General features: G+C 72.9%; 46 protein-coding genes and 1 tRNA gene (1 of these 47 cut by a window edge). 20 read left to right on the top strand and 27 right to left on the bottom strand.

Annotated features, from left to right (window positions below; translation table 11 throughout):
- Positions 1–156: 156 nt before the first annotated feature.
- From ACFWI8_RS18655 to ACFWI8_RS18665, 3 genes are all read right to left on the bottom strand, one after another.
- Complete coding sequence (locus tag ACFWI8_RS18655; protein WP_387092466.1) at positions 157–921, bottom strand: chaplin; 765 nt, start codon at positions 919–921, stop codon at positions 157–159.
- A 147-nt stretch (positions 922–1,068) separates the two neighbouring features.
- On the bottom strand, positions 1,069–1,305 hold the full coding sequence (locus ACFWI8_RS18660; protein WP_387092468.1) for a chaplin: 237 nt from the start codon (positions 1,303–1,305) through the stop codon (positions 1,069–1,071).
- A gap of 130 nt (positions 1,306–1,435) precedes the next feature.
- Entirely contained in the window at positions 1,436–2,806 is a 1,371-nt protein-coding gene (locus ACFWI8_RS18665) for a M20/M25/M40 family metallo-hydrolase (protein WP_387092471.1), read from the bottom strand.
- Between the two features lie 130 nt (positions 2,807–2,936).
- On the opposite strand from ACFWI8_RS18665, the gene ACFWI8_RS18670 reads away from it, so the two are divergent.
- Positions 2,937–3,024, top strand: a tRNA-Leu gene (locus tag ACFWI8_RS18670).
- Between the two features lie 58 nt (positions 3,025–3,082).
- Positions 3,083–3,292 (top strand): hypothetical protein, encoded by a 210-nt coding sequence (locus ACFWI8_RS18675; protein ID WP_387092474.1) that lies wholly within the window; start codon positions 3,083–3,085, stop codon positions 3,290–3,292.
- A gap of 117 nt (positions 3,293–3,409) precedes the next feature.
- On the opposite strand, the gene ACFWI8_RS18680 is transcribed toward ACFWI8_RS18675, so the two are convergent.
- The 6 genes from ACFWI8_RS18680 to ACFWI8_RS18705 form a co-directional block, all read right to left on the bottom strand.
- On the bottom strand, positions 3,410–5,470 hold the full coding sequence (locus ACFWI8_RS18680) for a family 43 glycosylhydrolase (protein WP_387092477.1): 2,061 nt from the start codon (positions 5,468–5,470) through the stop codon (positions 3,410–3,412).
- A gap of 199 nt (positions 5,471–5,669) precedes the next feature.
- Positions 5,670–7,310: an AbfB domain-containing protein gene (locus ACFWI8_RS18685; protein WP_387092480.1), complete on the bottom strand. Its 1,641-nt coding sequence runs from the start codon at positions 7,308–7,310 to the stop codon at positions 5,670–5,672.
- A 139-nt stretch (positions 7,311–7,449) separates the two neighbouring features.
- Positions 7,450–10,824 carry a putative Ig domain-containing protein gene (locus tag ACFWI8_RS18690; RefSeq protein ID WP_387092483.1) on the bottom strand — a complete coding sequence of 1,125 codons (3,375 nt, stop codon included), beginning with the start codon at positions 10,822–10,824 and terminating at the stop codon, positions 7,450–7,452.
- A gap of 248 nt (positions 10,825–11,072) precedes the next feature.
- Complete coding sequence (locus ACFWI8_RS18695; RefSeq protein ID WP_387092485.1) at positions 11,073–12,032, bottom strand: carbohydrate ABC transporter permease; 960 nt, start codon at positions 12,030–12,032, stop codon at positions 11,073–11,075.
- A complete protein-coding gene (locus tag ACFWI8_RS18700; protein ID WP_387092488.1) occupies positions 12,029–12,967 on the bottom strand; it encodes a carbohydrate ABC transporter permease in 939 nt (312 codons plus the stop codon). The genes ACFWI8_RS18695 and ACFWI8_RS18700 overlap by 4 nt, the downstream gene beginning before the upstream one ends.
- Positions 12,968–12,977: 10 nt before the next feature.
- Positions 12,978–14,303 carry an ABC transporter substrate-binding protein gene (locus tag ACFWI8_RS18705; protein WP_387092491.1) on the bottom strand — a complete coding sequence of 442 codons (1,326 nt, stop codon included), beginning with the start codon at positions 14,301–14,303 and terminating at the stop codon, positions 12,978–12,980.
- 395 nt (positions 14,304–14,698) lie between these two features.
- Between ACFWI8_RS18705 and ACFWI8_RS18710 the strand changes: the two genes are divergently transcribed.
- Together ACFWI8_RS18710 and ACFWI8_RS18715 are read left to right on the top strand one after the other, a co-directional pair.
- Positions 14,699–15,793, top strand: a complete 1,095-nt coding sequence (locus ACFWI8_RS18710) for a LacI family DNA-binding transcriptional regulator (RefSeq protein WP_387092494.1) — start codon at positions 14,699–14,701, stop codon at positions 15,791–15,793.
- Positions 15,794–15,917: 124 nt separating this feature from the next.
- The gene (locus ACFWI8_RS18715; protein ID WP_387092497.1) at positions 15,918–16,931 is read left to right on the top strand and encodes a hydroxyacid dehydrogenase; all 1,014 of its coding nucleotides are present in this window, start codon (positions 15,918–15,920) and stop codon (positions 16,929–16,931) included.
- A 498-nt stretch (positions 16,932–17,429) separates the two neighbouring features.
- Here ACFWI8_RS18715 and ACFWI8_RS18720 read toward each other — a convergent pair whose 3' ends face one another.
- On the bottom strand, positions 17,430–19,763 hold the full coding sequence (locus ACFWI8_RS18720; RefSeq protein WP_387092499.1) for a beta-L-arabinofuranosidase domain-containing protein: 2,334 nt from the start codon (positions 19,761–19,763) through the stop codon (positions 17,430–17,432).
- Between the two features lie 127 nt (positions 19,764–19,890).
- Positions 19,891–20,298, bottom strand: coding sequence for a TIGR03618 family F420-dependent PPOX class oxidoreductase (locus ACFWI8_RS18725; RefSeq protein ID WP_387092501.1), 408 nt, complete (start codon positions 20,296–20,298; stop codon positions 19,891–19,893).
- Between the two features lie 199 nt (positions 20,299–20,497).
- Here ACFWI8_RS18725 and ACFWI8_RS18730 point away from each other — a divergent pair, with 199 nt between their 5' ends.
- From ACFWI8_RS18730 to ACFWI8_RS18785, 12 genes are all read left to right on the top strand, one after another.
- Positions 20,498–20,908, top strand: coding sequence for a hypothetical protein (locus tag ACFWI8_RS18730; protein ID WP_387092504.1), 411 nt, complete (start codon positions 20,498–20,500; stop codon positions 20,906–20,908).
- Between the two features lie 234 nt (positions 20,909–21,142).
- Positions 21,143–23,002 (top strand): O-aminophenol oxidase PhsA, encoded by a 1,860-nt coding sequence (phsA, locus tag ACFWI8_RS18735; RefSeq protein WP_387092506.1) that lies wholly within the window; start codon positions 21,143–21,145, stop codon positions 23,000–23,002.
- A 50-nt stretch (positions 23,003–23,052) separates the two neighbouring features.
- Positions 23,053–23,403, top strand: coding sequence for an NADH-quinone oxidoreductase subunit A (locus tag ACFWI8_RS18740; protein ID WP_387092509.1), 351 nt, complete (start codon positions 23,053–23,055; stop codon positions 23,401–23,403).
- On the top strand, positions 23,400–24,515 hold the full coding sequence (locus ACFWI8_RS18745) for a hypothetical protein (protein WP_387092512.1): 1,116 nt from the start codon (positions 23,400–23,402) through the stop codon (positions 24,513–24,515). The genes ACFWI8_RS18740 and ACFWI8_RS18745 overlap by 4 nt, the downstream gene beginning before the upstream one ends.
- Complete coding sequence (locus ACFWI8_RS18750; RefSeq protein ID WP_387092514.1) at positions 24,508–25,395, top strand: NADH-quinone oxidoreductase subunit H; 888 nt, start codon at positions 24,508–24,510, stop codon at positions 25,393–25,395. Before ACFWI8_RS18745 ends, ACFWI8_RS18750 begins: the two co-directional genes overlap by 8 nt.
- A 1-nt stretch (position 25,396) precedes the next feature.
- Entirely contained in the window at positions 25,397–25,912 is a 516-nt protein-coding gene (locus ACFWI8_RS18755) for an NADH-quinone oxidoreductase subunit J (RefSeq protein WP_387092517.1), read from the top strand.
- Complete coding sequence (gene nuoK / locus ACFWI8_RS18760) at positions 25,912–26,217, top strand: NADH-quinone oxidoreductase subunit NuoK (RefSeq protein ID WP_387092519.1); 306 nt, start codon at positions 25,912–25,914, stop codon at positions 26,215–26,217. Before ACFWI8_RS18755 ends, nuoK begins: the two co-directional genes overlap by 1 nt.
- Positions 26,214–28,076, top strand: coding sequence for an NADH-quinone oxidoreductase subunit L (locus tag ACFWI8_RS18765; RefSeq protein ID WP_387092522.1), 1,863 nt, complete (start codon positions 26,214–26,216; stop codon positions 28,074–28,076). The genes nuoK and ACFWI8_RS18765 overlap by 4 nt, the downstream gene beginning before the upstream one ends.
- 6 nt (positions 28,077–28,082) lie before the next feature.
- Positions 28,083–29,573 (top strand): NuoM family protein, encoded by a 1,491-nt coding sequence (locus ACFWI8_RS18770; RefSeq protein ID WP_387092598.1) that lies wholly within the window; start codon positions 28,083–28,085, stop codon positions 29,571–29,573.
- A complete protein-coding gene (locus ACFWI8_RS18775) occupies positions 29,570–30,991 on the top strand; it encodes an NADH-quinone oxidoreductase subunit N (RefSeq protein WP_387092525.1) in 1,422 nt (473 codons plus the stop codon). Before ACFWI8_RS18770 ends, ACFWI8_RS18775 begins: the two co-directional genes overlap by 4 nt.
- A 77-nt stretch (positions 30,992–31,068) precedes the next feature.
- Positions 31,069–31,617, top strand: a complete 549-nt coding sequence (locus ACFWI8_RS18780) for a GNAT family N-acetyltransferase (protein ID WP_387092527.1) — start codon at positions 31,069–31,071, stop codon at positions 31,615–31,617.
- A 73-nt stretch (positions 31,618–31,690) separates the two neighbouring features.
- Complete coding sequence (locus ACFWI8_RS18785) at positions 31,691–33,535, top strand: glycoside hydrolase family 15 protein (RefSeq protein WP_387092530.1); 1,845 nt, start codon at positions 31,691–31,693, stop codon at positions 33,533–33,535.
- Here ACFWI8_RS18785 and gcl read toward each other — a convergent pair.
- The 11 genes from gcl to ACFWI8_RS18840 form a co-directional block, all read right to left on the bottom strand.
- On the bottom strand, positions 33,510–35,294 hold the full coding sequence (gene gcl / locus ACFWI8_RS18790) for a glyoxylate carboligase (RefSeq protein WP_387092533.1): 1,785 nt from the start codon (positions 35,292–35,294) through the stop codon (positions 33,510–33,512). The two genes, ACFWI8_RS18785 and gcl, sit on opposite strands and share 26 nt — an antisense overlap.
- Positions 35,295–35,356: 62 nt before the next feature.
- A complete protein-coding gene (locus ACFWI8_RS18795) occupies positions 35,357–36,199 on the bottom strand; it encodes a 2-hydroxy-3-oxopropionate reductase (RefSeq protein ID WP_387092601.1) in 843 nt (280 codons plus the stop codon).
- 29 nt (positions 36,200–36,228) lie between these two features.
- Positions 36,229–37,077: a TIM barrel protein gene (locus ACFWI8_RS18800; protein ID WP_387092536.1), complete on the bottom strand. Its 849-nt coding sequence runs from the start codon at positions 37,075–37,077 to the stop codon at positions 36,229–36,231.
- 22 nt (positions 37,078–37,099) lie between these two features.
- Positions 37,100–38,644 carry an aldehyde dehydrogenase family protein gene (locus ACFWI8_RS18805; RefSeq protein WP_387092539.1) on the bottom strand — a complete coding sequence of 515 codons (1,545 nt, stop codon included), beginning with the start codon at positions 38,642–38,644 and terminating at the stop codon, positions 37,100–37,102.
- Positions 38,641–39,609: a 2Fe-2S iron-sulfur cluster-binding protein gene (locus tag ACFWI8_RS18810; protein WP_387092542.1), complete on the bottom strand. Its 969-nt coding sequence runs from the start codon at positions 39,607–39,609 to the stop codon at positions 38,641–38,643. Before ACFWI8_RS18810 ends, ACFWI8_RS18805 begins: the two co-directional genes overlap by 4 nt.
- Positions 39,606–41,429, bottom strand: coding sequence for an NAD(P)H-dependent oxidoreductase subunit E (locus ACFWI8_RS18815; protein WP_387092545.1), 1,824 nt, complete (start codon positions 41,427–41,429; stop codon positions 39,606–39,608). The genes ACFWI8_RS18810 and ACFWI8_RS18815 overlap by 4 nt, the downstream gene beginning before the upstream one ends.
- A gap of 26 nt (positions 41,430–41,455) precedes the next feature.
- Complete coding sequence (locus ACFWI8_RS18820) at positions 41,456–43,411, bottom strand: molybdopterin oxidoreductase family protein (protein ID WP_387092548.1); 1,956 nt, start codon at positions 43,409–43,411, stop codon at positions 41,456–41,458.
- Complete coding sequence (locus tag ACFWI8_RS18825; RefSeq protein ID WP_387092551.1) at positions 43,408–44,460, bottom strand: 2-dehydropantoate 2-reductase; 1,053 nt, start codon at positions 44,458–44,460, stop codon at positions 43,408–43,410. Before ACFWI8_RS18825 ends, ACFWI8_RS18820 begins: the two co-directional genes overlap by 4 nt.
- A gap of 114 nt (positions 44,461–44,574) precedes the next feature.
- Positions 44,575–45,828: a formyl-CoA transferase gene (gene frc, locus ACFWI8_RS18830; RefSeq protein ID WP_387092554.1), complete on the bottom strand. Its 1,254-nt coding sequence runs from the start codon at positions 45,826–45,828 to the stop codon at positions 44,575–44,577.
- A 146-nt stretch (positions 45,829–45,974) separates the two neighbouring features.
- Positions 45,975–48,074, bottom strand: coding sequence for a 3-hydroxybutyrate oligomer hydrolase family protein (locus ACFWI8_RS18835; protein ID WP_387092557.1), 2,100 nt, complete (start codon positions 48,072–48,074; stop codon positions 45,975–45,977).
- Between the two features lie 125 nt (positions 48,075–48,199).
- The gene (locus tag ACFWI8_RS18840; RefSeq protein WP_387092559.1) at positions 48,200–49,537 is read right to left on the bottom strand and encodes a CitMHS family transporter; all 1,338 of its coding nucleotides are present in this window, start codon (positions 49,535–49,537) and stop codon (positions 48,200–48,202) included.
- Positions 49,538–49,723: 186 nt separating this feature from the next.
- Between ACFWI8_RS18840 and ACFWI8_RS18845 the strand changes: the two genes are divergently transcribed.
- The 3 genes from ACFWI8_RS18845 to ACFWI8_RS18855 all read left to right on the top strand — a co-directional run bounded on the left by ACFWI8_RS18845 (position 49,724) and on the right by ACFWI8_RS18855 (position 52,917).
- The gene (locus tag ACFWI8_RS18845) at positions 49,724–50,650 is read left to right on the top strand and encodes a LysR substrate-binding domain-containing protein (protein WP_311597800.1); all 927 of its coding nucleotides are present in this window, start codon (positions 49,724–49,726) and stop codon (positions 50,648–50,650) included.
- A 126-nt stretch (positions 50,651–50,776) separates the two neighbouring features.
- Entirely contained in the window at positions 50,777–52,012 is a 1,236-nt protein-coding gene (locus ACFWI8_RS18850; protein ID WP_387092563.1) for a CaiB/BaiF CoA transferase family protein, read from the top strand.
- A complete protein-coding gene (locus ACFWI8_RS18855) occupies positions 52,012–52,917 on the top strand; it encodes an HpcH/HpaI aldolase/citrate lyase family protein (protein ID WP_387092565.1) in 906 nt (301 codons plus the stop codon). Before ACFWI8_RS18850 ends, ACFWI8_RS18855 begins: the two co-directional genes overlap by 1 nt.
- 78 nt (positions 52,918–52,995) lie before the next feature.
- On the opposite strand, the gene ACFWI8_RS18860 is transcribed toward ACFWI8_RS18855, so the two are convergent.
- Positions 52,996–53,565 (bottom strand): GNAT family N-acetyltransferase, encoded by a 570-nt coding sequence (locus tag ACFWI8_RS18860; RefSeq protein WP_387092567.1) that lies wholly within the window; start codon positions 53,563–53,565, stop codon positions 52,996–52,998.
- A gap of 28 nt (positions 53,566–53,593) precedes the next feature.
- On the bottom strand, positions 53,594–54,412 hold the full coding sequence (locus tag ACFWI8_RS18865) for an SAM-dependent methyltransferase (protein WP_387092569.1): 819 nt from the start codon (positions 54,410–54,412) through the stop codon (positions 53,594–53,596).
- Positions 54,413–54,689: 277 nt separating this feature from the next.
- Between ACFWI8_RS18865 and ACFWI8_RS18870 the strand changes: the two genes are divergently transcribed.
- Positions 54,690–55,778, top strand: coding sequence for an S-(hydroxymethyl)mycothiol dehydrogenase (locus ACFWI8_RS18870; RefSeq protein ID WP_387092572.1), 1,089 nt, complete (start codon positions 54,690–54,692; stop codon positions 55,776–55,778).
- Positions 55,779–55,827: 49 nt separating this feature from the next.
- Here ACFWI8_RS18870 and ACFWI8_RS18875 read toward each other — a convergent pair whose 3' ends face one another.
- The 3 genes from ACFWI8_RS18875 to ACFWI8_RS18885 form a co-directional block, all read right to left on the bottom strand.
- Entirely contained in the window at positions 55,828–56,379 is a 552-nt protein-coding gene (locus ACFWI8_RS18875; protein ID WP_387092575.1) for a snapalysin family zinc-dependent metalloprotease, read from the bottom strand.
- 136 nt (positions 56,380–56,515) lie between these two features.
- Complete coding sequence (locus ACFWI8_RS18880; protein WP_311597810.1) at positions 56,516–57,388, bottom strand: aldo/keto reductase; 873 nt, start codon at positions 57,386–57,388, stop codon at positions 56,516–56,518.
- Positions 57,389–57,469: 81 nt separating this feature from the next.
- Positions 57,470–57,671: the 3' portion of a VOC family protein gene (locus tag ACFWI8_RS18885; RefSeq protein ID WP_387092579.1), read on the bottom strand. The gene runs 590 nt beyond the window's last position; the window shows 202 of its 792 coding nt (coding positions 591–792); its start codon lies beyond the right edge, outside the window; it ends in the stop codon at positions 57,470–57,472.

Below are 57,671 nucleotides of genomic sequence, written 5' to 3' on the forward strand. Positions count from 1 at the left end.
CCCGCGGCGGGGGGGGCCGGCCCGGCGGTATACACCCCCACCCCCGCGCCACCTTCTATCGGGACGCACCCCCCCCTCACCCCCACCGGGGGTGGGGGCCCGGGGCCGGCCCGGCCCCCCACTCCCTGGGGCTCTCCGGCCCCTGAGGGCCGACGCTCAGCCCTGGCTGCCCACCCGGGCCCGCCGGTAGAGCACCGAACCGCCGACCAGCAGCCCGCCGCCGACCGCCAGAACGGCGCCGAGCGGCAGCTCGCTGCCGGTCTCCGCCAGCTCGCCGTCCGTCGGCTCCGCGGCCTCCTCCTCGGCCGGGGCCTCGGCGACCGAGCCCGCGGGCCGCGGCCCCGACTCGTCCTCGGGGTCGCCCGCCACCGGGTCGTGCCCCTCGGGCGCCTCGGGCTCCGGCTCCCGGTCCCCGGGACGCTCGGGACCCGGCTGCTCCGGCTCCTCGGGACCACGCGGCCGCTCGGGGCCGTCGCCCTGCTCGCACTCGTTGCCGAAGACCGGGTTGAGCACGCCGACCACGTCCACGCTGTTGCCACAGGCCTGGACCGGCACGTCAACCGGGACCTCGACGTTGTTGCCGGAGCCGACGCCCGGCGAGTCGACCGCCACCGCCCCGGCCTCCGCCCCGTCGTCGCCCTGCTGGGCGCCGTGGCCGCCCTGGCCGGCGTGCGAACCGCTCTCGGACACGCACCCGTTGCCGAACGCCGGGTTGAGCACGCCGACCACGTTGACCGTGTTGCCGCAGACCTGGATCGGCGCGTTGACCGGAACCTGGACGTTGTTGCCGGACAGGACACCCGGCGAGCCGACGGCCGCTCCCGCGGCGTCGGAGTCCGCGAACGCGGTGCCGCCCGAGATCGCGAAGACCCCGCCGGCGGCCACCACGGTGAGCAGGCCCTTCCTCGTGACCTGACGCATCTGTAACTTCCCCTGCCTCGTCGTGAGATGGGCCGCGGGGTGGGGGGATGAGGGCACCCACGGCCGAAGTGCGACCGGGCGGCCCCGGCGTGCTGGGCACGCTGTCAGGAACCGCCCGACCGAGCCCTCAAAGGGTGGGGCGAAGCGTCACTTGATGGCGCAGAAGTTGCCGAAGGCCGGGTTCAGGAGGGCAATGATGTCAATCGTGTTGCCACAGACCTGAATCGGCACGTTGATCGGCACCTGAATGTTGTTCCCGGAGATCACGCCGGGGGAGCCGAGCGCCGCGGCGGCCGCGTCGGCGTCGGCCGCCGTGGCGACCCCCGCACCCGCAAGCGCAAGGCCGCTGGCGGCAGCCGCCGTGGCGACAACCTTCTTGATCATTATTTCCTCCTCGTTGACAACGCGGCCCCTGCCGGGCACCGCACAGGTTGTAACGAGGACCCCCGATCATGGGCACTCAGCCTCGAGATCTTTCACCCACTCGGATGAGTTTCGTACTCGCGTCCGCTCGTCAGCACTGGTCGAGGAAGCGGTCGAGCACCCGGGCACCGAACTTCAGCCCGTCGACCGGCACCCGCTCGTCCACCCCGTGGAACATTCCCGCGAAGTCCAGCTCCGGGGGCAGCTTCAGCGGCGCGAAGCCGAAGCAGCGGATGCCCAGGTCGTCGAACGACTTGGCGTCGGTGCCGCCGGACAGCATGTACGGCACGGCCCGCGCGACGGGGTCCTCGGCCACCAGCGCGGACTGCATCGCCTCGACCAGGGCACCGTCGAAGCTGGTCTCCACCGCCTTGTCCGAGTGCACGTCCTCGCGCCGCACCCGCGGCCCGAGGATGCGGTCGACGTCCGCGAGGAACTCCTCCTCGAAGCCCGGCAGGAACCGGCCGTCCACGTGCGCGGTCGCCTGTCCCGGGATGACGTTGACCTTGTACCCCGCGCCCAGCTGGGTCGGCGCGGCCGTGTTCTGCAGCGTGGCGCCGATGATCTTGGCGATGCCGCCGAGCTTGGCCAGCGTCTCGTCCATGTTCTCCGGGTCGAGCTCGGTGCCCAGGGCGTCCGACAGCTCGTCGAGGAAGGAGCGCACGGTCTTGGTCACCCGGACCGGGAACTTGTGCCGGCCGAGTCGCGCCACCGCCTCGCACAGCTCGGTGATGGCGTTGTCGTCGTTGGTCATGGAACCGTGGCCCGCGGTGCCGTCGACCGTGAGCCGCATCCAGTGCATGCCCTTCTCGGCCGTCTCGATCAGGTAGAGCCGCAGGTTCTCGTTGACAGTGAACGAGAAGCCGCCGACCTCGCTGATCGCCTCGGTGACGCCCTCGAACAGCCCCCGGTGGTTGTCGACCAGGTACCGCGCGCCGTGTACGCCGCCGGCCTCCTCGTCGGCCAGGAAGGCCACCACCACGTCGCGCGGCGGCTTGCGGCCGGAGCGCATCCGGTCGCGCACCACGGCCAGCGTCATGGCGTCCATGTCCTTCATGTCGACGGCGCCGCGACCCCAGACGCAGCCGTCCGCGATCTCGCCGGAGAACGGGTGGTGCGTCCAGTCGGCCGCGTTGGCCGGCACCACGTCGGTGTGGCCGTGGATGAGCAGCGCGGGCCGGGACGGGTCCTCCCCCTCGATCCGCGCCACCGTCGAGGCCCGGCCGGGGTGCGACTCGAAGATCCGCGGCTCGAGGCCGACCTCGGCCAGTTGCTCGGCCACGTACTCGGCCGCGGCCCGCTCGCCGGGGCCCGAGTGGTCCCCGTAGTTACTGGTGTCGATCCGGATCAGGTCACGGCAGATGCCGACGACCTCGTCCTCAGCACGCTGTCCGCCTCCGGCACGGCCCGGGGTGGGGGTCGACTGGCTCACACTGCCTCCTCCTGCGATGGGTCTCCCCATCCTCCCCCCACCCCGCGACCAGCCCAAGGCCGGCCACCCTCCGAAGCCCGTGGAGATCAACGACCCCCTGGACTTTGCTATGGTTTCCCTTGTCGCCGGACACACCGGGACTCCGGTCGACACACACCCTGTCCGGGTGGCGGAATGGCAGACGCGCTAGCTTGAGGTGCTAGTGCCCGTTTAAGGGCGTGGGGGTTCAAGTCCCCCCTCGGACACCAGCAGGAACCCCAGTTGACTGGGGTTTTTCTGTTGTCAGGGGGCGCTCGGAGACCCCGGATGAACAACCGCGTGAACAACGGAAGTGATCTTGCTCGTCAGGCGGCGACGGTGGACAACCCGATCCGGTCCGCGCTGGCGGTCGCGAGCCTCTTCGCCGCGACCTCGACCGGGTTTTCCCCTGCGTCCAGATCATTGTTGATCTCGCTGGCTCGGGAGTCCGTGCGCCAGCGGACCGTCACCTTGTCGCCGAGATCCGCGACAACGTGATCGCCCGCGTCGCAAAGGCCAAGCGGGACGGCTCGGGCCTGGCTGGACCGCGTCCAGCAGATCGTGGACTGGGCCGTGGCGCGTCCAGGTCTCCCGCTTTCAGCCGCCAGGGATCCTTCAGGGGCCCTGGCCGGTGACACGGTGGAAGGTCCATCGCTGGTTGGAGCCGCCGCTGTCACGGTACTGGATCAGCGCTGCACCGTCGGCCGAACCACCTCCGCCGACATCGAGCACCTTGCCGCTGTTGCGGTTGACGACGAGAAACCCGCCACCGGCCTGCGGGCGCAACTGCCACTGCTGGCTCGCCCGGCCGTCGGCGGTCGCCTGCACGACCCGCGCGCCGTCCGCCCGCGAAGACCCCGCCACGTCGAGCACCTTGCCGCTGCCGTCGCACATGATGGTGTGATAGCCGTCCCCGGTGGTCTGGAAGGTCCAGTGCTGGTTCGGTTTGCCGGTGTCGGGCCACTGGATCACGGCGGCGCCGTCCGCGTTCGACGCACCGGAGACGTCGGCGACCTTGCCACTGTGCTCGCTGACACACGTGTAGGCCCTGGCGGGTGCGATGGTGTACCGCACCGACTCCACGTCGACGTGGCCGGTGCCGTTCGGGTTGTAGGTGTAGATGCCGACCCGGTCACCGCGGTAACCGCCCCATGTGAGCTGGTAGGTGCCACCGAACGCGGTGAACGTGCTCCCGTCGAGGCTGTAGGAGAAGCGGCTGACCCCGTTCACGTCCCACGAGGTGCGCAGCCACACGGTGTTCTCTGTGATCGCCGGACCGTGGACGAGGCTGCCCCCGACGTTGTGCGCGATCGTGGTGGTGGTCCCGGAGCGCCGGACACCCAACCCGGCGTAGGTCGCCGCGAAGTGACACAGCCCGGCGTGCTGTCCGTCGCCGAGGCCGACCAGTTCGAGGCGGACCGTCACCGTCGCGCCGCCCGCCGGGCGCAGCACCCGCTGGGTGAGCGTGTTCCCGGCCTTGGTCAGGTTGTCGGCCGCCAGCGGTGCGAACGCCTTCAACCGCAGGTAGCCGGGGCGTTCAGTCAACGACCACCGGTCCGCGCACGGCTGGTAGTGCCACTCCCACTGCGGCTTGAGGCGGGTGTCGGTGAACAAGTCGCTGGTCACCACGGGGGGCAGCGCGTCAACCGGCGCGCCTGGTGTGCCGCCGGCAGGCACCTGGCCCGTCCACACCATGGTGCCGATGCCGTCCGCACCCACCGATCCCAGGATCGGCCAGCCGTCCACCCATGTCACCGGCAGCAGGGACAACACGCGCCCCTCCCAGCTGCCATGGCCGTGGTGGGTCACGAAGTGCCAAGCGCCGTTGGGAGCCTGCACCAGTCCGCCCTGGTTGGGCTCGCGGTCCACCGAGGCGTTGACGTGCAGCAGTTGCCTGGTCTCGAAGGGGCCGTAGAGGCTGGAGCCGCGGTTCATCATGAGCACCCGGCCCTCGGACTTCACCTCGCTGAAGAGGTGGTAGTAGACACCGTCGATCTTGTATAGCTTGTTGGCCTCGCTGCCCCGCGACTGGTGGATGACCGTGGACGGGCCGACCAGCGATTTCCCGTCCTCGGACAGCTTGTACAGGTGCACCTTGTAAGCGTCCGCGAAGTGTGTGGTGACCAGGTAGCCCTGGCCGTCGTCGTCCCAGAACGGGCACACGTCGTTCCAGCCGGCGGTCCGCCAGAGCGCGTGCAATGGCTCCCACGGCCCGGTCGGCGACGGGGCCGACGTCATGAAGAAGCCTTCGTCGGGCGTGTTGAAGTACACCCAGTACCGCCCCGCGTGGTGGCGGATGGCCCCGGCCCACACACCACGGCCGTAGCGGTTCATACGGTCCCAGTTCAGCTCGGGTCCGATTCGCGTGACATCGTCGACCGTCCCGCCGAGCGTCCGCCAGTTGACCAGGTCCTTCGAGTGCAGGACAGCCATGCCGGGCGAGTACCCGAACGTGCTGGTGATGCCGTAGTAGTCGGCGCCGACCCGGACGCAGTCCCAGTCGCTGAGGTCGGCCGGGATGACGGGGTTGACGTAGGTGCCGTCGCCCTGGTCGCCCCACGTGCCATCCGGAGGGGTGGCTGCCGCCGCCGTGCTCGATGGCAGCAGGCCCGGCAGCAGGAGGGACCCGGTGCCGACCGCGGCGACCCGGCCGAGCTGTCGTCTGGTGATGTCCACGATTCTGTCCTTGGTGAGGAGTCATGACATGTGACAGGTACTCACGATCGACGAGCACCCGGCGTAGCAGGACTTCCGCCGTGAGGCGTTCGCGCTCGGCCGCCTCCTTGGCCGCCTGACGGCGAACGAGACGGCATGGCCCGCGGCGTACGAGAGCCCGCGGAGCCGAGTGCCGGCAAGCCGCCGCCGGCGCGAAGGCTCAGGCCCAAGGGCTGACGACTCGGAAGGAGCTGTCGTCGCTGAAGAGTTGGGTGGCGTCGTAGGAGTGGAGCCACAGCTCGTTGTCGCGGTGGCGCAGGAAGCGGCCTGGGTAGTTGACGGACTCCAGGCGGACGCTGCCGCTGGCGGTGCCGGGGCGTGGGATGAAGGTGGCGTCCGAGCGGAAGGCCGCCGTGCCGTCGTCGGCGGCGAGGCGGACGCGGAAGTCGTAGTGGCGCAGGTACTGGCCGTTGCCGGCGCGCAGGGAGTAGCCGTTGGGGGCCGCCAGGCCGGGGATGATCGTGAAGGTGGCGTCCTGCTTGACCTGGGTGGTGCTGGCGGCGGTCACTTCATGGAGGTAGCCGAGGTAGCTCTGGTGGCGGATGTAGCGGGTGGGGTAGTTCACCGACTGAAGGGAGCGGGCGCCGGCCGGCAGGGTGGCCGTGCCGGACTCCCGGGCGTGGGTCAGCGTGCCGAAGCCGAGTTCGTCGAAGCCGCCGCTGTTCGGGCCGTAGTCTCCGCCACCTCCCTCGGGCCTGACACGGGCCACCATGTCGCCGGTGTTCGGCATGGCCATGCCGCGCCTGACGGCGTAGTGGTGGTAGACCCGCTCCCAGACCGGGCGCACCTGGCCACGGCCGCCGGTGGAGATGACGGTCTGGTTCACGTTGTCGCAGTTGTTGTAGGTGGTGTACGGCACGTCGTAGCCGAGGTTGTACCGGGCGACGTACTCGCACGCCTTGCGGAAACGGCTGTTGTCGGCGCCGTAGAGATCGACGCCCTGGTTCCAGGCCATCTCGCAGAGGGTGCCCATCAACCCGATGCCCATCAGGCTGTGCGCCTGGTCGCGGCCACTCTCCTGCCACTGCGCCAGGTCGCTGCCGTGGAGGAAGGGAATCGCGTGGGCAAGGGAGCCGTTGCCCGCGCCGTTGTGGAAGTAGTCCACCGCCTCGTTGAACTTGGCCTGGTCGTCACAGAGGATCCCGATGGCCATGATCGAGACCATGTTGCACAGGTCCCAGTTGGCCCAGTAGTGGCTGCTGCAGGTGCCGTTGTGCCGGACCAGGAAGTCGCTGTTCAGGGGATAGAAAACGTTAACCATCATGGTCTGGAACCGGGCCAGGTCGAATCCGGGGTAGCCGCGCATCAGCTCGCCGACGTTGGCGAACTGGTACCCGTAGATGCCTGACGCGAGGCGGGATTCCGAGTACGTGGGGTCGAGGCGCTTCAGTGTCGCCGACCATGCGTTGCAGATGTCCCGGGCGGTGTCGGCGTGGGCGGTCGTGCCGGTGATCTTCCAGCGCAGCGCGTTCTGGTACGCCGCGTGGATGTCGTTGTAGAGGATGTGGTAGTTCTGCGCGCCGCTGCCGCCGCGGATGATCGTCTCCTGCGGGTTGGGCGTCCAGCCGGGGTGGGAATGCGTGTTGGCGACGAGCCGGTCCCAGCCCGCCTTCCAGGGCTGCGCGTCCGCATCCACCTTCGCCCGCGTGCGGTCGAAGTCGGCCTGGGTGTGGAGCGCACCGGGATGGGTGAAGGCCGCGAGGGCGGTGGGCGTCGCGGTGAGGAGCAGTGCGGTTCCGGCGCCCATCGCGGCGCCGGCTCTGAGGAGATTCCTCCGGGTCAGGGGGGTGGGGGGTGTCACGGGTGCTCCTCTACGTCGTCGGGAGATGCGATGAGTGACAGACCGGCGTTCCAGAGTGACAGAAAAGGTTCTCTGCACGGCTGAGGCGAGGAATCCGTCAGCGCTCATGAGCGCTGACGGATTCCTCGGTCGTGCGCAGCTACGCGTCGACGATGTCGCCGTAGATCTCGACCTCGGAGAGGTTGCCGCTCCAGTTCGCGGCGTTGTAGATCCTCAGATACCGGTAGGGGCCTTCGCCCGAGGCGGACTGGTAGCTCCAGCCGTTCGCGGCGGCCCCGGTGAGCGGCTGGGTGAGGTTGGTCCAGGTCTGGCCGTCGTTCGACCCCCGCAGGACCGTGCCGTTGGCCCGCTGCGGGTGGCTGGCGCGCGGCAGCGTCAGCACCAGCTCGGGCCGCACGGCCGCGTCCGCGCCGAAATCGATGTCGTAGTACGCGCCTGGTCCGGTGTTCAGGTCGGCGTATGTGTTGGGGTCGCCGTCGAAGATCAGGTAGCCGACCTCGTCGGCGCCCAGTCCGTTGCCCGGCCACTGCTTGTCGGAGGCGGTGACGGTGGCCAGCCCGGCCACGTCGATGAGTCGTGCGGGGTCCGTGAGGTAGAGCTTCGAACCGTCGGTGGTGCCGTAGAAGGTCGGTCCGGCCCTGCCGTCGGAGCCGGTGTAGTCGACCGTGAGGGTGACCGGGTCGGCCTCGACGTCGTCGAGGCCGACCGAGGCATTCCAGGTGACGCCGTCGTCCGACGTGGCCGCCGCCGATGTGCCCATCACGTCGACGGTGAGAGAGTCGAGCGGCTCCTTCGCGGTGACGGAGACCTCGACGGTGTCGCCCATCGCGATCCTGCCCCCGACGGCCTGGTCGGAGGCGATCGAGGTCGCCTCGATCAGGTTGCCGCTCTCGTGGCGTTCGCCGTAGATGTGGAACTCGGTCATCTCGAACACGCCCCGCACGATCCCGTAGAGGACGTCCGGCTGCTGTTCGAGCATCTGGACCTTGATGTACCGGAACCGGTCGTCCTGGAGGTCCTCGGCGACGTCCAGGGTGTTGAAGTCCTGGGTGAACTCCGTGACCCCCGGGGTGAGCCGGGTCCAGTTGGTGCCGTCGTTGGATCCGAACACCGTCGAGTTGGCGAGGCGGTCGGCGAAGATGTTGCTCTGGAATCCGAACTCCGTGGCCGAGACTGTGAAGTCGGGGCCGAAGTCGAAGGTGTGCGACATGTTGACGGCCTGGGGGTATACGGTGCCGGTCTGTTCGTCGCCATCGACCATGTTCACGACACGGTCTCCGGTGGTGGAGGAGGCGACGAGCCCCGGGTAGTCGAGGCTGCCGTCCAGATCGGTCGTCGGCGAGAGCAGGCGCAGCCCGTCGACGGCGGCGACCAGGTCGGCCAGCGCTGCCAGGTACTCGGCGTCGGAGCCGTGATTGCGCAGATCCCGGGCTGTGTCGTCGACGTCGGTGTAGGCGGCCTCGGTCGCGGACTCGTACCTGGTCCGGCGGTTGTACCCGTCCTCGGCGAGCGCCAAGGCACCCCTGCGGGCGGCTGCGGCGGTCAGGGTGACGTGGCGGGCGGCGGCGTTGGTGCCGTCGTCGGCGGCGACAGTGACCGTCCAGGAGCCGGCCTCGGCCGGAGTCCAGGTCAGGGTGCCGGTGTCCGGGTCGAGTTCGGCGCCGTCGGGGAGCCCGGTCGCGGTGTGGGTCGTGCCCTCGGCGGCGGTCGCGGCGAGGTCGGCGGTGACGTCGGCGCCGGCCCAGCCGACGATCCGGTCGGCCGCGTCCTCGGGAAAGACCGGCCCGGTGAGCTCGGCTTCGGCGTTGATGTTGATGTGGTCGATGTCGACGGCGGCGCCTTCGGCCTCGATGAACAGGATGTCGTCCATGGGTCCGTCGACCGTGACATAGCGCCATTGGCCGCCGGTGTCCGGCACGATCACGGGGTAGTCGCGGTTGATGGTTTGGCCGTTTCTGGGGGTGCGCAGGTGCATCACGGCCTCACCTTCGGTGCGGACGAGGAAGCCGAGCCGCGGGCGGTTGGCCTGGCCGCTGAGGTAGGCGATCTTCGCGCCGTCGGCCATGCGCACGTAGCCGTCGCCGGTCTCGACGTCCCCGGCCAGGTGCGTGTAGCGGTCCTCGACCTCAAGGAGGTTGGGGTTGTCGCCCAGCGGCGGGACCGACTCCCCGGCCGCCTCGGCGGGCGCGAACAGCCACGAGTCACCGCCGCCGTCACTGCCATCCCAGGAGTTGTTCACCGTTCCGCCGCGGAAGTACAGCGGGCCGGGGCGTTTGGCGTAGGCCTCGGCGAAGTAGGGCGCCATCGCCTCGACGTCCCTGCCGAGCGTGAACTTGTAGTAGTAATAGATCTCCCAGAAGCTCGCGGTCGCGTACCGGCCGCGGTAGCCGTCGGCGATGTGGTTGTAGGTGTCGCGGATCGTGCCGTCCGGCGAGATCGCGTAGCCGACCGGCGTCCACTCGGTGTCGTAGCCCTGCATGAACTGCCAGAAGTAGTCGGCGGCATCCAGAATGCGGTCGTCCAGGAACTCGTAGGGCCCCACCGCGTCCTCGGCGGTCGAGACCGTGCCGTCGACCGGGTCCACCTGCGTGTCCTGGGCGAGCAGCATGCGGGCCAGGACCGCGAAGTTCGTGAGATCGCCGCCGCCGTGCGCCTGGTCGCGGCCCATCTCGACATGCTGCACGTGCGGGTCGTCGATCGGCTCGCCGGTCCTGTCGTTCCTGTCGACCCAGCGGAGCAGCCGCGCGATGGAACCGTTGAAGCCCTCGTCCTTGGCAGTCGAGTTGACGGTGAACCACTCGACCTTCTCCTCGTACAGGGCGGTGTCGTCCATGAAGATCGCCCCGGCCATGGAGCCCATCAGCGGGTAGTTGTGCTGGTTCATGAAATGGTCCGGAGAGGACATGAACGTCTCGATGGACGGCACGATGAGGTTCTCCGTGAGGGCCTGGGTGTCGGCCTCGGTCCACGGGTTGGCCTCGTCCGCGCCGCAGCTGGAGTAGCGCAACAGCTCGGCGGCGGCGACCATGCGGAAGAGCGGGACGCCGGTGTAGATGTGCGAGTCGGCGTGGTACTCGTACTTGGCGGGGTCCATCTGCGCCCAGATGCGGAGGATCCCCAGGGCATTCGCGCGGTGGACCTCCTTCCCGGTGAGCACGTACATGACCGCCTGCGTGTAGGCCTTCAGGCCGTCGGAGACGAAACGCCCCTTCATGCCCGCGTTGAACGCGTCGGAGGCGGGCCTGGTCGGGTCGGACCCGGCGTTGGAGGACCTCACGTTCTCGCCGGCCGCGGCGGACCGCCTCATGGCCTCGAACGAGGAGGTCCACGGCTCAGCGCCCGCGGCGATCTGCTGGCGCGCGTTCTCCAGGATCGGCTCGGTCAGGCCGACGCCAGGGTGGACGAACCCCTGCTCGCTGACGGTCGACTGGATCGTCACGTCGCACGTGCCGGGTTCCTGCCCGGTGGCTTGCCGGTCTACCGCGAAGAGGAGTCCGGTGACAAGCAGGAGCACTGCGGTGAACGCTCGGAATCGTCGGCCCCGGCCGCCTGTGGCGGCAGCATTCTGATCCACAAAAGGCACCTTCTTCGTTGAAGTGGAGCGTATGAGCACGTGTAGGGATTACGTGATGCCGCGGCCGCGGTGCGGGCTTGACGTTTTTGAAAGCCACCACAGGCCGAGCTGCCGGAGGCCACGGACGTTCGTGAGGCGTACGAGGTCATGCGGGGTGAGGGCGGACGCCCGCCAGCGGGCGTCCCCGGTCACTTGAGGCTGCCGAGACTGACCCCCGTGCGCCAGAAGCGTTGCATCGAGAGCATCAGCACCACCATCGGGATGAGGGAGATGATCGAGCCGACCACCACCATGCCGGTCAGGTCGACTGTCTGGTCCTGCTTCACCTTCAGCCAGGAGTAGAGGCCGAGCATGACGGTCCACTTCTCGCTGCTGCGCAGGAAGACGAGGGGGCCGAAGAAGGAATTCCACATCCCGACGAATCCGAGCAGGAAGATGGTGGCCGCACCCGTGGACATCAGGCGAGCGCCGATCTGGAAGAAGATGCGATACTCGCCCGCGCCGTCGAGGCGGGCCGCCTCCAGCAGCTCGTGGGGAATGGCTCCCTCGGCGTACACCTTGGCGAGGTAGACCGAGAAGGCGTTGAAGAAGCTGGGGACAATGATCGCGGTCGGAGTGTCGATGAGGCGCAGGTCGGTGTAGAGCAGGAAGGAGGGAATGGTGAGCAGTGCGCCGGGGACGAGGAAGGAGCCGATGATGCAGCCCATCAGGAAGCCGCGTCCCCGGAAGCTGTACATCGCCAGGCCGTATCCGCAGGCGACGGAGATCAGTGTCATGCCCGCCGTGCCGACGATGCCGTAGAAGAGTGTGTTCCACATCCATGTCACGAAGATCCCGTCCTGGTGGGTGAAGAGATCTTCGAGGTTCTGCAAGAGGTTGAACTCGGCGAACCACATGCCGTTCGAGGTGTAGAGGTCCCGCTGCGACTTGGTCGCGGAGACGACCAGCCACCAGACGGGGGCCAGGGAGTAGAGGGTGAACAGGGCCAGGCCCGTGATGATCAGGGCCCGGGTCCGCCGGGTGGTCCGGGCCCCGTCCGCCGCGGTGCCGCGCATGGTGCGGCGGCGGACGGGGGGGTTCCCCGGCCGTCCGGTCGATGGTGTGGCCGGCTCGGGCTGGGTGGCCGTCGGGTGCGTGGCGGAGGTCATGAGGTGGGCGCCTTGTTCGTGAGCCGGTAGAAGAGGGCCGAGACGGAGCCCACCACGAGGGCCAGGATGATCGACAGGGCGGCGGCGTAGTTGAACTCGCCCTGCGCGAAGGCCCAGTCGTAGATGGCCATGATCGGCGTGAAGTCGCGGGTGACCGTCTCCGGGGTCATCGAGCGGAACACCACGGGGTCGCTGAAGATCTGGAGCGTTCCGATGATGGCCAGCACCGTGGTGAGCACCAGTACGCGGCGGACCATCGGAATCTTGATCGACCACGCGACACGCCATTCCGACGCACCGTCGACGTACGCGCTGTCGTAGATCTCACGGGGAACCGACCGCAGCGAGGCGTAGATGATCAGCATGTTGAAGCCGATCGCGCCCCACGCCATGAGATTCCCGATCGAGACCCAGATCATCTCGCCGCTGTAGAAGTTGGCGTCGATGCCGACGGCGTCGAACATCGGCGTGAGCGGGCCGACGTCCGGGCTGTAGACGTAGACCCAGATCAGCGTGGCGACGATTCCTGGAATCATGTAGGGAATGAGCAGGGGCAGCCGGAAGAAGTTCGCGGCGCGCCGCGTGGCGGCGTCGAGCAGCAGCGCCAGGAGCACGCTGAGGATCTGGATCGCGGGAATGCAGACCAGCGCGAACAGCGCCACCCGCAGCATCGACGCCCAGAACCGGCCGTCCTGGAATCCCTCGATGAAGTTGTCGAGGCCGACGAACTCCACCGTCTTCTCGCCGAAGCCGAGCCCCGAGCCCTGCTCCCGGTAGAAGCTCTCCCGCAGCGCCATCGCCAGGGGTACGACGGTGAAGACGACGAATCCGAGAAAGAACGGCAGGGTGAACGACGCGCCCTTGAGCGCCACCAGCCGGTGCCAGCGCGGCAACCAGCTGGAGGGCGACTTTCGCTGATCGACGGAAGCGGCCACGGCTTGAGCCTCAGCTTCCGACGACGTTGATGTTCTTGGAGCGCAGATCCTCCACCGTGAAGTCCTGCATCCGCTCCAGCAGCTCCACCATGGTGATCTCGCCGCTGACGGCCCTGGCCCACTGGTCCTGCAACTCGGCGAAGACGCCGGTGTAGTTGGGCCCGACCACCCACGGGTCCCGGCCGGCCTCGACCGCCCTCATGATCACGTCGCCTGCCTCGTCACGGCGGTCGCCGAAGAGGCGTTCGGGGACGGCGGAGTCGACCCACGGGGACGGGTCGGGAACGGCGCCCGGCCAGGTGTACATGCCGGTCATCGGATCGAGGGTGGCGTTGATCGCCTCCTCGTTCGTGGCCTTCCAGACGGAGACCTCGACCGCCTCCTCCACGTGCTCGCAGCCCTCGGGCACGAGCTCGGCGCCGCCGTGCGCGGGCGTGACGAACTCCTCGGCGTCCGAGAACTGCGGCAGGTCGATGGGCTGCCAGTCGCCGATCGTGTTCTGGAAGTCGATCTCGTACTTGGTCAGCTGCCAGGTAGAGGTCGGCAGGGAGACCATCTGGCCCGAGTCGAAGTACTCGATCAGCGCGGGCCGGTCGAGGTAGGTCTGGTGGGCGACCAGGTCCTTGTCGATGAGCTGCTGCACGATGTCGGCGGCCCTGCGGGACTCCTCGGAGAGGAAGTCGACGCGCCAGGCGTCGCCCTCGATCTCGTACCACGAGCCACCGGCCTGCTGCACCAGGTTGACGAGGGTGGAGGGGTCCTCGGCGGCGAAGTTCATGACGTAGGCGCCGTGCGGGCGCAACTCCTCGCCCGCCGCGATGAACTCGTCCCAGGTGGTGGGGACCTCGATGCCGTGCTCGTCGTACACGGCGCGGTTGATCATCATGAAGCTGGGGTTGAAGCCGGAGGGCACGCCGTAGTAGCGGTCGCCGACCATGGCGCCGGGCAGCGCCGCCTCGTTGAAGAGGCCGTCGTCGAGGTAGGGCTGGAGCGCGTCGGTGACGTCGGTCAGCAGGCCCTCGGAGGTGAGGGCGGGCACCTCGCCGACGCTCTGCACCAGGCAGGGGATGTCCTCGCCGGAGGCGACGGCGTTGCGGAGGTTGGCGGCGGCGCCGGGGAGGTCTACCTGCGTCACGAGCCTGAGCTGGATGTCGTCGTGGGTGGCGTTGAACTCGTCGACGACCGGCCGCATGAGGCGTTCCTCGTTCCAGGACCACATCTCGATGACGACCGGGCCGTCGCCCTGGTCGCCCTCTTCGCCGCCGCCACACGCCGTCGCCAGCAGGGACAGCGTGACGGCGACCGCGGACGCCAGCGTGATTCTCGCGGGCTGCATAGGACACTCCGGGAAGATGATGGGCCGTTAGACAGGCGCTGCTACCTTCGGCCCTAGTTATCGTTTTCTGTCGCGTGTCTGGTCGAGCAAGTTAGGCGAGGGGGTGGGTCGCGTCAACCGCCTGGACAAAGGCTTTCCATCCTTGACGACCGCTCGCGCGACTTGTCGCAGTACCGGCAGATGCCGTGACCGGGGTGGTGACGGCGTTCGCCTCGGCGGACGCGGAGCCGTGTGGTTCGCGGTGCGGCTGGTCACGCCGTTCGCGTGGAGCGTCCAGGTGGGTGCGATGGCGGTCAGCGACCTCGCCGACCGGCACGACGTGCCGTCCGCTGAGGGCCCGTTGCCGCCGTCAGGTGACGGTAGTGGTGCCGTCCTCCCCTCGTTACGCTGGGCCCGTGACAAACGATCTCCCCGAGGGGCCGGACAGCGCGCCCCGTCGGCGCGCCACGTTGAAGGACGTCGCCCATCGGGCCGGGGTCTCGGTGCCGACCGTCTCCCGCGTCATCGCCGGTGACTATCCGGTCGCGCTGGGCACCAGGCGACGGGTGGAGAAGGCGCTGCGCGAGCTGGACTACGTCGCCAACACCCATGCCCGCGCACTGCGCGGGCATGGCGCGGGGACCGTGGCGTTCATCCTGAGGGACGTGCGGGGCGAGGCGTTCGCACAGTTCGCGCACGGCATCGAGGAGGAAGCGTCGCGCCGGGGCCGACTGTGCCTGCTGTGCGTCAGCGGCGGCGACCCCGGCCGGGAGCTGCGGGCCCTGAACCTCATGCGCCAGCAGGGGGCAGAGGTGGTCATCATCATCGGAAGCGTCGTGGACGACGAGGCGTACCGGCAGCGGATGGCTGAGACCGCGCGCTCCCTTGACCGGGCAGGCTCCCGACTGGTGCTGTGCGGCCGCCCGCCGCTGGGCGAGGGCGTGCCCGTGACGGTCGTGGAGTACGACAACGAAGGCGGTGCGTACGCCGTCACCAGCCGACTGCTGGCGGCCGGGCACCGCCGCGTCCTGCTGTTCGGCGGCGACGTCGCGCTCACCACCAGCGCCCAGCGCTTCGCCGGCTACCGCAGGGCGCTGACCGACTACGGCGTCCCGTACGAGGAGGACCTGGTCGTCGAGGCCGCCTTCGACCGCGGCGACGCGTACCTGCGGATGCGGGAACGGCTGGCCGCCGCGCGCGACTTCACCGGCGTCTTCGCCCTCACCGACGTCGTCGCGGCCGGCGCGCTGCGGGCCCTGACCGAGGCCGGCCTTCGGGTGCCTGGAGACGTCTCGCTCGTCGGGTACGACGACGTGCCGCTGGCCACAGACCTCTGGCCGCAGCTGACCACCGTGCACGTTCCGTACGAGGAGATGGGCCGCACCGCGGTCCGGCTCGCGCTCGACCGCCGGGGCGACGGCCGGGGCGCACCTGCGGACCATGTGCTGCTCGGTACCCACGTCGTGGTCCGCGACTCCGTCGCGCCCCCGCCGCCGGCCCGCACGGCCTGAGCTTTTCGCTCCCTCCACCCCGCGAAGCCCGCCCCGAAGCCCGCCCCGGGGCCGATTGACCCGAGCAAGGCACACACCTACTCTAGAGAACGATTTCTACACGATCGGAAGGGGCTTCCGCCCTATGCCTGAGCGCCCCTCGGTGCTGTTCGCCCTGGAGTCCCGTTACCTCCCGCTGCTCTTCCCGCCGGAGGTCATGGCGCGGCTCACCGCCCTCGTCGACATCGACGCGGGCACCGTCATCGACCTGCGGCCTCCGGCCGCCGCCGCTGCCCGGCGGCTGCTGGCCGACACGGAAGTGCTGATCACCGGCTGGGGCTGCCCGCCGCTCTCCGTGGACGTCCTCGACGCCGCACCCAAGCTACGCGCGGTGCTCCACACCGGTGGCTCGGTCAAGCACCTGCTGCCGCCGGAGGGCTGGGAGAGGGGGGTGCTGGTCTCCTCCGCCGCCGCCGCGAACGCGCTGCCGGTGGCGGAGTACACACTCGGCATGATCCTGCTCGCGGGCAAGGGAGTGTTCGAACTGCGCGAGCGCCTACGGGCCGAGCGTGGCTTCGTCCTGGGCGAGATCCACCCGGACATCGGGAATGTCGGCCGCCGTGTCGGTCTCGTCGGTGCCTCCAAGATCGGCCGGCGGGTCATCGAGTTGCTGCGGCCGTTCGACTTCCAGGTACTGCTCCACGATCCGTACGTGGACCGGGCCGAGGCGGCGCGGTTGGGTGTGCGGCAGGTCCCGCTGACGACGCTGCTCGCGACCAGCGACATCGTCAGCGTCCACGCCCCCGCCACCCCCGCGACGCACCACCTGATCGACCGCGCCGGGTTGGCTTCGATGCGCGACGGCGCGGTCCTGGTCAACACCGCGCGCGGCAGCCTCATCGACCACGACGCGCTCGCCGCCGAACTCGTCTCCGGGCGCTTGTCGGCCGTCCTGGACGTCACCGAACCCGAGCCGCTGCCGGCATCCTCACCCCTGTACGAACTGCCGAACGTGCTGCTCACTCCGCACATCGCCGGCTCCCACGGCAACGAGCTGCGCCGCCTGGGCCTGATCGCCGTCGAGGAGCTGGAACGGCTGTTGGCGGGGCATGCCCTGCGGTACCGGGTCGACCACGGCGACTTCCACCGCGTCGCCTGACCGGACCCAGGGTCGGCGGCGCGACGCGGGCGGCGCTGGACCCGGTGGCCGGCGAGCGGCGGCCACCACACGCCGGGCACGCGGTGGAGGCGAAGCGTGCGGCGATCCGTCAGACACTGTCGTCCTCCCGCTGTAGGCGCTGACCGCATCCCGTTGGTCGATGACCAGCAGCGCTGGGTCCCGGTGCGCGCCCCCAGCCAGCAGCACCGCCGGTGAGTCCGGCGGAGTCATATTGGTCCCCAGGTCTTTGGCCGTCCGCATGGTCGCGTCGGCGTTGTCCGTCCGGACCGCGGCCACTCAACGGTCCCGGCCAGGGCCGTGAGTGTTCCGGTGTCACCAGCCAGGAGCCGCGGGCCGGGGCGCGTTCACCTCGGGCAGGAGCAAGCGGAACGCCGTCAAGGCGATGGTGCTCACGCCGCGGGCACCATCACCCGCACCGCTGATCGTCACACGGTCGCCCTGCGGGCGGCCTCTCCGCGTTTGGCCGTCCTGGGCGTGCTAGGCGTCGCGCGCGAGGCGCCAGCGGTTGTCGGCGCTGCCGTCGTCCGGGGCCTGGACGGCGAACGCGCCGACCGCGGTGGAGTTGTTCTGGATGCCGAGCAGCTTGCCGCTGTGCTCGTTGCGGATCCGGTACGTGCCGTCTCCCTGGTCGAGCAGCGTCCACCGGTGGTCGGCGGTGCCGTTGTCGGCCCACTGCAGGACGGTCGCGTTGTCCGCCGTCGACATGTCCTGGACGCCAAGCACCTTGCCGCTGTGGGCGTTACGGAGCCGGACCGCGGTGCCGTCCGGGACCAGCTCCCAGTCGTGGTCGGCGGTGCCCGAGTCGTGCCACTGGAGGGCGCGGCCGCCGTCGGCCGTGGACATGTCCTGGATCCCGAGCACGAGGCCGCTGGCCACGTTGACGAGGCGGACGGTGTCGCCGCCCTGGCCGCCGGTGTTCCAGTAGACGGTGTAGTTGTGGCCGTGCGCGTCGTGGAACGGGCCCAGGTTGACGGTCGAGCCGTTGGCGGTGGCGGTGAAGGCGAGCGAGCCGGTGCCGGTCCTGGTGATCGAGGAGGGGTTCAGGGTGGGGAGAGCGGCGAGGCTGGTGTTGCCGTAGTTGCCGGAGAGCACCACCGGGCCGTAGGTGATCGCGGCGACGTTGGGGTTGTCGTTGGCGGGGCGCAGGGCGACCCGCATGGGCAGGCGGACGGTGACGGTGTCGCCGGAGGTCCAGGCGCGGGTCAGGGTGGCGTAGCCGCCGGGTGGGGTGGCGATGTTCTGCGGCGTGCCGTTGACGCTGACGGTGGCTCCGGTGGTCCAGCCGGGGACGCGGACGCGCATGGTCCAGGTGCCGCCGACGTCGCCGGTGACCCGCAGGCTCGTGGTGTCGCCGACCGGGTACGTGGTGGTCTGGGTGACCGTGATGCCGCGCTGCGACCAGTCGAGCACCGAGGGGACGAACAGGTTGACGGTCAGCGTGGTGGTGTCGCCACCGAAGCCGTGGAAGTAGATCGAGTCCATCAGCCTGGTGTGCATCTCAAGACCCGTGCCCTGGCAGCACCAGAAGCTGTCGTAGTCGGTGCTCCAGGTGCCGCCGCCCCAGGCCGGCCCCACGCCGCGGCGGCCGCCGGGGTTGAGGGGGGTGAAGTAGGTGACGTGGCCGTGGGGGTCGGCCGGGTTCTGCTGGCCGATCATCTGGTTCAGCCAGGCCCGCTCGTAGTAGTCGAACAGCGCGGCGCGGCTCGGATCCAGGGTGTACAGCTCGCGGGTGAGGGCGAGCATGTTGAAGGTGTTGCAGCTCTCGCAGGTGTCCCGGGCGAGGAAGCCGGCGATGGCGTTGGGCGGGCGGAAGTGCTCGGCCTGGCTGTTGCCGCCGATGACGTAGGTGTGCGCGTCGACGCAGATGTTCCAGGCGTTGGTGGCGATGTCCCGGTAGCGGGTGGTGCCGGTGGCCTTGTACTCGCGGGCAGCGCCGATCCACTTGGGCACCTGGGTGTTGGCGTGCAGCCCGTTCAGCCGGTCCTGGCCGGCGGCCAGCGGGTCGAGGACGGCGGCGTGGTCGAACCGCCTGGCGGCGGTGAGCCAGCGCGCGTCGCCGGTCTGTAGGTGGATGTCGGTCAGGACGGCCGTCATGCCGCCGAACTCGGTGCCGAGCATGGTCTGCATCTGCTGGGCGGTCAGCCGGCCGGTGCGCCAGTCGACCCAGCCCGCGAGCGCCAGGAGCACGTCGCGCGCCTGGGTGCTGCCCAGGTGGCGCCAGACGTCGAGGAGGCCGGCCAGGGTCTTGTGGATCGCGTAGTACGGCACGTTGCCGTTGGTGAGCGTGCGGTTCTCCAGGGCGGTGAACTCGGACTCGGGGAAGCCCGAGAGATAGCCGCTGTTGAAGCCGGCGGTCCCGTTGTTCGCCTGGCACCTGGCCAGCTCCGCGACCATGCGCTCGGCCTTGTCGCGGCAGGTGGTGTCGCCGGTCACGGCGTAGGCCTGCGCCCATGCGGTGAGGAAGTGGCCCTGTACGTGCGTGCGAAACGGGAACGTCGGCGCGTCCCAGCCGCCGCCGGGTGCGGCGCCGTTGGTGGACAGGCGGTGGTTGGCCCGGAAGTTGTACAGCAGCCGGTCGACGTCGACGAACCGCAGGTAGGCCCGGGTGCGGTTCTCGTTGTCCAGCCATCGGCTGGCGGTCAGTCGGACCCGGCCGAGCTCGAAGGGGTGAGCGGACACCCCGATCTCGGCGCGGGCCGGGGCGGTCGCCGCCCGGGCGGGCGGGGCGCCGACGGCGGTCCCGGCGGCGGAGGTGACGGCCGCGACACCGGCGGCTTTGAGTAACCGGCGCCGACTGACTGATGAGGACATCTCGCACCCTTCCGTGGCGGAGGAAAGTGCCGTGCCGAACCGATCCGGCGGCGTTCGACATGTCGAACGCCGACCCGTAAATCGAACAGAAGATAGGGTCGGGCCAGGGGCATGTCAATAGCCCGCGTCACCGGGCCGTGCCGGCCAGCAGCCAACGGCGGACCGGCACTTCCAGCAGCGCCCGGCCGGCGCCCGCGCGGTAGGGGGCGGTGACGTCCCAGCCGTCGTACTTGGCGGCGAACGCGGCGACGACGTCGGCGGGGAACCGGCCCTCGTGGACCCGCGCCTCGCCCTCGGCCACGACCGGCGCCCAGCCGTCCTCCAGCGCGAGCGACACCCGCGGGTCGCGGCGGACGTTGCGGAGCTTCACGGCCCCGTCGTCGGTCCCGATCCACCACCTGTCGCGCAGGAACACGAACCACACGGGCGTCACGTGTGGCGATCCGTCGGGGCGCAGCGTGCACAGCCAGACGTTCCGGTCCCGCGCCAGACGGTCCAGGACGGCGGTGTCGGGCGGCGGCGGTAGCTCGTTCATCCGACCATCTCACTCGCATCACCCGCCGTCCGGCCTCGGCCGGACGGTCGGACCTTCGGCCTAGGTCATGTCCGGGGTGCTCTTTCCGCCACAGCGCGGGCGGCGGCCAGGCGCGGATTGAACGGAACCGGGCGGGCCTCCGTGTCATCCGGTGACCCCGATGAGCGGCCGGCGCGCCCGTGGACCGAGAGGACCAGTCGTGAGTGACTCCGTCAGCAGCAACCTTCCCATCCAGGCCCTGCCGAGCGGTGAGGCGGAGCTGCGCCTGGTGCTGCGGCTGAGCTGGGAGGATGTGGCCGCGCTCGGTGCCGAGGCCGGGCGGCTCGCCGCCCAGGCGCAGCGGCCGGTGAGCCTGGACGAGGCGGCCAGCCACCGGTTGCGGGCCAGGACCGCCGCGCACGCCAGGCCGGCCGCGGACCCGACCCAGGGCCAGGCGCAGGCTCAGCCACCGGCGCCGGCACAGGCGCAGGTGCAGGCACAGCGCCCGCCCCAGGCGACGGCCTCGGTCTCCCAGTTGGCCGGGCGTTCGCCGCGGGAGCAGGCGCAGCAGGCGATCGACGAGATCAACAGCCGGGCGGCCGGGCTCGGCGGCGCCACGGCGCGCGGCTGACGCGACGCGCCCCCTCGCGATCCTTCAAGCGCCTGGGTGTTTTCGGCCATCTCTCCGCGCCCGAACGCCCCGTCTGGGCGGAGGTGGGGGTGTGGCGCGTGTTCGCGGCGTGCACGGACGGGTTGGCCGGTTAACGCCCGTTATCGCCGGGAGGTCCCCGCATGATGGATCTCAGTATGTTGGCGCCGCCGGCCCGTCCGGTCGGCGGCATGGGGGAGCCCGGGGGGGCTGCACGTGACTGACGACAACACGACCAACGACAGATCCGGCACGGACGGGGAGCGCTTCGGGGGGCTCACGCCGTTTCTCGACCCGCTGCGGGTGCCACCGGTGCTGCGCCCGGGGCGCGGCGGGCACGGCGCCGAGGTCACGGTGGAGCTCGAGGCGGCCTGGGTGCGTCTGCACTCGCAGATGGCGCCGACCCTGGTCTGGGCGTACGACGGCCACTACCCGGGGCCGACCTTCGAGGTGCGGCGCGGCCAGCGGATCCGGGTGGCCTGGACCAACCGGCTGACCGGCGAGTTCCCGGTGCTGGCCGGGACGGCGCCGCTCACGGTGCCGCAGGACGGGGTGACCGTGCCGTCCACCGCGGTGCCCGGCACGGGGGACGGCTTCGAGGAGGTCAAGGAGGTCGCCGACCTGCCCGGCTGGTCGGTCACCCACCTGCACGGCGCGGTGACCGGCGGCGGCAACGACGGCTGGACGGAGAACGCGGTGTCCTTCGGCGACGCGCAGCTCTCCGAGTATCCGAACGACCAGCGGGCGGCGACCCTCTGGTACCACGACCACGCGATGCACATCACCCGGTGGAACGTCTTCGCGGGCCTGGCCGGAATGTACCTGGTCCGGGACGACGAGGAGGCGGCGCTGCGGCTGCCCGCCGGCCGCTACGAGATCCCGCTGGTGCTCAGCGACCGGAACTTCGCGCTCGACGCGGACGGCCGGCCCACCGGCGAGCCGCTGCACAAGGTGGGGCGGCTGCCCAACCCGGACCCGGAGACGGGCCAGCAGGTCACCATCCCGTTCACCGGGCCCTACACGCTGGTCAACGGGGTGGTGTGGCCGCACCTCGCGGTGGAGCCGCGCTGGTACCGGTTCCGCCTGCTGAACGCGGCCAACGCCAGGATCTTCCAGCTCGCGCTCGTCGACGAGTCGGGGCAGCCGGTGCGCGGCGCGATCAAGCAGATCGGCACGGACGCCGGGCTGCTGCCCAGGCCGGTGCCGGTGGACTTCGACGCGGCGCAGCCGTGGCTGGCCATCGCCCCGGCCGAGCGGATGGACCTGCTGATCGACTTCGCCGCACTGCGCGGCCGCCGGGTGCGGCTGGTCAACGTGGGGGGCGAGGCGCCGGGTGAGGCCGACCCGGCGGGGAACGTGCCGTTCCCGCAGGTGATGGAGTTCCGGGTGGACGCCCGCCCGGTGCGCGACCGGTTCACCCTGCCGAAGGTGATCTCGGCGTCCTTCCGCGAGCTGTCCCATGCCACTCCGCACGGGCACCGCCTGGTCGTGCTGACCCCGCCCGGCACCGTCGGCGGCGGGGGGCACCCGGAGATCTGGGAGATGGTGGAGGTCGACCCGGCGTCGGTCGAGATCCCCTCGGACGGCGTCATCCAGCTCACCGACGCCGAGGGCGAGACCACGACCTACCGGCGGGTGGCCCGGCGCTACGACGACACCCTCAACTTCAAGGTCGAGCACGGCGACTACGAGCAGTGGTCCTTCCTCAACCTGGGCGGGCCCACGCATCCGATGCACATCCACCTGACGGCGTTCCAGCTGATGGGGCGTGACCCGTACGTCACCACGGGCTTCGACCGTGCCCTGGGCGGCACGCGGGCGCCGGTGGCCTTCGACACCGACCCGGGCGCGGCGATCCCGCTGGCCCCCGGGGAGCGCGGGTGGAAGGACGTGGTCACCGTGCCGGCCGGCCAGCTGGTGCGGGTGCTCGGCCCCTACGAGGGCGCGCAGGGCCGGTTCATGTACCACTGCCACCTGCTGGAGCACGAGGACATGGGGATGATGCGGGCCTTCACGGTGGTGCCGCCCGAGGTGATGGTCTTCGACCACCACCGGGGGGACCACGGCGACCACTGACGCCCCGCGCCGAGATGCGGCCGGGCGCGCGCCACCCGAGTATCGGTGGCATGAGCGAATGGCTGCCGGTGTTCGTGGTGCTCGGCGTGGCGCTCGCCGGGGTGGCGGCGCTGTACGGGGTCGGCCGCTGGCTGGCCGGCCCCGCGGTGCCGGTGCCGGTGGGCGCCTTCGCGGGCGGGCTCGCCCCGCGGGAGCACGCGGCGTCCCGCTTCCATGTGCGGTGGTACGCGGTGGCGATGGTCTTCCTCGCCTTCGACATGGAGGCCCTCTTCATGTACCCGTGGGCGATCGTGGTGGCGGAGGTCGGCGCGGCGGCGGTCGTCGAGATGTTCGTGTTCCTGGGGATCCTGCTCGCCGGGGTGGCCTACGCCTGGCGTGAGGGGGCCTTCCGGTGGGCGTGACGGCCACCGTCCGACGGTGGGCGGCGGCCCGCCCCGCGGTGCTGCTCGTCCCGCTGCCCGGGGGCACGCCCAGCAGGCTCGCGGTGGAGCGGGAGCTGCGGGCCGCCGGGTGGCCGCTGGCCGAAGGGCCCGCGGCGGCGGATCTGCTGGTGGTGGCCGGGCGACCGGCGGCGGGTTCGACCGAGTGGCTCGACGAGCTCTACGCGCTGCTGCCGGGGCCGCGTGCCCGGGTCACCGTGGCCGCGCCCGAGCGGGCGGCCCGGGAGCTGCGCGCCGGGCGCGAGCTGCTGCGGGCCGGCGGGGACCGGGCGAGCCGCAGCGGACCGGTGGCCGGTCTGTCGTTGGCCGAGCGGGGCGACGACCGGGACGGGCTACGGCTCGACGTGCTGCGGCTGTCGCTCGGGCCCGCGTTGCCGGACTGGCCGGCCGGTCTGGTGCTGCGTCTCGCGCTCCAGGGGGACGTGGTGGTCTCGGCCGCCGTGGCTCCTCCCCCGGCGGGCGCCGGCCCGCTGTCGTTCTGGAACGAGCCCTGGCTGCGGGCCGCGCGCGGTGAGCCGACCGACCGCGCGGCGGCCGCGCGCCGGTCGTGCGCGGCGCACCTGGACAGCGTGGCGCGGCTGCTCGGGGTCGCCGGGTGGCCGGAGCTCGCCCACCTGGCGCGCCGGCTGCGGGACACGCTGCTCGCGGGGGCCGACCCCGCCGCCGTCCGGCGTGGGCTGCGGACGCTGCTGCGGCGTGGCGAGCGGTCCCTGACGGCGCGTTCGATGCTGCGGGGCCTCGGCCCGTTGTCGGCCGCCGAGGCCGCCGGGGCCGGCGTCACGTGCCCGGTGGTGGCGCCGGGTGGCGACGCCTACGACCGGTTCCGCCGCCGGCTGGCGGAGATCGAGCGGACGGCCGGGCTGCTCGCCGCGCCCGGCGTGCTGTCGCCGGATGACGCGGTCGGGCCGCGCGGCCGGGTGGACGGTCCGCGACCGCCGTCCGCGGCGCTGCTCGACGTGCTGCCCGGGCTGCTCATGGGGGCCGAGTTCGCGGCGGCCAGGCTCGTCGTGGCCGGCCTCGATCCCGACCTCGACGAGCTGTCCCGGGCGGCGGTCGGGTCGGGACATGGCTGAGCCGGCCCCGCTGTGGTGGGCGGTGGCGCTGCCGCCGGCGCTGGCGCTGGCGGCCGGGGTCACGGCGGCGCTGGCCGGGGCGGGGGCGGGGCGTCGTCCCGCGCCGCTGCGGGAGTTGGCGCGTCGGCGGCGGCACACGGTGGCCGCCGACGCGGGGCTGCGGACGCTGGGCGCGGTGCTGTTGCCGGTGGCCGCCGTGGCGGCGGCCGTGGTGCTGCCGTTCGGCTTCCGTTCCGTGAGTGACCTCGCGGTGGGTGTGGTGTGGTTCAACGCCATGGGGGCGTTGGCCTGGGCGGCGGTCTGGCTGGCCGGCTGGGGGGCGAACTCGGCGCTGTCGCTGATCGGCGGCTACCGGTTCCTGGCGCAGGGGCTGGCCTACGAGGTGCCGCACATGCTGGCCCTGACCACGGCGGCGCTCGGCGCCGGGTCGTTGCGGGTGGGCGCGGTGGTGGAGGCGCAGCGCGGGCTGTGGTTCGTGGTGTGGATGCCGGTGGCGTTCGCCGTCTTCCTGTTGAGCGCGGTGGCGATGGCGTTCGTGGGGCCCTTCGACCAGCCGGTGGGGCGGGACGTGGCGGGCGGCGCGGCCGGTGAGTTGGGGGGCGTGGACCGGCTGTTGTTCCTCGGTGGCCGGTGGCTGCTGCTCGTGGTGGCGGCCGGGATGGCGGTGCCGCTGTTCCTGGGCGGCGGGCACGGCCCGTGGCTGCCCGCCTGGTGCTGGACGCTGGTCAAGACGGCGGCGGTGCTGGGCGCGCTGCTGTGGCTGCGGCGCCTGCTGCCGGCGGTGCGGATGGACCGCTTCACCACCGTGGCCTGGACGGTGGTGACGCCGCTGGCGGTGGTTCAGGCGCTGTGGGTGTCCTTCGTCGTGCTGGGGCGCTGAGATGGCGGGGGATCTGCTGTTCTGGGCGCTGGCCGGCGTGGCGGTCGGCGGGGGCGCGCTGGTCTTCCGGTGCGACTCGATGGCCAGGGCGACCTACGCGCTGTTGGCCGCGCTGTTGGCGGTCGGGGGCGAGGTGGTGCTGCTCGGCCTCGACTACCTGGGCGTGGTGATCCTGCTGATGATGACCCTGGAGATGGCCCTGATGGCCGTCTTCATGATCATGTTCATGATGTCGCCGGGCGGGTTGACGCCGATGTCGATGACGCACGGCACGCGGAGCGCGGCGCTGGTGAGCGGTGGCGTCTTCCTGCTGCTGGCCGCCGGCGTGCTGCTCGCCCCGTGGCCGGGCCGCGCCGGTCGGGCGCCGGCCGATCCGACCAGGGCGCTCGGCCTGGCCCTGATGGGCCCGCAGATGCTCACCATGGCGGTCCTCGGCATGGTGCTGTTCGCCACCATCGTGGCGGTGGTGGTGCTCGCCACCCAGCGCGGTCGCTACGACCGGGGCGGGGAGTCCTGATGAGTCCGGAGGCGGTCCTGCTGGTGGCGGCGGCGCTGTTCGCCGTGGGGCTCTTCGGGGTGCTCGGCCAGCGGTCCGTCGTGATGCTGATGATGGGTCTCGAACTGATGCTGGGCGGCGTGGTGCTGGCGGCGGCCGGCGTCCGGCACTTCGTGGCGCCGGCGGCGGACGAGGGCCAGGTGCTCGTGGTGCTGCTGGTGACGGCCATGGCGGTGGAGATGGCCGTGGGCTTCGCGGTGGTCACCGCCCTCTTCCGGGCCCGGGAGGTCGACACCGTCGACGAGGCGGCGGAGCTGCGGGAATGAGCGGGGCGGCCGGCTGGGTGCTGTGGGCGCTGGTCGGGCTGCCCCTCGCGGGCGGCGCGCTGCTCGCCCTGGCCGGGCGGGCGGCCGACCGGGTCGCGGCCCCGCTCGCGGTCGGGACCGCCGGGCTCGTGACCGGGCTCGCGGCGCTGGCCGCGGTGGGCCGGCCGCGGGTCGAGGCCCCGCTGCTCGCCGGGCTGCCGGTGCGGCTCGCGGTCGACGGGCTCTCGGCGTTCCTGGTGGTCACGGTTGCGGCGGTGACCTGGCTGATCCTGGGGTTCTGCGCCGGGGAGTTCGCGCGGGACGCGGCGCGTGCCCGGTTCTTCGGGCTGATGCTGCTGTTCTCCGGGGCGATGATGACGACGGTGACGGCCGTCTCGCTGCCGGTGCTGCTGATGGCCTGGGAGGTGATGGGCGCCGCGTCCTGGGCCCTGATCGGCTACTGGTGGCACGACCCCGACCGGGTGCGGGCCGCCGACACCGCGTTCCTCACCACCAGGGCCGCGGATCTCGGGCTCTATCTGGCGGCCGGCGCGGCGTTCGCCGGCGCCCCGACCGCCTCGCTCGCGCTGGCCGACCTGCCGGCCGCCGCCGAGCCCTGGCGGTCGCTCGCCACGGCCGGGGTGGTGCTGGCCGCGCTCGGCAAGTCGGCCCAACTGCCGTTCAGCTTCTGGCTGTCACACGCCATGCGCGGCCCGGCGCCGGTCTCCGCGCTGCTGCACTCGGCGACCATGGTGGCGGCCGGCGGCTATCTGCTGCTGCGCGCCGGGCCGCTGCTCGACGCCTCGGGTTGGGGCGGGCCGCTGGTGGCCTGGACGGGCGCGGCCACCGCCGTCGCGCTCGGCCTGGTCGCGCTGGCGCAGACCGATCTGAAGCAGCTGCTCGCCGCCTCGTCCTGCGCCCAGGTGGGGCTGCTGGTGCTGGCCGCGGGCGTCGGCTCCCGGGCGGGCGGTGTCCTGCAGCTGATGTCCCACGCCGCGGCCAAGTCCCTGGCGTTCCTGGTCGCGGGGGCGTGGCTGGCCGCGCTCGGCGGCCAGGCGCTGTCCGGACTGCGCGGCGCGGCCCGCCGTGGGCCGCCGGGCACCGGGGTGGCCTTCACCGTGGCGCTCGCCGCGCTGGCCGGGCTGCCGCCGCTGGCGCTGTGGGCGGCCAAGGACGTGCTGCTCGCGGCGGCGCTCGCCGACTCGCCGTGGCTGTACGCGGCGGGTCTCGTCGCGACGGCGCTGGCGGCGGGGTACGGCGCGCGGGCGCTGTGGTTCGTGTGGCGGGACGCGGGCGGCGCCACCGTGGGGCGCCTCTCGCGGCCCGCCGGGGCCACCCTGGCGCTGCTCACGCTGGCCTGTCTCGGCCTGACCTTCGCCGCGCTGCCGCCGCTGGGCGGCAAGGTCGCGACGGTCCTCGGCGGCCCGGAGGCCGGCGCCGTGCGCGGCTGGGAGTGGGTGGTGTCCGGGGCGGTGGCGGTGGCGGGTGCGTCCGCCGCCTGGGCGTGGGGGGACCGGGCGCCGCCGGTGCCCGCCGGGGCGCGGCGGCGGCTGGTCGACTGGCTGGGGCTCGAACGGGTGGCGCGCGCCGTGCTGGTGGCACCGGTGGTGCGGCTCGCCGACGCGTTGGCCCGCTTCGACGACCTGGTGCTGCACCGGGCGGTGACGGGCGCGGCGCGGGCCACCGGGCGGCTGGCCCTGGCCACCGAACGTGTCGGGGAGCGGCGGCTGTTCGGCGCGGCGGTGGCGGGGGTCGCCGCCGGCTGTGCCGGGCTGGGCCGGCTGGCCAGACGCCCGCAGACCGGGCTGCTGCACCACTACCTCGCGCAGGCGGTCGCGGTGCTGGCCGCCGCCGCGGTCGTGCTGCTGCTGGTGAGGTGACCCGTGCTGCTCACCGTGCTGCTCTTCCTGCCGCTGGCGGTGGCGGTCGCGCTGCTCGCGCTGCCGGCCGCTCTCGCGCGGCGGGCCGCCTGGTGGATGTGGACGGCGACGGCCACGGCGGAGACGGTGCTGGTGGTCGTGGTGTGGGCGGGGTACGAGCCGGGCGGCGGTGTCCAGTACGAGGCACGGGCCCGGTGGATCCCGAGCGCCGGGGTCGGCTACCACGTGGGCGTCGACGGGCTCTCGCTGCCGCTGCTGGCCGTCAGCTGCGTGCTCTTCCTGGCCTGCGCCGGCTACTCGCGGCGGGAGACCCGGCGGGCCAGGGAGTTCGCGGCGCTGTTCCTGTTCCTCCAGACCACCTGTCTGGGGGTGTTCGCGGCGCTCGACCTGATCCTGTTCTTCGTCTTCTTCGACCTGTCGATCGTCGGCATGTACGTGGTGGTCGCCGGCTGGGGGCGCCGGCCGGCGGCGGCGCGCGCCGCGTTGACGTTCTTCCTCTACACCTTCCTGGGCTCGCTGGCGCTGCTGCTCGGCTTCATCGGCCTCTACCTGGCCGCCGAGCCGCACACCTTCGACATGACCGAGCTGACCGACCGGCCGCCGCTCCAGGGGCGGGCCGCGCCCGCGGCGCTGGTGCTGCTGGCGATCGGTCTCGGGCTGGCGATCAAGACGCCGACCGTGCCGTTCCACACCTGGCTGCCGCCGGCCCACACGGAGGCGCCGGCCGCCGGCTCGGCGATCCTGGCCGGAATCCTGCTGAAGATGGGCACCTACGGCCTGCTGCGGATCGCCATGCCGATGCTGCCCGAGGCGTGGCGCCGCTTCGCGCTGGTGTTCGTGGTCCTCGGGGTGGTCTCGGTGCTCTACGGCGCGCTGGTGGCACTCGCCCAGCGCGACGTCAAGCGGATGATCGCCTACACCTCGGTCAACCACATGGGCTACGTCCTGCTGGCGGCCGGCGCGGCGGCCACCGCGGGCGAGCGGGCCGGGCGGCTCGCGGTGGACGGCGCGGTCACCCAGATGGTGAGCCACGCGCTGATCACCGGTGCGCTGTTCCTCCTCGCCGGCGTGCTGTACGACCGGGGTCGCACCCACGCGATGGCCGACTGGGGCGGGCTCGCCGGTCCGGCGCCGGTCTTCGCGGCGCTGACCGGGATCGCCGCGTTCGCCTCGCTCGGCCTGCCCGGGTTCTCCGGCTTCGTCGCCGAGTTCCAGATCTTCGCCGGCAGCCTGCCGGCGCGCCCGGTCGCCACCGGGCTCGCGCTGCTCGGGGTGCTGCTCACCGCGGGCCTCTTCCTGCGCGCCCTGCACCGGATCCTGCTCGGCCCGCCGCGGCTGCCGCCCGGGGTGGGCGCCTTCCCCGACCTGCGCGCCCACGAGGCGGCGGCGATCGTGCCGCTGCTGGCGCTCGCGACGCTGCTCGGGGTGGTGCCCCGGTTCCTCCTCGACGTGGTGGAGCCGGCGGCGCGCGAGCTCGTCGGCCTGGTGGCCCGATGACGGGGGTCGACGAGAACCCGCTGGCGCTGCTGCCCGAGCTGCTGCTCGCCGGCTCCGCGGTCCTCGGGCTGCTGCTCGGCGCCTGGCTGCCGCGCGCGAGGCAGTGGCTGGTCGGCCTGCTGGCCGCCGGCGCCTGTCTGGCCGGGGTCGTCGCCGCGGCCGTCCAGGCCGGGCTGGCCGCGCCGACGACCGCCTTCGGCGGCGCCTTCGCGGTCGACGCGGTGACCACCACCGCCAGGATCGTGGTCCTCGGCGCCGCCCTGCCCCTGCTGGTGCTGGTCGCCGGGGCGAGCCGGGGTCACCGGCGGGAGACCGAGTACTACGTGCTGCTCCAACTCGCGGCCCTCGGCGCGCTGATGCTCGCCGGCGCCGCCGACCTGCTGACGCTGGCCGCCGCCTACCTGCTGGCCGGTGTCCCCGGCTACGCCCTGGCCGGCTTCGCGCGGGACGCCAGGGGCACCGAGGCCGCGCTCAAGTACTTCGTGGTCGGCGCGCTGCTCGGCGTCGTGCTGTTCACCGGCGTCACGTTGCTGCTGGCGGCCGGGCGGGCCACCGGCTATCCGGCGCTGCGCGCGGTGCTCCCGGAGGCGCCGGGCGCGCTGGTGACGGCGGGTCTTGTCGCGCTGCTGGCCGGCCCGCTGTTCAAGGCGGGTGCGGTGCCCGGGCACTTCTGGGTGCCGGACGCCGTGCAGGGCGCCTCGCCGCCGGTGGCGGCGCTGCTCACCACGCTGCCCAAGGTGGGCGCGTTCGCGGCGCTGTTCCGGCTGGTGTCCGGGCCGTTCGCCGACCTGCCGACCGACTCGGTGCCCTGGTCCGGGCTGCTCGCGGCGCTGGCCGCCGCCACCATGACACTGGGCAACCTGGCGGCGTTCTTCCAGGACGACGTCCGCCGGCTGCTCGCCTACTCGACGATCAGCCAGGCGGGCTACCTGCTGATCCCGGTCGCCATGGCGGGCCGCTCCGAGCTGTCCCAGCGGGCGCTGCTCTACTACCTGGCCGGCTACGCGATCACCAACCTGGGCGCGTTCGCCGTGGTCTGCGCACTGCCGGGCGCCCGGCGGCTCGACGACTACCGGGGCCTGGCCAGGCGCCGGCCGGCGCTGGTGGGCGCGCTCCTCGTCTGCCTGCTCGGCCTCGTGGGCACCCCGCCGACGGCGGTGTTCCTCGGCAAGCTGGAGGCGTTCGGCGCGGCCGTCGACGGCGGCCACGCCTGGCTGGCCGCGCTGGCGGTGGCCAACACGGTCGCCTCGCTCTTCTACTACCTGCGCTGGCTGGCCCCGGCCCTCCTCGGCCCGGCGCGACCGGGCGCCGGCCCGAATCCCGGCCGGCCGGCGGCGCTGACCGCGTACGCGGCGGCGCTCGGCTCGCTCGCCCTCGGCCTGGCCGGCGGCCCGGTGCTCGCGCTGCTCGACGGCTGAGCCACCCCGGCCGGGCGCCGATGGTGGTGGAGGATGGTAGGAGTGGGGCACGACGAGAGACATCGGGGGGGGACGCCATGACGTTCGCCTTTCGCCGGCTGACCGAGCCGGACTTCCCGCTGCTCGCCGGCTGGCTGGCGAGGCCGCACGTGGCGCGTTGGTGGCACCACGAGACCTCGGCCGAGGCCGTGGCGCGCGACTTCGGGCCCGCCGCCAGAGGCGAGGAGCCGTCCGACGACCTGCTGGCGCTGTTCGACCGGCGCCCGGCGGGTCTGGTCCAGCGGTGCGCCTTCGCCGACTATCCGGAGTACCGGGCGGAGCTCGCCGCCGTGGTGCCGGTGCCCGCCGGGGCGGTGACCGTCGACTACCTGATCGGCGAGCCCGGGCTGCTGGGGCGCGGCCTCGGCGCCGCGATGGTCCGCGCGGTGCTCGAGCTGACCTGGGCCGAGCTGCCGGCGGTGGGCTGCGTGCTGGTGCCGGTGGTGGCGGCCAACCGGGCCTCCTGGCGGACGCTGGAGCGGGCCGGGCTGCGGCGAGTGGGCGCCGGCGAGCTCACGCCCGACAACCCGGTCGACGACCCGCTGCACTACGTGTACCGACTCGATCGACCGAGCGTGACGCGTTAGCGGAGGCCGGCTCGGGCTTCCCGTTCTAGGCTCGAAGGCGGAAGGGGCGAGGAACCGCCGGAAGGGGTCCGCCATGGCCGAGCGACCCGAGTCGCGCTATCTGCCCATCGCCGACCACGGGCTGATCGGCGACCTGCGCAGCATCGCGCTGGTCGGCATCGACGGCACCATCGACTGGTACTGCTGTCCGCGCTTCGACTCGGCCAGCGTCTTCGCGTCGATCCTGGACGCCGACCGGGGCGGCAGCTTCCAGCTGGCGGCGGACGTACCGGCGCGCACCAAGCAGTTCTACTTCCCCGACACCAACGTGCTGATCACCCGGTTCTTCGCCGGCGACGGGGTGGGCGAGGTGCAGGACTTCATGCCGATCAACGGCAGCTCGGACGGCCACGACGACCGGCACCGGCTGCTCCGGCGGGTGGTCTGCGTGCGCGGCACGGTGCCGTTCCGGGCGCGGGTGGCGCCCAGGTTCGGCTACGGCGCGCAGCCGCACACGGCGCGCATCGAGGACGGGCAGGCGGTCTTCGCCTCGCCCGACCTGACGCTGGCGCTCACCTCCACGGCTCCGCTGGAGGGCGACGACCGCGACGTCTGGTCGCGGTTCACGCTGCTGGAGGGCCAGTCCGAGGTGTTCGCGCTGGACCGGATCGAGGACGGCCAGCTGCCTCGTGCCTGCCCGCGCGCCGAGGCCGAGGAGGAGTTCGCGGCGACGGTGGATTTCTGGCGGCGCTGGCTCCACGCCTCCCGCTACCGGGGTCGGTGGCGGGAGATGGTGCACCGCTCGGCGCTGACGCTGAAGCTGCTGACGTACGCGCCGACCGGCGCGATCGTGGCGGCCCCCACCACCAGCCTGCCGGAACAGGTGGGCGGCGAGCGCAACTGGGACTACCGCTACGTGTGGATCAGGGACGCGGCGTTCGCCGTGTACGCGCTGCTGCGGCTCGGCTTCACGGAGGAGGCCGACGGGTTCATGGCCTTTCTCTCCCGGCAGATGGGCCTGTCCCAGCGGACGGGGCAGCAGGCGGTAGGCCCGACGGGGCCGAAAGGGCCGCTGCAGATCATGTACGCCATCGACGGGCGGGCCGAACTGCCGGAGCGTGAACTCTCCCATCTGGAGGGCTATCTGGGCTCGGCCCCGGTACGGGTCGGCAACGCGGCGGCCGAGCAGTTGCAGTTGGACATCTACGGCGCGCTGATCGACTCCATCTACCTGTACGACAAGTGGGGCCAGCCGATCTCAAGCGACCGCTGGGACGAGGTCTGCGCGCTGGTGGAGTGGGTGTGCGGCAACTGGGAGCAGGCGGACGACGGCGTCTGGGAGACCAGGGGCGGCCCCAAGCGGTTCCTGTACTCGCGGCTGATGTGCTGGGTGGCGATCGAGCGGGCGATGCGGATGGCCATCCGCCGGGGGCTGCCGGCCGACATCCCGCGCTGGCGCGAGACGCGGGACACCATCTACCGGCGGATCATGAGCCACTGCTGGTCGGAGCGGCGTCAGGCGTTCGTCCAGCAGGAGGAGGGTGACGTGCTCGACGCCTCGGTGCTGATGATGCCGCTGGCCAAGTTCATCTCCCCCACCGACCCCAAGTGGCTGTCCACCCTCGACGCGTTGACGGACGAGCTGGTGTCCGACTCGCTGGTGTACCGCTACGACCCACGGGTCAGCCCGGACGGCCTGCGGGGCGAGGAGGGCACGTTCTCCATCTGCTCCTTCTGGTACGTGGAGGCGCTGGTGCGGGCCGGCCGTCCGGAGGACGCGAGGCTGGCGTTCGAGAAGATGCTGACCTACGCCAACCACCTCGGCCTGTACGCGGAGGAGATCGGCCACACCGGCGAGCAGCGCGGCAACTTCCCGCAGGCGTTCACCCACTTCGCCCTGATCAGCGCCGCGTTCAACCTGGACCGGGTCCTGGGGTGACGGCCCGGGGCGCGGGCGCCTCGAACTCCTCGAACTCCTCGAACTCCTCGACGGCGTCGATCTCGAGCCCCATCGGGACGTTGGTGACCCGCTCCAGGACCACCTCCACCACCACCGGCACCCGGTACTCGGCGGCGAGCTCCCTGGCCTGGTCCAACGCCGGCCGGATCAGCTCGGGTTCGACCACCCGGATGGCCTTGCAGCCCAGGCCCTCGGCCACCTTGACGTGGTCGACGCCGTAGCCGCCGAGTTCGGGGGCGTTGACGTTGTCGAAGGAGAGCTGGACGCAGTAGTCCATGTCGAAGGCGCGCTGGGCCTGCCGGATCAGGCCGAGGTAGGCGTTGTTGACCACGACGTGGATGTAGGGGATGCGGAACTGCGCCCCGACCGCCAGCTCCTCGATCATGAACTGGAAGTCGTAGTCGCCGGAGAGCGCCACCACGGTGGCGTCCGGGTCCGCGGTGGCCACGCCCAGCGCGGCCGGCACGGTCCAGCCGAGCGGGCCCGCCTGGCCGGCGTTGATCCAGTGCCGGGGGCGGTGGACGGCGAGCAGCTGGGCGGCCTGGATCTGGGAGAGGCCGATGGTGCTGACGTACCTGGTGTCCCTGCCGAAGGCGCGGTTCATCTCCTGGTAGACCCGCTGGGGCTTGATCGGGACGTCGGTGTAGTGGGTGCGGCGGAGCATGGTGGCCTTGCGGTGGGCGCACTCGACGGCCCACCGGGTGCGGTCCGGGAGCGTGCCGGCGGCCTTCCGTTCCCTGGCCGCCTCGACGAACAGGTCGAGGGCCGCTCCGGCGTCCGAGACGATGCCGTAGTCGGGGGCGAACACCCGCCCGATCTGGGTTGGTTCGATGTCCACGTGGACGAAGGTGCGGTCGCGCGTGTAGACGTCGAGGCCGCCGGTGTGGCGGTTGGCCCAGCGGTTGCCGACGCCGAGCACGAAGTCGGCGGCCAGCATGCTGGCGTTGCCGTGCCGGTGCGAGGTCTGGAGGCCCACCATGCCGGCGCACAGCGGGTGGTCGTCGGGGATGGTGCCCCAGCCCATCAGGGTCGGCACCACGGGCACGCCGGTCAGCTCGGCGAACTCGACGAGCTGTTCGGCGGCGTCGGCGTTGACCACGCCGCCGCCGGCCACGATCAGGGGGCGACGCGCGGCGCCGAGCAGGTCGAGCGCGCGCTCGATCTGGGCGCGGCCGGCGGCGGGCCGGTGGACGGGCAGCGGCTGGTAGGTGTCGGGGTCGAAGGGGATCTCGGCCTGCTGGACGTCGACGGGCAGGTCGATCAGCACCGGCCCTGGGCGCCCGGACCGCATCAGGTGGAACGCCTGCTGGAAGGCGCCCGGCACCTGGGCCGGCTCCAGCACCGTCATGGCCATCTTGGTGAGCGGTCGGGCGACGGCGGCGATGTCGACGGCCTGGAAGTCCTCCTTGTGGAGCCTGGCCACCGGCGCCTGCCCGGTGACGCAGAGGATGGGAACGGAGTCGGCGGCGGCCGAGTAGATGCCGGTGATCATGTCGGTGCCCGCGGGGCCGCTGGTGCCGACGCAGACGCCGATGTTGCCGGCCCTGGCGCGGGTGTAGCCCTCGGCCATGTGCGAGGCGCCCTCGACGTGCCGGGCGAGTACGTGGGTGAGGCCGCCGTCGCGGCGCATGGCGGCGTAGAAGGGGTTGATCGCGGCGCCTGGCACTCCGAAGACGTGCCTGGTGCCCTCGCGTTTCAGGATCTCCACCGCCACCTGGGCAGCCGTCATCCGGGGCATGGGGTACTCCCGTCGGGGGTCGTGGGAAGGGGGTGGGCCGGGCCTGGGCGGAGCTCGGCGGCTCAGCCGCCGGCCAGCCGTTCGACGCCGCGCAGCAGCGCGGCGTGGTCCAGGCCGCCGTCGCCGTTGGCACGGGCCGAGGCGACCAGTTGGGCGGCCAGCGCGCCGAGCGGCAGCGGCACACCGAGGGCGCGGGCGGCCTCGGTGACGTTGCCCATGTCCTTGTGGTGCAGGTCGATGCGGAAGCCGGGCCGGAAGTCGTGGTGTTCCATGGCGGCGCGCTTGCGGGCGAGGACCGTGGATCCGGCCAGGCCGCCGCCCAGCACGTCGAGCGCCGAGCCGAGGTCGACGCCGGCCCGCCGCAGGAACACCACGGCCTCGGCGAGGGCCTGGAGGTGCACGGCGACGATCAGCTGGTTGGCCGCCTTGACGGTCTGTCCTGCGCCGGTGGGGCCGACGTGCACCACGGTGGAGCCGAGCCGGTCGAACAGCGGCCTGGCGGCGGCGAAGTCGGCGGCCTCGCCGCCGACCATGATGGAGAGCCCGGCCTCGACGGCGCCGGCCTCGCCGCCGGAGACCGGGGCGTCCAGGACGCGGACGTCGAGCGGGGCCGCGGCGGCGGCGATCTCCAGGGCGATGCCGGGGGTGACGCTGCTCATGTCGATCAGCAGGGTGCCGGGGGCGGCGTGCGTCAGCACGCCGCCCTCCTCCAGCACGACGGACCTGACGTGTGGGTCGGCGGGCAGCATGGTGATGACCACCTCGGCGCCGGTGACGGCCTCGGCGAGGCTCTCGGCGGCCCGGCCGCCCTGGGCGGCGAGGCGTTCGACGGCGGCGTCGACGAGGTCGTAACCGGTGACCGCGTGGCCGGCCTTGACGAGGTGGCCGGCCATCGGGGCGCCCATGATGCCGAGGCCGACGAAGCCGATCGCGGTCACCTGAGTGCCTCCCGCCGGTCGGCGCGGTCCCCGCGCGGCAGCCAGTCGAGGCTGGCGGCGCTCGGTCCCGTCGGCCGGTACTCGAGGCCGATCAGGCCCGGGTAGCCGTGTGCCGCCAGCCGGTCGAGGAGGGCGGGCAGGTCGAGGGAGCCGGTGCCCGGCTGGTTGCGTCCCGGGACGTCGGCGACCTGGACGTGGCCGATGCGGTCGGCGTGCGCGTCGACGACCGCGAGCGGGTCCTCGCCCATCCGGGAGAGGTGGTAGACGTCGCACAGGAAGCGGACGTTGCCGAGCCCGGTGACCTCGTTGACCCGGTCGACGACCGCCACGGCCGCCTTCGCCGAGACCAGCGGGTAGCGCGGCGACTCGTGCGCGTTGAGCGCCTCGACCAGCAGCACGGCGTCGATGTCGTGGGCGGCGCGGGCGGCCAGGGCCAGGTTCTCCAGGGCGAGTTCGTCCTGGTCGGCGGGGTCGAGCCCGGGTACCCGGTTGCCGTAGAGGGCGTTCAGGGCGGTGCAGCCGAGATCCTCGGCGAGGCCGACCGCGACGGGCAGGTTCGCCCGGAACCGGTCGGTCTGGGCGGGGTCGGAGAGGGTGCCGCGCTCGCCCCGGCCGAGGTCGTCGAGCAGGTTGAGCCCGCTCAGCCGGATCCCGGCGTCGGCGAAGGCGTGGCGCAGCGCCGCGACGTCGGAGTCGGCGGGGCTCGGGTCGTCGTCGAAGGGCCACCACAGTTCGGCGGCGGTGAATCCGGCGGCGGCGGCCGCGGCGGGGCGGTCGAGCAGCGGGAGCTCGGTGAAGAGGATGGACAGGTTGACGGTCCACCGGGGGGCGGCGGCAGTGGTCATCTCGGGCGCTTCCGGGGCGGGGTCAGGTGGGCGGGTAGAGCGTGTACTCGGCGAAGTTGCCGGGCAGGCGTTCGCCGGGCGGCCCCTGGGTGACGGCTCGCACCAGGAGTTCGCCGCCGACGAAGGCGCCGTGCCAGGAGGCCCCTCGGCCGCCGAACGGCTCGGCGCGGTCGCCGCGCGAGCGGGGCGCGTTGATCCCCACCTTGAACGCCCGGAGCTGTGCCGCGAGTCGGCTCGCGGTGGCCGGGTCGTCGCAGGCCAGGGAGGCGACGAGGGCGCCGTTGCTGGCGTTCATGGCGGCCAGCAACTCGGCCTCGGTGTCAACCAGCACGATGGTGTCGACGGGGCCGAAGGGTTCCTGGTGGTGCAGGGGTGAGGAGGGTGGTGGGGCGAGCACGGCCGCCGGTGGCAGATAGGCGGCGGTGTTCTGTCCTGGCAGGAAGCGGCCGTCGGCGAGCCGGCCGCGGTGCAGCGGGATCCCGCCGCGGGCCACCGCGTCGGCCACCACGCCGGCCAGTTCCTTGGCCTTGGCGTCGTTGATCAGCGGGCCGAAGGCCAGCTCCGGCGGCTCGTCGTCCGGGTGCGCGACGGCCAGCGGGTGGCCGAACTCCACGGCGCGGACGGCCGGCAGGTAGGCGGCGAGGAAGGCGTCGAAGAGGTCGCGCTGGACGACGTAGCGGGGGTAGGCGGTGCAGCGCTGCTTGCCGTACTCGAAGGCGCGGCGCACGTGCCCGGCCAGCAGCTCCCAGTCGCTGAACTCCCACACGCCCCAGCAGTTGAGGCCCTCCTGTTCCAGGATGTGCCGGGTGCGGGTGGCGGCGAGGGCGGCGGCGACCCGGCCGCCGGCGCCGCGCCCGCCGACGAAGTTGACGCAGCCCACGGCCGGGTCGCCGACCAGCGCCGGGGAGAGTTCGGAGCCGCTGCCGCTGACCAGGGTGAGGGGCAGGCCGTGCCGGGCGGCGAGCGCGCAGGCCAGCGTGAGGCAGGCGGTGCCGCCGTCGGTGGGGGTCTTGGCGACGACCGCGTTGCCGGCGAGCACCTGGACCAGCATCGCGTGCATGAGCACGCTCATCGGGTAGTTCCAGCTGGCGATGTTGGAGACGGGGCCGGCCAGCGGGGCGCGGTCGCCCAGCATGGGCTCGATCTCGTCGAGGTACCAGCGCACGCCGTCCAGGCAGCGGTCCACGTCGGCCCGGGCGAGCCGCCAGGGCTTGCCGATCTCCCAGACCAGGAGCAGTGCCAACAGGTCGCGGTGGGCGGCGAGTTCGTCGACCGCGCCGGCGACGCGGGCGCGCCGCTCGGCGAGCGGCAGCCGGCCCCAGGAGCGGTGCTGGTCGAGTGCGCCGAGGACGGCGGCGCGGGCGGTGGTCGGGTCGAGGGCGGGTGGGCCGAGGATCGGGCGGCCGTCGACCGGGCTGGTGGCGGGGGCCGGGATGCCGTCCTGGTGCCAGCCGCCGCCGTGCAGGTTGAGCACCCGGTCCGTGCGGAACGCCTCGGGCGCGGCGGCCAGGCAGCGGGCGAGGGCGTCGGTCCAGTCGGTGCCCGGCTTGAGCCGGTAGCCCGTCACAGCTCGACCTCCTCGACGTCCTGGATCGGCGGCCCGGTGCGCTGCACGTGCTGCCAGCCGAAGCGGCCCTTGATGCAGAGGTTGCCGTGGGTGACCGAACTGTCGTGTGGGGAGGTGACCTTGACGATCTGCTCGGCGCCGTCCGGGAGTTCCTGGACGTGCAGGGTGAGCGAGCAGCCGGTGCCGCAGAAGGTGCACAGCGTGGTGGTCTCGGTCTGCGCCGACTCGTCCCAGGTGCCGGCCTCGCGGTGGTCGTACTCGGCCTTGAAGCTGAGGGCGCCGGTGGGGCAGACCTCGATGCAGTTGCCGCAGTAGACGCAGGCGGAGTCGGGCAGCGGGGCCGCGTACTCGGTGGAGATGCCGGCGTCGAAGCCGCGTCCGGCGACGGTCAGGGCGAAGGTGTTCTGCCACTGGTCGCCGCAGGCGTCGACGCACTTGTAGCACAGGATGCACTTGCCGTAGTCGCGGACGTAGAGGTCGTTGTCGACCTTGGCGGGCTGGGCGACGGTGGCCGCGGCGGCGCCGTCGGTCTCCTCGTGCTCGCCGGGCCTGGCCGGGCCGGTCCTGGGCGGCGCCGCGGGGCCGAAGCGCTCGGGGTCCGCGTCGTACTCGGCCATCCAGTCGGCGACCTTCGGGGTGGTGGACAGGTCGGTGGCCGAGCCGAGGAGTTCGAGGACCAGCTTGCGGCTGTGCCGGGCGCGCTCGGTGGCGGTGCGCACCACCATGCCGGGCTCGGCCCGGCGCGAGCAGGAGGGCACCAGGGTGCGGGAGCCCTCGACCTCGACCATGCAGAGCCGGCAGACGTTGGCCGGGGTGAGCGTGTCGCCGTGGCAGAGGGTGGGCAGGTCGCCGCCGGCGGCCCGGACGGCGTCCAGGATGGTGGCGCCCTCCGGGACCCGCACGGTGGTGCCGTCCAGGGTGAACTCCACCATGCGGCGAGGCAGTCCGAGGTCGATGGCGGTCATGCGGTTCCCTTCGTGCTGGTGAGCAGGCCGAGGCGGTCGAGGGCGGACTCGATGGCGTTCCAGGCGGTCTGGCCGAGGCCGCAGATGGAGGAGTCGCGCATCACCTGGCCGACCTCGCGCAGCAGCGCGGTGTCGGCGGGGTCGCCGCGGCGCACCAGGCGTTGCAGGGCCTCCTCCTGGCGGACGGTGCCGATCCGGCACGGGACGCACTGGCCGCAGGACTCGTCGCGGAAGAACGCGGCGATGCGCAGCAGGATCCCGGCCAGGTCGGCCTGGTCGTCGAGGGCGAGCACGACGCCCGAGCCGAGGGTGGTGCCGGCGGCGCGGGCGTCCTCCAGGGTGAGGGGCAGGTCGAGTTCGTCGGCGCGGACGAAGCCGCCGGCGGCGCCGCCGAGCAGCACGGCGCGCAGGGTGCGGCCCTCGGCCACTCCCCCGGCCAGGTCGAGGAGTTCGCCGAGGGTGGTGCCGAAGGGCACCTCGTAGACGCCTGGCCGGCGGACGCTTCCGGAGAGGCAGAACAGCTTGCTGCCGGTGGAGCGTTCGGTGCCGAGGCGGGCGTAGGCGGCGGCGCCCTCTTCGAGGATGAGCGGGATGTTGGCCAGGGTCTCGATGTTGTTGACGGTGGTGGGCTTGCCGAACAGGCCTTTCTCCACGGGGAACGGCGGCTTGCTGCGGGGCTCGCCGCGGTAGCCCTCGATGGAGTTGAAGATCGCGGTCTCCTCGCCGCAGATGTAGGCGCCGGCGCCGCGTCTGATCTCGATGTCGAAGTGGAAGCCCGGATGTCCCATGACGTCGCGGCCGAGGTAGCCGCGGTGCCTGGCCTCCGCGATGGCGTGCCTGATCCGGTGCAGCGCGCGCGGGTACTCGCCGCGCAGGTAGAGGTAGCCGCGGCGGGCGCCGACGGCGAGCCCCGCGATGGTCATGGCCTCGACGACGGCGAACGGGTCGCCCTCCAGCAGCACGCGGTCCTTGAAGGTGCCCGGCTCGCTCTCGTCGGCGTTGCAGACCAGGTAGTGCGGGGTCTCGGGCTGTCGGGCGGTGGCGTCCCACTTGCGGCCGGTGGGGAAGGCGGCGCCGCCGCGGCCGGTGAGCCCGGAGTCGGTGACCTCCCGGATGACGGCGCTCGGGCCGATGGAGATGGCGCGGCGCAGCGCCGTGTAGCCGCCGCTGGCCCGGTACGCCGCCAGGCTTGTGGGGTCCACGGTGCCGACCCGGCGCAGCAGGCGCAGCCCCGGCCGCCCGGCCTGGGGCACGGACTCGACGACGGGCGGCTCGGAGGCGGTGGGGTCGGGCTCGGTGGCCGGCCCGGTGCGGGCCGCGGCCAGCAGTTCGGTGGCGCCGGTGGGGGCCAGCACCTGCTCGGCCGCGACCTCGCCGGCCTCGAAGACCAGGGCCGCCGGGGCGCGTTCGCAGACGCCGAGGCAGGGGCTGCGCAGCCACTGGACGTCGCCCTCCGGCTGCCCCGGCGGGCCGAGTTGGCGTTCGGCCGCCGCCGCGAGCGCGTCGCCGCCCGCGGTCTTGCACGCCAGGTCGGTGCACACGTGGAGCACCCGGCGGGGGCGGGGGGTGAGGGAGAACAGCGAGTAGAAGCTGGCGACGCCGTAGGCGCTGGCGGGCGGGATCTCCAGGCGGCGGCAGAGGTGTTCCAACGCGCCGGGGCTGATCCAGCCGATCCGCTCGTGCACCGCGTGCAGGGCCGGCAGCAGCAGGTCGCGGCGGTGCGCGGGGGCCTCCGGGTCGTCGGCCTGGGCGGCGAGTGCGGCGTCGACGGCGTCCCGTTCCTGCTCGGTCACCGTGGCGCCGGAGAAGTGCAGTTCCATGGTGCGCTCCTTGGCGGGGGCGATGGCTAGCGGGCCGGGGTGGGGTCGAGGCGCTCGACGCGGATGGCGGCGGCCTTGTACTCGGCGGTGCCGGCGACCGGGCAGGTGGCCTCGATGGTGATGGTGTTGACGTCCACCTCGTCCGGGAAGTGGAAGGTCATGAAGGCGAGCCCCGGGCTGAGCGCGGCGTCCAGCCGGACCGGGGCGACGATGGAGCCGCGGCGGGAGCTGATCCGCACCTCCTCGCCGTCGGCGACGCCGAGGGCCTCCGCGTCGACCGGGTGCAGGTCCAGGGTCTCGCCGCGGCGCAGCGGGGAGTCGAAACCGCCGGACTGGACGCCGGTGTTGTAGGAGTCGAGGCGGCGGCCCGTGGTGAGTCGCAGCGGGAACTCCTCGGTGAGCTCGTCCACCGGCGGGCGGTGTTCGAGCACGGTGAACGGGGCCGGACGGCCGCGCCGTTCCGGGTCCTCCTCCCACAACCTGCCGTGCAGGTAGGAGGGTTCGAGGGTGTCCTCGCTGTAGCAGGGCCACTGGATGCCGCCCGCCTCAAGCCGGGCCCAGGAGATGCCGGCGTGGTTGGGGGCGAGGGAGCGCATCTCGTCCCAGGCCTGCTCGGGCGTGTAGTGCCAGTCGTGGCCGAGCCGGCGGGCCATGTCGCAGAGGATCGCGATGTCGTCGCGGGCGCCGGCCGGGGGTTTGAGTGCCTTGCGGACCCGCTGCACCCGCCGCTCGCTGTTGGTGAAGGTGCCGTCGGTCTCGCACCAGGCGGCGGTGGCGGGCAGCACGACGTCGGCGAGCTGCGCGGTCTTGGTGAGGAAGATGTCCTGGACGACGAGGTGGTCGAGGTTGGAGAGCCGCTTGACGGTGTGCTGGGCGTCGGCCTCCGACTGGACCGGGTTCTCGCCGATGATGTAGCAGGTGGTGAGGTCGCCGCGCTCGATGTGGTCGAGCATCTGGGTGAGGTTCCAGCCGTAGCGCGGCTGGATGGCGCGGCCCCAGGCGAGGCCGAACTTCTCGCGCACGGCGGGGTCGAGGATGTCCTGGAAGCCGGGGAGCCGGTTGGGGATGGCGCCCATGTCGCCGCCGCCCTGGACGTTGTTCTGGCCGCGCAGCGGGTTGAGTCCCGCGCCGTGGCGGCCGACCTGTCCGGTGAGCAGGCCCAGGTTGATGAGGGCGAGGACGTTGTCGGTGCCGTTGTGGTGCTCGGTGATGCCGAGGGTCCAGCAGAGTTGGGCGCGGTCGGCGCGGGCGTAGGCGTGGGCGAGTTCGCGGATCAGGTGGGCGGGGACGCCGGTGACCTCCTCGGTGCGGGCCAGTGTCCAGGGCTCGGCGGCGGCCGCGTAGGCGGCGTGGTTCTCGGTGCCGCGCTCGATGAAGGTGCGGTTGGCGAGGCCGGCGTGGATGATCTCGCGGGCGATCCCGTAGGCGAGTGGGATGTCGGTGCCGACGTTCAACGGCAGGTGCCGCTCGGCGAACTGGGCGGTCGAGGTGCGGCGGGGGTCGACGACGAAGAGCCGGGCGCCGTTGCGCATGCCGCGCAGCACGTGCTGGAAGAAGATCGGGTGCGCCTCGCGGGCGTTGGAGCCCCAGAGCACGATGACGTCGGTGTCCTCGATCTCCTGGTAGGAGGAGGTGCCGCCGCCGCTGCCGAAGGCGTGGGCGAGGCCGGCGACGCTGGGCGCGTGGCAGGTGCGGTTGCAGGAGTCGACGTTGTTGGTGCCGACGACGACCCGGGTGAACTTCTGCGCCAGGTAGTTCATCTCGTTGGTGGAGCGGGCGCAGGAGAACATGCCGAAGGCGTCCGGGCCGTGCTGCTCGGTGTTGCGCCAGAAGCCCTCGGCGGCCCGGCTCATCGCCTCCTCCCAGGTGGCGGGCCGCAGCACGCCGGAGTCGCGGACCAGCGGCTGGGTGAGGCGGGTGTAGTGCTCGCGGCGGCGCTTCCGGTCCTGCCGGGTGCGCTGGCCTGGGGAGTTGGCGGTCATGCTGGCTCGACCTTCCGTGCTGGGGGTTGGGGGTCAGGTGCGGCGGTGGGGCGGCCGGCGGCGGTGCCGGCGGGCGGGCGGGTGCTGGTGCGGGCGAGGAGGTCGACGGCGGCGTGCACGTCGCGCAGGGTGGGGGCCGGGACGCCGGTCAGCTCGGCGAGCTCGACCACCGCGCCGAGGATGGCGCCGGTCTCCATCTCCTTGCCGGCCTCGAGGTCCTGGAGCATCGAGGTCCTGTGGTGGCCGACGCGTTCGGCGCCGGCGAGCCTGCGGTCGATGGAGACGCCGGGCGTGCTGCCGGTGGCCCGCGCCACCGCCAGGGTCTCGGCCATCATCGAGCCGACGAGGCGGCGGGCGCCGGGGTGGGTGGCGATCTGCACCATGGTGGCGCGGGTCAGGGCGCTGAGCGGGTTGAAGGCGACGTTGCCCATCAGCTTGACCCAGATGTCGTTGCGCAGGTCGGACTCCACGGGGCACTTGAGGCCGCCGGCCACCATGGCCGCGCTGAAGTCGAGGCAGCGGCGGGAGACGCTGCCGTCCGGCTCGCCGATGGCGAACCTGGTGCCCTCCAGGTGGCGGATCACCCCGGGTTCGGCGATCTCGGTCGAGCAGTAGACGACGCAGCCGATGGCCCGGCGCACCGGGATCACGGAGCTGACGGTGCCCTCCGGGTCGACGGCCTCGATGCGGCGGCCCTCCAGGGCGTGCCCGGCCAGGCCGTGGAAGTACCACCAGGGGATGCCGTTCTGCGCGGCGATCACCGCGGTCTCGGGGCCGAGCAGCGGCTCGAGCAGGGCGCCGCAGGTGGCGTACTGCTGTGCCTTGAGGCCGAGGAAGACGTAGTCGACGGGGCCCACCTCGGCGGGGTCGCCGGTGGCGGGCGGGCGGGCCAGGAAGTCGCCGCGCGGGCTGAGCACCGTGACGCCGCGCTCGCGCAGCGCGGCCAACTGGGCGCCGCGCGCGATCAGATGGACGTCGGTGCCGCCGCGGTGCAGCGCCGCTCCGACGTAGGCGCCGATGGCTCCGGCGCCGAGCACTGCCACTCTCATTCACTGCCCCCGATCTCGGTCGGGTGTGGGCCCCTGAGGGGCAGGGATTGCATACAGTATTCCAGTGATCGCCGCGCCGGGACAGGGGCGTGACACCTCGGACCGCCGTTCCGCTCAGATCACGCCGCTCGCCCGCAGCCCGGCCAACTGGCGGGCGCCGTATCCGAGTTCCGCGTAGACCTCGGCGTTGTGCTCGCCGAGCAGCGGCGGCCTGCCGACCTCGACAGGGGAGTCGGAGAGCCGGAGCGGGGAGCCGACGGTGCGGAAGCCGCCGCGTTCCGGGTGCTCGACCTCGACGATCGCGCCGAGCGCGGCGAGTGTCGGGTCGTCGAGCAGCTCCCTGGTGGACATCACGGGGGCGCAGGGGATGCCGTGCTCGGTGAGGATGTCCAACACCCGCCACTTCTCGCGCCGTTCGGTCCACTCCTCGACCAGCGCGAACATCTTGTCCAGTTTGGCGCGCCTGGCCTCCTGGCCCGCCCAGCCGGCGTCGTCGGCGAGTTCTGGCCGGCCGATCAGCCGGGTCAGCGCCTTCCAGCCCTGCGGCTGCACGATCACGTACACGTAGTCGTTGGGGCCGCCGGGCGCGCAGCGCAGCGCCCAGCCGGGCTGCCCGCCGCCCGAGGCGTTGCCGGCGCGCGGCACCTCGGGACCCGAGGGGCGGCTCGGGTACTCGACCAACGGGCCGTTGGCCAGGCGCTGTTGGTCGCGGAGCTTGACCCGGCAGAGGTTGAGCACGGCCTCCTGCATGGTGACCTGGACCCGTTGGCCACGCCGGGTGACGGTGCGCTGGTAGAGCGCGGCCAGGACGGCCGCGACCAGGTGGACGCCGGCCCCCGCGTCGCCGATCTGGGCGCCGCTGGCGGTGGGTGGCCCGTCGGGGAAGCCCGTGGTGGCCATCGCGCCGCCCATCGCCTGGGCGAACAACTCGTAGCCCTTGAGCTCGGCGTGCGGCCCGGGCCCGAAGCCCCTGATGCTGGCGTAGACCAGGCGTGGGTTGAGCCGGCGCAGCACCGGCCAGGGGAAGCCGAGCCGGTCGAGCACGCCGGGGTCGCGGTTCTCGACCAGCACGTCGGCCGTGGCGACGAGCCGGCGGAACATCCGTTTGCCCTGTCGGGCCTTGAGGTTGAGGGTGATGCTGCGCTTGTTGCAGTTGAGCATCGCGAAGTAGAGGCTGTCGACGCCGGGCCGGTCGCGCAGTTGGGAGCGCGCGACGTCACCCCTGCCCGGCGTCTCCAGCTTGATCACGTCCGCGCCCAGCCAGGCGAGCAACTGGGTGGCGGAGGGCCCCGACTGGACGTGCGTCAGGTCGAGCACCCGCACGCCCGCCAGGGCCTTGGGGGCGTGGGTGCCGGCTGCCTCGGTCATGTGGACGTCCCCTCGTTGGTCCGGACAGCCCCGGGGGGCACTGAACACGATCGGAGATTGCATACCGTATGCAGTAGCCCATATGGTCGCGGCATCCGACGCGATGTGTCCAGGGGCGGGCGAGGGGTTTTCCCGCGGCTCCGGGGTCAGTTCGGGACGTCGACCCCGTTCCGGCCCGCCCGGATCCGGTCGCCCGGCGCCGGATCCGCCGCGATGGGCGGCACGTTGACCGGGGTGAGCTCGGGCGCCCGGCCCGGTTCGCCGCCACGCGGGACGGTGCGGACGACCTGGCTCGGCGGCAGCGGGCGCCCGGTGGTCAGGTGGTCCCACATCAGGTCGAGGGCCTGCTGGTAGTAGTGACCGAGCGGAACGTAGCGGTTGTCGAACCCAGCGGCGGTGCTGTCGCTGTGGTGGGCGTTGGTGACCTCCACATAGGACAGCCGGCCGGCCTCGCCCTCCGCCCGGGCGTTGAGCGCCAGGTAGGGGCGGGCGCTGTGGTTGACGGGCACCCGGGCGTCGTCCCGGCCCTGGACGATCAGCGCGGGCCTGCCGCCCAGGTCGCCGTCCCGCCGGGTCTCGTCGAGCCCCCGCGCCACCCGGTTCGCCCAGGCCCGCTCAGCGGCGGTCGCCGGCTCGCCGAACGCCACCCGGTAGACGCAGCGTTCGCCGGCCAGGTTGTAGTCGGGTCGCCCGTCGGGGCCGAGGGAGCGGCGGTCGGCGACGGGGCCGCCGTGCGAGCGGTCGTTGACCAACGTGCCGGGCGCCGGCGCCCGGCCGCCGCTGGTGGCGAAGGCGACGGCCAACTGGGCCGCCGTGTAGGGGGCGGGCCGTCCCTCCGCGTCGGTGGCGGCCCAGCTGTAGCCGCACAGCGCGTCGGCGGCGGAGGCGCGGGCGAAGCTCATCGCGTAGGAGACGGGCGTCTGCGGGTCGTAGTGACTGGCCTGGAGGTACCCGGACGCCGGCTGGAAACCGGCCCGCACCAGGGCCCGTTGGGCGAGGCCGGGCAGCCCGGACGGGCCGGCGGCCGCCGCGTCCGCGCGGGAGATCAGCCGCGGGTCGTCGCCGACCAGCGCGGCGCAGCGGCGGGCCGCCGCCGCCTCGTCGAAGGAGTCGCGGCCCGGCGCCCCGGGCTCGGCGAGAATCGCGCAGGGCTGGAGCAGCGCGGCCAGCGCCCCGTAACGCACCAGCGGGGTCCCGGCTGCCGGCACGGGCACGCCGCCCTGCCGGACGGTGACGCCGGGCGGCGACACGAGGTTGAGCTGCGGCGCGGCGGCGACCACGGCGTCGATCAGGCCGCGCCGGTCCTGCTCGCCCGCGGCCAGCACGGCGCCGCCGCCGTTGGAGACGCCGGCCGCGATCACGGTGGTGTTCTCCGGGGTGTAGCCCGCGGCCGGGCCGCCGGCGCGGTGGTCCCGGTCGAGCAGCGCCAGCGCGAGTTCGACGGCGCGGACCGTGTCCCGCCCCCAGGTGGCCTGCGGGTTGCGCCCCGAGTGGGCCTGTTTGAACGCGACCCGGTAGGGGCTGCGGGCGTTGTACCGCTCGCGGGCCTGGTCGCTCAGACCGGCGTCGAACACGGCCCGATCGCCGAGTTCGGCGCGCGGCCCGGTGGTGCCGTCGGCGGCCATCACGGTGTCGGTGGCGAGGTCGTGGAAGCCGGGGCCCATCCCCTTGTCGGTGTAGGCGACCGCGCAGCCCCGGTGCAGCGCCCAGGCGCCCGCGCCGCCGATCGCCTGGTAGACGCCGAGCAGCCCGGCGGCCGGTGCCGCGACCACGCAGGGCCGGGACCGGTCGAGGTCGTCCGGCACCTGCACGACGAAGGTGACCGAGTCGGCCCCGGCACCCGCGGTCGCGGTGTACTCGGTGCCCGGGATCCGGCCGTCGCCCGGCACCGGCCGGCCGTCCGGGCCGATGTCGGGCCCGTAGAGCCGGCCGAGGCCGCCGGAGTCGTCGCCGTACAGGCCGACCGCGCCCCAGATCGCCAGCCGGCGCAGCTCGGCCGGGGTGGGGTGCTCGGGATCGGCGAAGCCTGGCGGGTCCGGGTCGCGCAGCCCTTCGAAGCCGAGCCCTGCGGTGAGCAGGTCGTCGGCTGTCCCGTCGAGGTGGCGGGCGGTCAGCGAGGTGACATAGCCCGGCAGGCGGGCGGCTTCGCCGCCCGAAGCCGGCGCGGCCGGCACCAGGGCAGCGACGCACAGGGCCAGGGCGGCGGGTGCGCCGTAACGGCGGTGGCGGTCACGTACGTTCCACATGACTGGGCTCCACTCCACGGCGCGGGAGCGCCGGCGACGGGCCGCCCGCGCGGCTGGTGCCGCTCGCGCGGTGCGGGGGCAAGGAAGGCGAGGCGGGCCGGCTCACTGGCGGGAGCCCCCACCCGTCAGAGGGCGAACGCGCCGGTCAGCAGGGCGCCGGCGGTCATCACCAGGGTGGTGGCGAAGGCCCAGCGGAAGATGAAGCGCTGGTGCTCGCCGAGGGACACCCCGCTCATGCCGACCAGGATGAACGTGGAGGCGGTGAGCGGGCTGAGCGGGAAGCCGGTGGTCATCTGGCCGAGGAGGGCGGCCCGGCCGACCTCCGCCGGGTCGCCTCCGGAGCCGGCGGCGGTCTCCGCGAGCACCGGGAGCACGCCGAAGTAGTAGGCGTCCGGGGTGAAGACGAGGCTGAGCGGCATGCCGGTGACGGCGACCAGCACCGGCAGGCGGTCGGAGAGCGCGCCGGGTATCGCGTCGACCAGCGCCCCGGCCATCTCGTCGATCATCCCGGTGCCGGTGAGGATGCCGGTCAGCACCCCGGCCGCGAAGATCATCGTGGTGACCAGGACGACGTTCTTGCCGTGCCGCTCCAGGAGTTCCTGCTGGCGCTCCCACGTCGGGTGGTTGAAGACCAGCGCCACCGTGAAGCCGAGGACGAAGAGCACCGGAAGCGGCATGACCTCGGCGATCAGCGCCACCAGCAGGGTGACGGTGAGGGCCAGGTTGACGGCGGTGAGCCAACGCGGCGTGGTGGGTTCCGGCAGCCGCAACGTGCCCGGCCCCTCCCCCGCCACCGCCGGCTCCCCGGCCGACTCCCGCGGCTCCACGGGGAGTTCACCCGGGCCGAGCGCGGCGATCCGGCGCCGCTCGCGGCGACCGATCAGCCAGGACGCCACCAGCACCCAGCAGATGCCCATGACCATCGCGGGCAGCACCGGCGTGAACAGGTCGGAGCTCTCCAGGTCCAGCGCGGCCATGGCCCGCACCGTGGGTCCGCCCCAGGGCACGATGTTCATCACCCCGGCGCCCAGACAGACCACGCCGGAGAGCACCAGCGGGCTCATGCCGAGCCGCTGGTAGACGGGCAGCAGCGCGGAGACGGTGATCAGGAAGGTGGAGGCGCCGTCGCCGTCCAGGGCCACGCACATGGTGAGCACGGCCGTGCCGACGGTGATCCGCAGCGGATCGCCCTGCGCGAACCGGAGGATGGCCCGGATCAGCGGGTCGAAGAGGCCGGCGTCCACCATCAGGCTGAAGTAGAGGACCGCGAAGGCGATCATGACGCCTGTGGGGGCCACCGTGGTCAACCCGTCCAGGACCAGGTCGCCGAGTTCACCCGCGTGCCCGCCGACGAGCGCCGCCACCACCGGCACCAGGACCAGGGCGACCAGCACGGAGACGCGCTTGGTCATGGTCAGCAGCAGGAAGACGGCGATCGTGGCGAAGCCCAGGGTTGCCAGCATGGGTGGCTCGCTTTCTCGGGGAACGGCCCCCGGCGGCACGCGGGGAGGCGGCCCCGGGGCGGGCGGGCCCCGGCGCGTTGCAGGAGAGTTTCCGAGCCACCACAGATCGGCGTCCAGCATCAAACCGAGATTCTTTTATGCGATCTGCGCATCACTGGGGGCGTCGCGCACCTATGCTCCCTGGCCATGGATGCCACCCTGCGCCAGCTCACGGCCTACGCCGCCGTCGCCCGCGCCGCCAGCTTCACCGCGGCGGCCGCCGAGTTGCACGTCTCGCAGTCCTCGCTCAGCCGGGTGGTCGCCGACCTCGAGCGGCTGCTCGGCACCCAGTTGCTGGAACGCAACACGCGCAACGTCCGGTTGACCCCGGCCGGCGTGGAGGCGCTGCGCATAGCGGAACAGATCATCACCGCGCACCGGGCCGGCATGACCGAGCTGCGGCGCTTCCTGCAGGGCGAGTCCGGCACCGTCACCGTCGCCACCCTGCCCTCGGTCGCGGCCGTGCTGCTGCCCCGGGCGATCTCCGGCTTCCGCGCGGCGCACCCGCGGGTCTCGGTGCGGCTGCTCGACGGTCTCGAACGCGCCGTGCTGGCGCGGGTGTCGGCCGGGAACGCGGACTTCGCCATCACCACCATGGGCCGCCCCACCGACCAGCTGACCGGCCAACCGCTGATCCGGGACCGGTTCGTGGCCGTGCTGCCGGCCGGGGACCCGCTGGCCGAGCGGGCGGAGGTCCGCTGGGGCGACCTGGCGGGACGGCCGTTCCTCGCCGTGGGGCGGGACTCCAGCGTGCGCCGGCTCACCGACGCCGCCTTCGCCCAGATCGACGCCACGGCGGCGCCGGCCGCCGAGGCCGTCAGCGTCGCCACGGTCGGCGGCCTGGTCGCGGCCGGGCTCGGCGTCACGGCCCTGCCGGCGCTCGTGCTGCCGCTGCTCGGCGCCGGGCCCGTCGTCTGCCGGCCGCTGGTGGAACCCGTGGTGGACCGGCGGCTCGACCTCGTGCTGCGCACCCGGCGCTCGCTGCCGCAGGCCGCCGAGCGGTTCCTCGCCACCCTCGGGGAGTTCAGGACCTCGGGCGGCGAACTGCCGACCGGCGTCTCCTGGGCGGCCTGACGGAGCACCGGTCGCCCCTCTTCGACTCATGCGAAAACCGCATGGCTTCAGGACCTTCTTTTGCTGGACGGGCATCGGTCGGGGTGGGCACGCTGAAGGCTCGACGACGGCGGTGAGGAGCGAGGCGTGCCGGACGGACAGCGCGAACGGCGGGAAGTGCTCGACGGGCCCCGGCGGGGGCAGCTGCGCGGGCTGAAGGTGGTGGAGTTCGCCCACGTGGTGGCCGGGCCACTGGCCGGCTCGATGCTCGCGGACCAGGGCGCGGACGTCGTGCACGTCGAACCGCCGGGCGCCGGCGACCCGGCGCGCGCGATGGGACCGCGCCGGGACGGGGTGCCGCTGTGGTTCAAGGTCGCCGGGCGGAACAAGCGGTCGGTGACGCTCGACCTGCACCACGAGGCGGGCCGGGCCGTGGCGCGCCGCCTGGTCGCCTGGGCCGACGTCGTCATCGTCACCATGCGGGCCGGCCGGCTGCGGAGCTGGGGCCTCGACTGGGAGTCGGTGCACCGCCTCAACCCCCGGGCGGTGCTGCTCCAGATATCCGGCTACGGCGCCACCTCGTCGCGGGCGGACGCCCCCGGCTTCGGCAAGATGGGCGAGGCGCGCAGCGGCGTCGTGCACCTGACCGGCTTCCCGGACGGGCCGCCCGTGCACACCGGCTTCTCGCACGGCGACGCGGTGACCGGGCTGATGGGCGCGTACGCGGTGCTCGCCGCGCTGCACCGCCGGGCCACAGACCCGGAGTTCGACGGCGAGTGGATCGATCTGGCCCTGTTCGAGCCGCTGTTCCGGCTGGTCGAGTGGCAGGTGATCGTGCACGACCAGCTGGGCGAGGTACCGGAGCGCTCGGGCAACCAGCTGGCCGTCGCCCCGGCGGCGGTGATCAACACCTACCGGTCGCGGGACGGCGAGTGGCTCACGGTCACCTCGGCCACGGTGCGCTCGGTGCGCAACGTGGCGCGGCTGCTGGGGCTGCCCGACGAGGAGTTCGCCACGGTCGAGCGGCAACACGCCGGCCGGGCCCGGCTGGACGCGGGGCTGCGGGAGTGGGTGGCCGAGCGGGGCACCGACGAGTGCCTGGCGGCGTTCGCCGAGGCCGAGGTGGTCGCCTCCCGGGTGTTCAGCGCGGCCGACATCGCGGCCGACCCGGTCTACGCGGAGCGGGAGGACATCGTCACCGTGCCCGACCCGGACCTCGGCCCGGTGCGGATGCAGGCGGTGATCCCGCACTTCAGGCGGCGCCCGGGCGAGGTGTGGCGCTCGGGACCCGCGCTCGGCCAGGACAACGAGCTCGTCTACCGGGAGTGGTTGGGGCTCTCCGAGGACGAGGTGGCGAGCCTGGCGGAGAACGGGGTCATCTGATGGCGTCCGGGATCGCGCGGCCGCCGCTGCGCTCGATGCTGTTCGTGCCGGGCAACCGGACGGAGTGGCTGCCGAAGGCCGTCGCGGCCGGCGCCGACGCGGTCGTCCTCGACCTGGAGGACGCGGTCGCGGAGGCCGACAGGCCGGCCGCGACCGAGCGGGTCGCGGCGGCGGTGGCCGCGGCGGCCGAGCCGGCGACGGCGCTGTTCGTCCGGATCCCCCCGCTGGACGACTGGCCGGCGGCGGCCCGACTGCGGGCGGTGGCCAGGACCGGGCTCGCCGGCGTGGTGCTGCCCAAGGTGAGCGACGCCGAACAGGTGCGGCTCGCGGACCGGCTGCTCGGCTGGTGCGAGCAGGAACACGGCCTTCCCCCGGGCACCTTCGCGCTGGTGCCGCTGCTGGAGACGGCGCGCGGGCTGCGCTCGGCCTTCGAGATTGCCGGGGCCGTCCCGCGCGTCGGCTACGCGGGCGCGCTCACCGCGCCGGGCGGCGACGTGGAGCGGGCCGTCGGCTACCGCTGGAGCCCGGAGGGCACCGAGACGCGCGAGCTGCGCTCCCGGGTACTGCTCGACGTGCGGGCGGCCGGGGTGGCCCACCCGGTGGGCGGCCTGTGGACCCGGATCGCCGACCTGACCGGGCTGCGGGCCTTCGCCGAGCAGAACCGGGCGCTGGGCTACGCCGGCATGATGGCGATCCACCCCTCGCACGTGCCGGTGATCAACGAGGTGTTCTCGCCGAGCGCGGCGGAACTCGCGCGCTGCGCCCGGCTGGTGGCGGCCGTGGCGGCCGGCCGGGCGGCCGGCTCAGGGGCGGTCGCCTTCGAGGGCGAGATGGTGGACGAGGCGATGGCGGCCACGGCCCGCGCACTGCTGGCCCGCCACGGTGGCGGGAGCGCGGGGCCGTAGGGCTGCCGCGGCGCCGGGGAAACGCGGCGAGGCGCCGTAACTGACGTCGCGGCCAAGGAAAGATCGGCGAAACAGCGGCTAATCGGCCGGCAACGCATCGTGCAGGATCCGCTGGAAGAGCCGGTGGTCGCGCCAGGCGCCGTCGATGTGCAGGTAGTGCGGGGCCACGCCGATCGGCTCGAAGCCGTTCCTGGCAAGCACCCGCTGGGACGCGGCGTTGTGGAGCAGCGTGGCCGCCGCGACCCGGTGCAGACCGAGCCGGTCCCGGGCGTCGGCGCACACGTACGCGACCGCCCGGCCGGCGAGGCCGCGGCCCGTGCGGTCAGCGGCCACCCAGTACCCCAGGTCCGCGCTCTGGAAGGGGCCGCGCACCACGTTGGAGAGCGTGACGGCGCCCACCACCCGGTCGCCTTCCACCAGCAGCCACGGCACGAGCCGCCCGGCCGCCGCCTCCTCGGCTCCCGCGCGGATCCTGGCGGCCTGGCCCTCCGCCGTGTAGAAGCTCTCGGGCCGGCGGGGGCTCCAGTGCGCCAGGTGGGTCCGGTTGCGCCGCTGGGCGTCGGCCAGGGCGGTGTGGTCGCCCTCCTCGGTGGGGCGGAGCAGGACACCGCCCCCGAGGTCGAAGAACAGGTCGTCCGAAGTGCTCACGGCCGTAGCCTCGCACGGCCGAGGCCGCTCACCCCTTGTGGGCGACGCCGCCGACCATCAGCCGCTGGGCTATGGACAGCGGGGTGCCGACGGGTCCGTCGGGGCGCCACATCGGCAGCGCCACCACGCCGGGCTCCAACAGCTCGTACCCGTCGAAGTAGGCCGTTATCTCCTCCAGGGTGCGGAAGCGGCCGGTGCCGAGGAACTCCAGCATCGTCTCCTGGACGGCGCGGGCCTCGGGCCCGGTGTCGCAGAAGGCGGTGATCATCAGGTGGCTGCCGGCCGGCACCGCGTCCATGTAGGCGTCGACGATGGCCTTCGGGCCCTCGTCGTCGTGCAGGTGGTGCAGGATCCCGACCAGCAGCACGCCCACCGGCCTGGAGAAGTCGATCAGCCGCCGCACGCTCGGGTGCGCGAGCACCTTCTCCGGCTCGCGCAGGTCGGCGGTGACCACCGCGGTGTTCTCGTTCTCCTCGAGCAGCGCCCGGCCGTGCGCCAGCACGATCGGGTCGATGTCGACGTAGACCACCCGCGCGTCGGGGTTGTGCCGCTGGGCCACCTGGTGGGTGTTCTCCAGCGTCGGCAGGCCCGCGCCGAGGTCGATGAACTGGTCGATGCCGGCCTGCTCCGCCAGGTAGCGCACGCCCCGGCCGAGCACGGCCCGGTTGTACCAGCCCACGTCGCTGATGTGCGGCATGTCGAGACGCACCTGGTCGGCGACCACCCGGTCGACCTCGTAGTTGTCCTTGCCCCCGAGCACCGCGTCGTAGACGCGGGCGATGCTCGGCCTGCTCAGATCGATGTCCGCCGACTGGACGTCCGCCGAGCCGCCATCCTGCTCCACCACCGAAGCTCCGTCCCTCAAGTTGCCACTGTTACCCGTGAGTTCGTGCCGGGTCAGACTAACCCGGACGGGTGGTTCCCCGACCGAGGACCACGCGGGTCCCGGTAACCGTAACCTCCTTTGTTTCACAGCGGGTTACGGCCGCCAGCCTGGCCGGTTCACGACCAGGGGTTCCGCCCGTGATCCGGATACCTTCCCAGGGAGCGAGAACCATGCGGGGATCGAGGCGGAGTCGCGGCAGCGGCCCGTGACACACCGGCCGAGGAAGGGCGGTCAGGCCATGACGCAGGAGGTACGGGGTGTCGTCGCACCCGGCAGGAACGAGCCGGTACGGGTGGCGCGGGTGCTGGTGCCCGACCCGGGTCCTGGCGAGGCGGTGGTGCGGGTGCTGGCCTGCGGGGTCTGCCACACCGACCTGCACTACCGGGAGGGCGGCATCACCGACGACTTCCCCTTCCTGTTGGGGCACGAGGCGGCCGGCACCGTGGACGCGGTGGGGCCCGGGGTCACCGAGGTGGCGCCGGGCGACTTCGTCATCCTCAACTGGCGGGCGGTGTGCGGCCGCTGCCGGGCCTGCCGGCGCGGCCGGCCCTGGTACTGCTTCGACACGCACAACGCGCGGCAGCGGATGACACTGGCCGAGGACGGCACCGAGCTGACGCCGGCGCTCGGCATCGGCGCGTTCGCCGAGAAGACGCTGGTGGCCGCCGGCCAGTGCACCAGGGTGGACGGCGCGGTGTCGCCCGCGGTGGCCGGGCTGCTGGGGTGTGGCGTGATGGCCGGGATCGGCGCCGCCATCAACACGGGCGGCGTGGGCCGCGGGGACAGCGTGGCGGTCATCGGCTGCGGCGGGGTGGGGAGCGCGGCGGTGCTCGGCTCCCGGCTCGCGGGCGCGGCGCGGATCGTCGCGGTGGACATCGACGACCGGAAGCTGGCGGCGGCGAGCCGGCTCGGCGCCACCCACACCGTGAACTCCCGGGAGCATGACCCGGTCGAGGCGATCAGGGAGCTGACCGGCGGGTTCGGGGCCGACGTGGTGATCGAGGCCGTGGGCCGCCCGGAGACCTACCGGCAGGCGTTCTACGCCCGCGACCTGGCCGGCACGGTGGTGCTGGTGGGTGTGCCGACGCCGGAGATGACGATCGAGCTGCCGCTGCTCGACGTGTTCGGCCGGGGCGGGGCGCTGAAGTCGTCGTGGTACGGCGACTGCCTGCCGTCCCGGGACTTCCCGATGCTGGTCGACCTGCACCTGCAGGGCCGCCTCGATCTGGACGCCTTCGTCAGCGAGACGATCGCCCTCGACGAGGTGGAGTCGGCCTTCGGCCGGATGGGCACCGGCGAGGTGCTGCGCTCGGTGGTGGTGCTGTGAGGCGGGGCGGGCCGGCGGCCGGCCGGGGGCGGGCCGCCGGCGGATGGCCTCAGTCCAGGTAGCTCGCGGGCGCCCGGGCGGCGAGCGCGCCGCTGAAGGCGCTCTCGACGCGGGAGCGTTCGCTGCTGTTGGGGTAGGGGTTGGTGCAGGAGACGCCGGCGGTCGAGCCGGACATCAGGCTGCTGCAGGGCCCCGGCTTGATGTCCGGGAGGCCGAGGATGTGGCCGAGCTCGTGGGCGGCGATCCGGATGGTGTTGTACCCCTCGTTCACGGCCTGGCGCCCCATCCAGACGGTGCCGTTGCCCAGGCTGGTGGTCTGGGCGCGCGGCCAGCCGTCGTCGGCGACGACCCGGATGTTGGCGCGCTGGCCGGCCTGCACGGGCACCAGGTCGACGCTGCTGACGCTCTCGTTCCAGATGGCGGCACCGCTGGCCACCGCGGCGGCGAACTCGGCGCTGCCGCTGGCGTCGTAGGTCAGCACCCGGGCGGCGAGCGGTCGCCCGTCCGCCTCCTGGGGCGCGGCCACCGCCTGGCCACCGGTCCACAGCAGGGCCGCGAGCAGCGTGGTCAGCAGCACCCTGGCAGCCTTGGCCAATGTCACGATCAGCCTCCCGGAGGGACGAGTCGAGATGAGGTCATGCGCATGACACTTCTCATGCCATCTCGGGTCTGCCCGCGCCCGGCTCCTTCCATGCGTGCGGCCGCCGGCCGGAGCCGGCGGCCGCACGCGCTGCCGCTCAGACGGCGTCGGCCAACTCGGCGAACTCCGCGTCGCTGAGGACGATTCCGGCCGCGCCCACGTTCTCCTCGGCGTGCGAGACCCGGGAGGTGCCGGGGATCGGCAGCATCACCGGGGAGCGGCGCAGCAGCCAGGCGAGCGCCAGCTGGGACGGGCTCGAGCCGTGCCGCCTGGCGATCCCGTCCAACGGGCCGCCCGGCCTCGCCAACTCGCCGGTGGCCATCGGGAACCAGGGGATGAACGCCAACTGCTCGCGCTCGGCGTACTCCAGCACGTCCTCGGCCTGCCGGGTGGCGAGGTTGTACAGGTTCTGCACGGAGACGACCCGGGCGGTGCGCCGGGCCCGCTCGATCTCCTCGACGCTCACCTCGGAGAGCCCGATGTGCCGGATCTTGCCCTCCCGCTGGAGCAGCACCAGCTCGCCCAGCTGGTCCTCGAGCGGCACCTTCGGGTCGACGCGGTGCAGCTGGAGCAGGTCGATCCGCTCGACCCCGAGGTGGCGCAGGCTCAACTCGACCTGCTGGCGCAGGTACTCGGGACGGCCCACCGGCCGCCAGTCGTCGGGGCCGGCGCGGGTGAGGCCGGCCTTGGTGGCGATGACCAGGTCCTCCGGGTAGGGGGCGAGCGCCTTGTGGATCAGCTGCTCGCTGACGAACGGGCCGTAGGAGTCGGCGGTGTCGATGAAGGTGACGCCGAGCTCGACCACCCGGCGCAGCACCCGGACCGCCTCGTCCGGGTCGCGCGGCTGGCCCCAGACACCGGGCCCGGTCAGCTGCATGGCGCCGAAGCCGAGGCGATTGACGACGAGGTCGCCGCCGATGGTCAGCGTGCCGGAGGCGCCTGCTGGTCGGTCGTCGGGGTGCGTGCTCATGCTGCTCCCTGTCTCCCTTTCTCGGTTCAGCTCTCTCGGTACGGCGCTCCCGGTGCCCACCCGGGACCGGCCGCCGCCCCGTCAGCCGCTCGGGGTGAGGACGACGAAGTCGGCGCCGGCCGGGTCGACGCAGACGGCGAGGCGGCCCACGCCCTCGGCGTCCTCGGGGCCCATCTGCACCCTGCCGCCGTGCCCCGTGATCCGGCCGAGCGCGGCGTCGCAGTCCGTCACATGGAACACCGGGTGCCAGTACGGCCGGCCGTCGGTGAGGGTGAGCAGGTCC

Source organism: Streptomyces sp. NPDC127098 (genome assembly GCF_042722465.1).
GTDB lineage: Bacteria > Actinomycetota > Actinomycetes > Streptomycetales > Streptomycetaceae > Streptomyces > Streptomyces millisiae.

Bases quoted from the DNA above. Each gene is read 5' to 3' on its own strand.
- ACFWI8_RS18655 (WP_387092466.1), bottom strand. From the start codon at position 921: ATGCGTCAGGTCACGAGGAAGGGCCTGCTCACCGTGGTGGCCGCCGGC.
- ACFWI8_RS18660 (WP_387092468.1), bottom strand. From the start codon at position 1,305: ATGATCAAGAAGGTTGTCGCCACGGCGGCTGCCGCCAGCGGCCTTGCG.
- ACFWI8_RS18665 (WP_387092471.1), bottom strand. From the start codon at position 2,806: ATGGGGAGACCCATCGCAGGAGGAGGCAGTGTGAGCCAGTCGACCCCC.
- ACFWI8_RS18675 (WP_387092474.1), top strand. From the start codon at position 3,083: ATGAACAACCGCGTGAACAACGGAAGTGATCTTGCTCGTCAGGCGGCG.
- ACFWI8_RS18695 (WP_387092485.1), bottom strand. From the start codon at position 12,032: ATGACCTCCGCCACGCACCCGACGGCCACCCAGCCCGAGCCGGCCACA.
- ACFWI8_RS18705 (WP_387092491.1), bottom strand. From the start codon at position 14,303: ATGCAGCCCGCGAGAATCACGCTGGCGTCCGCGGTCGCCGTCACGCTG.
- ACFWI8_RS18715 (WP_387092497.1), top strand. From the start codon at position 15,918: ATGCCTGAGCGCCCCTCGGTGCTGTTCGCCCTGGAGTCCCGTTACCTC.
- ACFWI8_RS18720 (WP_387092499.1), bottom strand. From the start codon at position 19,763: ATGTCCTCATCAGTCAGTCGGCGCCGGTTACTCAAAGCCGCCGGTGTC.
- ACFWI8_RS18725 (WP_387092501.1), bottom strand. From the start codon at position 20,298: ATGAACGAGCTACCGCCGCCGCCCGACACCGCCGTCCTGGACCGTCTG.
- ACFWI8_RS18740 (WP_387092509.1), top strand. From the start codon at position 23,053: ATGAGCGAATGGCTGCCGGTGTTCGTGGTGCTCGGCGTGGCGCTCGCC.
- ACFWI8_RS18750 (WP_387092514.1), top strand. From the start codon at position 24,508: ATGGCTGAGCCGGCCCCGCTGTGGTGGGCGGTGGCGCTGCCGCCGGCG.
- ACFWI8_RS18755 (WP_387092517.1), top strand. From the start codon at position 25,397: ATGGCGGGGGATCTGCTGTTCTGGGCGCTGGCCGGCGTGGCGGTCGGC.
- nuoK (WP_387092519.1), top strand. From the start codon at position 25,912: ATGAGTCCGGAGGCGGTCCTGCTGGTGGCGGCGGCGCTGTTCGCCGTG.
- ACFWI8_RS18765 (WP_387092522.1), top strand. From the start codon at position 26,214: ATGAGCGGGGCGGCCGGCTGGGTGCTGTGGGCGCTGGTCGGGCTGCCC.
- ACFWI8_RS18775 (WP_387092525.1), top strand. From the start codon at position 29,570: ATGACGGGGGTCGACGAGAACCCGCTGGCGCTGCTGCCCGAGCTGCTG.
- ACFWI8_RS18780 (WP_387092527.1), top strand. From the start codon at position 31,069: ATGACGTTCGCCTTTCGCCGGCTGACCGAGCCGGACTTCCCGCTGCTC.
- ACFWI8_RS18785 (WP_387092530.1), top strand. From the start codon at position 31,691: ATGGCCGAGCGACCCGAGTCGCGCTATCTGCCCATCGCCGACCACGGG.
- gcl (WP_387092533.1), bottom strand. From the start codon at position 35,294: ATGCCCCGGATGACGGCTGCCCAGGTGGCGGTGGAGATCCTGAAACGC.
- ACFWI8_RS18795 (WP_387092601.1), bottom strand. From the start codon at position 36,199: ATGGGCGCCCCGATGGCCGGCCACCTCGTCAAGGCCGGCCACGCGGTC.
- ACFWI8_RS18800 (WP_387092536.1), bottom strand. From the start codon at position 37,077: ATGACCACTGCCGCCGCCCCCCGGTGGACCGTCAACCTGTCCATCCTC.
- ACFWI8_RS18810 (WP_387092542.1), bottom strand. From the start codon at position 39,609: ATGACCGCCATCGACCTCGGACTGCCTCGCCGCATGGTGGAGTTCACC.
- ACFWI8_RS18815 (WP_387092545.1), bottom strand. From the start codon at position 41,429: ATGGAACTGCACTTCTCCGGCGCCACGGTGACCGAGCAGGAACGGGAC.
- ACFWI8_RS18820 (WP_387092548.1), bottom strand. From the start codon at position 43,411: ATGACCGCCAACTCCCCAGGCCAGCGCACCCGGCAGGACCGGAAGCGC.
- ACFWI8_RS18825 (WP_387092551.1), bottom strand. From the start codon at position 44,460: ATGAGAGTGGCAGTGCTCGGCGCCGGAGCCATCGGCGCCTACGTCGGA.
- frc (WP_387092554.1), bottom strand. From the start codon at position 45,828: ATGACCGAGGCAGCCGGCACCCACGCCCCCAAGGCCCTGGCGGGCGTG.
- ACFWI8_RS18835 (WP_387092557.1), bottom strand. From the start codon at position 48,074: ATGTGGAACGTACGTGACCGCCACCGCCGTTACGGCGCACCCGCCGCC.
- ACFWI8_RS18840 (WP_387092559.1), bottom strand. From the start codon at position 49,537: ATGCTGGCAACCCTGGGCTTCGCCACGATCGCCGTCTTCCTGCTGCTG.
- ACFWI8_RS18845 (WP_311597800.1), top strand. From the start codon at position 49,724: ATGGATGCCACCCTGCGCCAGCTCACGGCCTACGCCGCCGTCGCCCGC.
- ACFWI8_RS18855 (WP_387092565.1), top strand. From the start codon at position 52,012: ATGGCGTCCGGGATCGCGCGGCCGCCGCTGCGCTCGATGCTGTTCGTG.
- ACFWI8_RS18870 (WP_387092572.1), top strand. From the start codon at position 54,690: ATGACGCAGGAGGTACGGGGTGTCGTCGCACCCGGCAGGAACGAGCCG.
- ACFWI8_RS18880 (WP_311597810.1), bottom strand. From the start codon at position 57,388: ATGAGCACGCACCCCGACGACCGACCAGCAGGCGCCTCCGGCACGCTG.